The organism is Mesorhizobium sp. KR1-2, assembly GCF_040045035.1.
In the GTDB taxonomy this organism is placed as follows: Bacteria; Pseudomonadota; Alphaproteobacteria; order Rhizobiales; family Rhizobiaceae; genus Pseudaminobacter.
The window spans coordinates 229,970-275,956 of record NZ_JBDZDS010000007.1 but is presented as its reverse complement, the minus strand read 5'-3'; the positions used below and the strand labels follow the sequence as shown (position 1 = coordinate 275,956).

Annotated in this window: 38 protein-coding genes and 4 pseudogenes (1 of these 42 running past the window's edge); 17 read left to right on the top strand and 25 right to left on the bottom strand. The window is 62.2% G+C overall.

The features are described from left to right. Window positions 1-136, top strand: a pseudogene (locus ABLE85_RS16195) (amicyanin); the annotation flags it as partial. 35 nt (window positions 137-171) lie between these two features. Here ABLE85_RS16195 and ABLE85_RS16190 read toward each other — a convergent pair. Continuing rightward, window positions 172-1,545, bottom strand: coding sequence for a cation-efflux pump (locus ABLE85_RS16190; protein ID WP_348793727.1), 1,374 nt, complete (start codon window positions 1,543-1,545; stop codon window positions 172-174). A gap of 376 nt (window positions 1,546-1,921) precedes the next feature. Here ABLE85_RS16190 and ABLE85_RS16185 point away from each other — a divergent pair. Continuing rightward, window positions 1,922-2,059 (top strand): annotated as a pseudogene (locus ABLE85_RS16185) (integrase); the annotation flags it as partial. Window positions 2,060-2,070: 11 nt separating this feature from the next. Here the strand turns inward: ABLE85_RS16185 and ABLE85_RS16180 are convergent. From ABLE85_RS16180 to ABLE85_RS16160, 5 genes are all read right to left on the bottom strand, one after another. After that, window positions 2,071-2,583 carry an arsenate reductase (azurin) small subunit gene (locus ABLE85_RS16180; protein WP_348793726.1) on the bottom strand — a complete coding sequence of 171 codons (513 nt, stop codon included), beginning with the start codon at window positions 2,581-2,583 and terminating at the stop codon, window positions 2,071-2,073. A gap of 682 nt (window positions 2,584-3,265) precedes the next feature. Next, complete coding sequence (locus tag ABLE85_RS16175) at window positions 3,266-3,532, bottom strand: hypothetical protein (protein WP_348793725.1); 267 nt, start codon at window positions 3,530-3,532, stop codon at window positions 3,266-3,268. 166 nt (window positions 3,533-3,698) lie between these two features. Further along, window positions 3,699-3,971 carry a hypothetical protein gene (locus tag ABLE85_RS16170; protein ID WP_348793724.1) on the bottom strand — a complete coding sequence of 91 codons (273 nt, stop codon included), beginning with the start codon at window positions 3,969-3,971 and terminating at the stop codon, window positions 3,699-3,701. Between the two features lie 582 nt (window positions 3,972-4,553). Then, the gene (locus ABLE85_RS16165; RefSeq protein ID WP_348793723.1) at window positions 4,554-4,823 is read right to left on the bottom strand and encodes a hypothetical protein; all 270 of its coding nucleotides are present in this window, start codon (window positions 4,821-4,823) and stop codon (window positions 4,554-4,556) included. A gap of 101 nt (window positions 4,824-4,924) precedes the next feature. Further along, window positions 4,925-5,506: a L,D-transpeptidase gene (locus tag ABLE85_RS16160; protein ID WP_348793722.1), complete on the bottom strand. Its 582-nt coding sequence runs from the start codon at window positions 5,504-5,506 to the stop codon at window positions 4,925-4,927. Between the two features lie 274 nt (window positions 5,507-5,780). On the opposite strand from ABLE85_RS16160, the gene ABLE85_RS16155 reads away from it, so the two are divergent. Continuing rightward, on the top strand, window positions 5,781-6,176 hold the full coding sequence (locus ABLE85_RS16155; RefSeq protein WP_348793721.1) for a PRC-barrel domain-containing protein: 396 nt from the start codon (window positions 5,781-5,783) through the stop codon (window positions 6,174-6,176). A 294-nt stretch (window positions 6,177-6,470) separates the two neighbouring features. Here ABLE85_RS16155 and ABLE85_RS16150 read toward each other — a convergent pair whose 3' ends face one another. Genes ABLE85_RS16150 through ABLE85_RS16140 form a run of 3 tightly spaced genes read right to left on the bottom strand, consistent with a single transcriptional unit; the run spans window position 6,471 to window position 10,082 of the window. Next, window positions 6,471-7,631 (bottom strand): M20 aminoacylase family protein, encoded by a 1,161-nt coding sequence (locus ABLE85_RS16150; protein ID WP_348793720.1) that lies wholly within the window; start codon window positions 7,629-7,631, stop codon window positions 6,471-6,473. Between the two features lies 1 nt (window position 7,632). After that, window positions 7,633-8,874 (bottom strand): Zn-dependent hydrolase, encoded by a 1,242-nt coding sequence (locus ABLE85_RS16145; RefSeq protein WP_348793719.1) that lies wholly within the window; start codon window positions 8,872-8,874, stop codon window positions 7,633-7,635. Further along, window positions 8,871-10,082, bottom strand: coding sequence for a diaminopropionate ammonia-lyase (locus ABLE85_RS16140; protein ID WP_348793718.1), 1,212 nt, complete (start codon window positions 10,080-10,082; stop codon window positions 8,871-8,873). Before ABLE85_RS16140 ends, ABLE85_RS16145 begins: the two co-directional genes overlap by 4 nt. 101 nt (window positions 10,083-10,183) lie before the next feature. Between ABLE85_RS16140 and ABLE85_RS16135 the strand changes: the two genes are divergently transcribed. Together ABLE85_RS16135 and ABLE85_RS16130 are read left to right on the top strand one after the other, a co-directional pair. Beyond that, window positions 10,184-10,666, top strand: coding sequence for an Lrp/AsnC family transcriptional regulator (locus ABLE85_RS16135; protein ID WP_348793747.1), 483 nt, complete (start codon window positions 10,184-10,186; stop codon window positions 10,664-10,666). Window positions 10,667-11,023: 357 nt separating this feature from the next. After that, entirely contained in the window at window positions 11,024-12,580 is a 1,557-nt protein-coding gene (locus ABLE85_RS16130) for an HWE histidine kinase domain-containing protein (protein ID WP_348793717.1), read from the top strand. 197 nt (window positions 12,581-12,777) lie between these two features. On the opposite strand, the gene ABLE85_RS16125 is transcribed toward ABLE85_RS16130, so the two are convergent. The 4 genes from ABLE85_RS16125 to ABLE85_RS16110 all read right to left on the bottom strand — a co-directional run bounded on the left by ABLE85_RS16125 (window position 12,778) and on the right by ABLE85_RS16110 (window position 16,670). Beyond that, window positions 12,778-13,377 carry a TetR/AcrR family transcriptional regulator gene (locus ABLE85_RS16125; RefSeq protein WP_348793716.1) on the bottom strand — a complete coding sequence of 200 codons (600 nt, stop codon included), beginning with the start codon at window positions 13,375-13,377 and terminating at the stop codon, window positions 12,778-12,780. Continuing rightward, window positions 13,374-13,910 (bottom strand): dihydrofolate reductase family protein, encoded by a 537-nt coding sequence (locus ABLE85_RS16120; protein WP_348793715.1) that lies wholly within the window; start codon window positions 13,908-13,910, stop codon window positions 13,374-13,376. Before ABLE85_RS16120 ends, ABLE85_RS16125 begins: the two co-directional genes overlap by 4 nt. A 533-nt stretch (window positions 13,911-14,443) precedes the next feature. Beyond that, window positions 14,444-15,481, bottom strand: a complete 1,038-nt coding sequence (locus ABLE85_RS16115) for an IS110 family transposase (RefSeq protein ID WP_348793714.1) — start codon at window positions 15,479-15,481, stop codon at window positions 14,444-14,446. Window positions 15,482-15,782: 301 nt separating this feature from the next. Beyond that, a complete protein-coding gene (locus ABLE85_RS16110) occupies window positions 15,783-16,670 on the bottom strand; it encodes a LysR substrate-binding domain-containing protein (protein ID WP_348793713.1) in 888 nt (295 codons plus the stop codon). Window positions 16,671-16,768: 98 nt separating this feature from the next. Here ABLE85_RS16110 and ABLE85_RS16105 point away from each other — a divergent pair, with 98 nt between their 5' ends. The 4 genes from ABLE85_RS16105 to ABLE85_RS16090 are packed head-to-tail and all read left to right on the top strand — an operon-like array spanning window position 16,769 to window position 22,264. Beyond that, the gene (locus ABLE85_RS16105) at window positions 16,769-17,740 is read left to right on the top strand and encodes an extracellular solute-binding protein (RefSeq protein ID WP_348793712.1); all 972 of its coding nucleotides are present in this window, start codon (window positions 16,769-16,771) and stop codon (window positions 17,738-17,740) included. Beyond that, window positions 17,740-18,849: an ABC transporter ATP-binding protein gene (locus ABLE85_RS16100; RefSeq protein ID WP_348793711.1), complete on the top strand. Its 1,110-nt coding sequence runs from the start codon at window positions 17,740-17,742 to the stop codon at window positions 18,847-18,849. Before ABLE85_RS16105 ends, ABLE85_RS16100 begins: the two co-directional genes overlap by 1 nt. Beyond that, window positions 18,846-20,969: an iron ABC transporter permease gene (locus tag ABLE85_RS16095; protein ID WP_348793710.1), complete on the top strand. Its 2,124-nt coding sequence runs from the start codon at window positions 18,846-18,848 to the stop codon at window positions 20,967-20,969. Before ABLE85_RS16100 ends, ABLE85_RS16095 begins: the two co-directional genes overlap by 4 nt. Before the next feature lie 8 nt (window positions 20,970-20,977). Then, a complete protein-coding gene (locus ABLE85_RS16090) occupies window positions 20,978-22,264 on the top strand; it encodes an aminotransferase class III-fold pyridoxal phosphate-dependent enzyme (protein WP_348793709.1) in 1,287 nt (428 codons plus the stop codon). Window positions 22,265-22,369: 105 nt separating this feature from the next. Here the strand turns inward: ABLE85_RS16090 and ABLE85_RS16085 are convergent, their stop codons facing one another. Together ABLE85_RS16085 and ABLE85_RS16080 are read right to left on the bottom strand one after the other, a co-directional pair. Continuing rightward, a complete protein-coding gene (locus tag ABLE85_RS16085) occupies window positions 22,370-24,340 on the bottom strand; it encodes a CHASE2 domain-containing protein (protein WP_348793708.1) in 1,971 nt (656 codons plus the stop codon). After that, window positions 24,340-28,017 (bottom strand): FecR domain-containing protein, encoded by a 3,678-nt coding sequence (locus ABLE85_RS16080; protein WP_348793707.1) that lies wholly within the window; start codon window positions 28,015-28,017, stop codon window positions 24,340-24,342. The genes ABLE85_RS16085 and ABLE85_RS16080 overlap by 1 nt, the downstream gene beginning before the upstream one ends. Before the next feature lie 145 nt (window positions 28,018-28,162). Here ABLE85_RS16080 and ABLE85_RS16075 point away from each other — a divergent pair, with 145 nt between their 5' ends. Continuing rightward, window positions 28,163-28,714 (top strand): Pycsar system effector family protein, encoded by a 552-nt coding sequence (locus ABLE85_RS16075; protein ID WP_348793706.1) that lies wholly within the window; start codon window positions 28,163-28,165, stop codon window positions 28,712-28,714. A 400-nt stretch (window positions 28,715-29,114) separates the two neighbouring features. Here ABLE85_RS16075 and ABLE85_RS16070 read toward each other — a convergent pair whose 3' ends face one another. From ABLE85_RS16070 to ABLE85_RS16060, 3 genes are read right to left on the bottom strand one after another with little or no spacing between them, the layout of a single operon-like run. Continuing rightward, a complete protein-coding gene (locus ABLE85_RS16070) occupies window positions 29,115-29,858 on the bottom strand; it encodes a metallophosphoesterase (protein ID WP_348793705.1) in 744 nt (247 codons plus the stop codon). Then, complete coding sequence (locus ABLE85_RS16065) at window positions 29,855-30,688, bottom strand: hypothetical protein (protein WP_348793704.1); 834 nt, start codon at window positions 30,686-30,688, stop codon at window positions 29,855-29,857. The genes ABLE85_RS16070 and ABLE85_RS16065 overlap by 4 nt, the downstream gene beginning before the upstream one ends. Further along, window positions 30,685-32,226: an AAA family ATPase gene (locus ABLE85_RS16060; protein WP_348793703.1), complete on the bottom strand. Its 1,542-nt coding sequence runs from the start codon at window positions 32,224-32,226 to the stop codon at window positions 30,685-30,687. The genes ABLE85_RS16065 and ABLE85_RS16060 overlap by 4 nt, the downstream gene beginning before the upstream one ends. A gap of 655 nt (window positions 32,227-32,881) precedes the next feature. Here ABLE85_RS16060 and ABLE85_RS16055 point away from each other — a divergent pair. Further along, complete coding sequence (locus ABLE85_RS16055; protein WP_348793702.1) at window positions 32,882-33,145, top strand: helix-turn-helix transcriptional regulator; 264 nt, start codon at window positions 32,882-32,884, stop codon at window positions 33,143-33,145. A 558-nt stretch (window positions 33,146-33,703) separates the two neighbouring features. Next, a pseudogene (locus ABLE85_RS16050) lies at window positions 33,704-34,404 on the top strand (transposase); the annotation flags it as partial. Here ABLE85_RS16050 and ABLE85_RS16045 read toward each other — a convergent pair. From ABLE85_RS16045 to ABLE85_RS16020, 6 genes and pseudogenes are all read right to left on the bottom strand, one after another. Further along, a pseudogene (locus ABLE85_RS16045) lies at window positions 34,401-34,938 on the bottom strand (transposase); the annotation flags it as partial. The pseudogenes ABLE85_RS16050 and ABLE85_RS16045 sit on opposite strands and share 4 nt — an antisense overlap. A 59-nt stretch (window positions 34,939-34,997) precedes the next feature. Then, window positions 34,998-36,248 carry an ABC transporter ATP-binding protein gene (locus tag ABLE85_RS16040; RefSeq protein ID WP_348793701.1) on the bottom strand — a complete coding sequence of 417 codons (1,251 nt, stop codon included), beginning with the start codon at window positions 36,246-36,248 and terminating at the stop codon, window positions 34,998-35,000. Next, on the bottom strand, window positions 36,241-37,383 hold the full coding sequence (locus ABLE85_RS16035; RefSeq protein WP_348793700.1) for an extracellular solute-binding protein: 1,143 nt from the start codon (window positions 37,381-37,383) through the stop codon (window positions 36,241-36,243). Before ABLE85_RS16035 ends, ABLE85_RS16040 begins: the two co-directional genes overlap by 8 nt. After that, entirely contained in the window at window positions 37,383-38,225 is an 843-nt protein-coding gene (locus ABLE85_RS16030) for an ABC transporter permease (RefSeq protein WP_348793699.1), read from the bottom strand. Before ABLE85_RS16030 ends, ABLE85_RS16035 begins: the two co-directional genes overlap by 1 nt. Further along, the gene (locus tag ABLE85_RS16025; protein ID WP_348793698.1) at window positions 38,222-39,100 is read right to left on the bottom strand and encodes an ABC transporter permease; all 879 of its coding nucleotides are present in this window, start codon (window positions 39,098-39,100) and stop codon (window positions 38,222-38,224) included. The genes ABLE85_RS16030 and ABLE85_RS16025 overlap by 4 nt, the downstream gene beginning before the upstream one ends. A gap of 120 nt (window positions 39,101-39,220) precedes the next feature. Next, complete coding sequence (locus tag ABLE85_RS16020) at window positions 39,221-40,180, bottom strand: LysR family transcriptional regulator (protein WP_348793697.1); 960 nt, start codon at window positions 40,178-40,180, stop codon at window positions 39,221-39,223. Between the two features lie 119 nt (window positions 40,181-40,299). On the opposite strand from ABLE85_RS16020, the gene ABLE85_RS16015 reads away from it, so the two are divergent. From ABLE85_RS16015 to ABLE85_RS15995, 5 genes are read left to right on the top strand one after another with little or no spacing between them, the layout of a single operon-like run. Next, window positions 40,300-41,940, top strand: coding sequence for a N,N-dimethylformamidase beta subunit family domain-containing protein (locus tag ABLE85_RS16015; RefSeq protein WP_348793696.1), 1,641 nt, complete (start codon window positions 40,300-40,302; stop codon window positions 41,938-41,940). Then, window positions 41,937-43,307 carry an aspartate aminotransferase family protein gene (locus ABLE85_RS16010; protein ID WP_348793695.1) on the top strand — a complete coding sequence of 457 codons (1,371 nt, stop codon included), beginning with the start codon at window positions 41,937-41,939 and terminating at the stop codon, window positions 43,305-43,307. Before ABLE85_RS16015 ends, ABLE85_RS16010 begins: the two co-directional genes overlap by 4 nt. Window positions 43,308-43,315: 8 nt before the next feature. Continuing rightward, complete coding sequence (locus tag ABLE85_RS16005) at window positions 43,316-44,266, top strand: 3-keto-5-aminohexanoate cleavage protein (RefSeq protein WP_348793694.1); 951 nt, start codon at window positions 43,316-43,318, stop codon at window positions 44,264-44,266. A gap of 40 nt (window positions 44,267-44,306) precedes the next feature. After that, on the top strand, window positions 44,307-44,810 hold the full coding sequence (locus tag ABLE85_RS16000) for a GNAT family N-acetyltransferase (RefSeq protein ID WP_348793693.1): 504 nt from the start codon (window positions 44,307-44,309) through the stop codon (window positions 44,808-44,810). A gap of 12 nt (window positions 44,811-44,822) precedes the next feature. Further along, window positions 44,823-45,848 carry a histone deacetylase family protein gene (locus ABLE85_RS15995; protein WP_348793692.1) on the top strand — a complete coding sequence of 342 codons (1,026 nt, stop codon included), beginning with the start codon at window positions 44,823-44,825 and terminating at the stop codon, window positions 45,846-45,848. A 21-nt stretch (window positions 45,849-45,869) separates the two neighbouring features. Here the strand turns inward: ABLE85_RS15995 and ABLE85_RS15990 are convergent, their stop codons facing one another. Then, window positions 45,870-45,987, bottom strand: partial view of an ABC transporter ATP-binding protein gene (locus ABLE85_RS15990; protein WP_348793691.1) — the end only. Its footprint extends 623 nt past the window's final position; the window shows 118 of its 741 coding nt (coding positions 624-741); the start codon falls outside the window, past its right edge; its stop codon occupies window positions 45,870-45,872.

Here is a 45,987-nt window from a genome sequence, read left to right as displayed (position 1 = left end):
GGTGACGGGAGGTTGGGAGGTGATGATCCCGCCGAATAGGTCGGCAAGCATAGTGCTGGAGAAGGCGGGAGTGGTTGATTACTACTGCCGCTTTCACCCCAACATGAAGGGCCGCATCACCGCGGCCGTGCGGTAGGCCGCAACAGGAGTTAGGGTTTCCAGCCCTCGAGGTTAGCCTTCCCGCGCTGGTTCAGCATGGCCAATCGCCCGGGCAACGTTGAGGTGTAAAGAGCGGACGCTTCGCTCCAATTGATCGACAGCAGCGTGTGCCTCCGTCACCGACATGTTCGGCGGCAGACGGCAATGAAAATTCACGATCAAGCCGATGCTGGTGTTGCGGATACGGATGTTATGAACATCGGTGACAACGCCAAGCTGTTCGGCTGATTTGCTCAAGGAGTCCACGATCTGGCGATAGTCCTCGCTTGATGCTTCGCCGCCATCCAGCCATTCCGCCGCCATGGGCTCGATGTGGGTGTCAATTTCCGTGTCGGCCCCAAGTTCGTTCCGGATGCCAGTCTCCAGATCGCTTGCCACTGCATGCGCCTGATCGACGCTGAGGTCGGCGTCGACTTCGATATCAAGGCTGATCGATAGCCGCCCATCGACCCGCTGGACCGTCAACCTGTGAATGGCCGCGGCCCGGTTGGCCGCGATGACCCGCACTTGGGTTTCGATGCTCTCGTCGTCACCGGCCCGTGCCTTCATCTCGACGGTCACCTCGGCATGAGGCAGTTGCGCACGCACTGCACGGACAACCTGCGACTTCACCTCTGCGACGTGATCGAGAGGCAGCGCCCGGCTTACGGCGACCAAGAGGTCGACGAAGGGAGTCGCTCCGGCCATACGTACCCGCGTCCGCTCCACGGCCAGGATGTTCGGCACGGTGATGACCGCAGCGGCGACGGCCGCACTCGCGCCCTCCGGTGCGGCATCGGTGAGGGCTGCAAAGGACTGATGGCCGAGCTTGACCGCTGCCACGACAATGAACCCAGCCACGACCAGGGCGGCCACGGCATCTGCAGACCAGTAGCCGAGCGTCACGAACACCATGCCTATCAGCACTATCCCGGAGGCCAACATATCCGAGAGAAAATGCAAGGCATCGGCTTCGAGCGCCGGACTGCCGGTCGCTTTGGCGACCCTGCGCAAAGCCCTTACCCGCCAGAAGTCAACGACCATGGAAACGACTAGGACGGCGATTGCAATCGGCGCGGCCTCGATTTGATGCGCCTCCCCGGACAGGCGCTTGAGGGCTTCATAGGCAATCCAACCAGCGGCCCCGAGAAGGAGCACAACCTCAAACAAGGCGGCGATGCTCTCCATTTTGCCGTAGCCATAGTGGTGCGCGTCGTCGGCTGCTTTGCCGCTAATGCGAACGGCCCACCAGGTGACCAGCGTGGCCACGAAATCGGACGAGGAATGCACGCCTTCCGAGATGAGGCCGATACTGCCGGTCATAAAGCCAATCGCGAACTTGCCGATGGCGAGCGCCGCGCTCGACGCCATTGAGATCAGCGCAACGCGCTCTTTGTCTTTCTGCATTTCTTGGCTCCGGGAGAGCATTGGCGCGTGGCCAATCGCCAGAGGTTGATCGACCTCGGTCTTGCAGAGTCAGCCAAAAACTGTCCGAACGCGCCACGCGACATCCGCGAGTATGTTGACGCGCTCCCGCTTGCGGGCGGTTGCTACTCCCCGATACCGCTCCCCCATAGCAATCAATGGAAAAATAGTCAAACATATCAATGACTTGGTATTGATAATCATTTGCAACTGTCCGTCCGCACAACAATAATCATGACCTTGCAGCCCAACCGCCCCAACGGACGCCGTGCTTCATTCTCGGCAAGCCTTACGCCACGGGATACGACCCAATAAGGGATTCAGAGGACCACGTGATCGGCATCTACTGTGTGGGCTATCGATGATCTACAAGGCGACAGGAAATCTCCGCGCCATCCAGATCCTGCTTGGCCACTCCAAGATAGAGAACACCGTTCGGTACCTTGGCGTCGATGTCGAGGACGCACTGCTCTTGGCAGAGCGAACCGAAATCTGACATTGAAGCGGTCACCCGACGCACCACGGACGACCGCTTCGGCCTGTTGGAAAGGTTGCTCTCCGGTCTGTCCCGGGGTGGGAAGCTGATAGGCCGCTTGTGGTGGTGGGTTGGCCCCAGATCTGAAGTCCTCCCGCCTCGCAGTCGAACCGCGAGTAGTGGCCGGGGCAGTTCAGCGTGCGGTCGTCGGCACGGTAAGCAAGGGGAAAGCCCCGATGCGGACAGACCGTGGTGAAGCCGACGATGTCGCCGTCCGGGCCTGCCCCGCCTTCGACCTGGTGGGCGAGCTTGAGCAGCACTCCGGGCGCGTTCTTGTCGGGATAGGCGACTTCGAGCGGCTCATTGACTTTGAGGTCCGCGACATTGGCGAGGCGGTTCGATGGATACTCCACCCTGGCCATCTGTGCTTGAGCCTTCGCCTCTCGCGGGAAGCTGGCGGCGGCTGCCGCTCCGGCGGCCGCGAGTGCGCTTCCCTGCAAGAAGCGGCGACGGCCTAAATCGACCATTCTTTTGCAGCGTTCCATGCGTTCCTCCCGTGAGGCGCTAGGCACTTCGCTGACAAGCGCCAGCCCGCGAAACAGCGGCAACCGTCAGACAAGCAACCGCGTTCGGAAGGCCGAACAGTGATGCGGTGTGTCATGGGTCCAAGAGTTCACCTAAAATGTGTGCTCTCATGCGGAACCAGGGTCCAGCGGAACGCTGATTTGGTGGGACCTACCTTCGGCGGGGGGTCGCCTTGTCCACGGGGGTATTGCTTGGGCAGGGCTTTCCGTTACTTCGAGGACGGGGAGGATAAGCATGTGGATCGCACAGATCGCAGCCGCGGAGATCGACGAGGGTTGATGATAGCTTCCGATTTGGGGTCAGGCCCGCAAGGACGCCGACAGCCAAAAGCCCCCCTCATACCTTTCCGCGCTCATCAGCGCAGGGGTGGCTCGCGCTCTCCATCCGATTGGCCAACCATCGCGCGCCTTCTATAGCCATTAAACCAAAGGGACCAGCTCTCTCGAGCGGTCCCTTGGCAATCTCGACACTCTCTTCGGCTACGCCTTATCCACCATCCCGGTTGGACTGTTTTCACAGCGGAAGGAGCCTTTCAGTCAATCTGGCATCCTTGGCTATTTGATAGGCGATAGGGAGCTAAAGAGCAATGCGAGTTCGCTTGGCCAGGGGCCCCATCGACAACGGTCTCGGCTGGAAGGCTGCCTATATAGCACGATCGCAATATTCAGCCCGTCGATTGCAGTCCGCCTCCTCGAATAGAGCAGCCTCGCTGTCCACCATCGTGTGGATCAACCTTGTTGCAAAGGCAGGATCGCTATTAAGCGCGGCCCTTATTTGCTCAAGCCAAGTGCGCGCCGCCAGCTCCTCAATCTCTGTTCCATCTATGGCATCCTGTGCCTCATAAATAAGATCCAAGATCTGAAGGCGAATTTCCTGCAATTTATTTGCCTTCTTATAAAATTTATTCACACCGTTAATCCTTACAATATATTTTTTATGAAAATAACACATCTAAAAGGGTTGATGAAGCACCTAAAATTGTCAAGCTATTTTGAAGGTCATTTTTTTACAAGGCGCAGCGAGACGACGATTGCATGCACCGGCAGTTTCGGCAGCTCTGTTGTTGAGATGCGACTTAACTGCCGCTAGACATGCATTGCCTCACCTTATCGACAACCGATTGCAATGAGGGCCCTTCCAAGGTCTCCTCCACCAACAGGCAGGCAGCCAGATATTTGATGGCATTTTGATTGTGTAAAACGATCTTGCGTGCGCTCCCATACGCGGTCTCAAGACGCCCGTGGACCCTATCTGCGACTTTCGGATTCAGCGCGATCAGTGAGAACGGATCGTCGACGTTTCGAAATATAAGTGGCTGATCGCTGCCAAAGCCGAGTGTCATCTCCATGTTGAAAGCCAACCTGGTGGCGGTCGCAAGATCGCTACGTTCGCTCCCTCCCGCCCCCCCTGACGCACTACCCTGCCTCGTGAGTTGCCAGACGAACCTGCAACTCAGTCGACCTGGCAGGCCCGCGGTCTGCCAGGGCACCCTCGATGTCGGCATAGGTAATGCTGCGCCCTTCACGCCGTGCCTTCTGGCGCACCTCTCGAACCAAGAACTCTACTTCAGCGCCGCTCATGCCCGTCGCTTTGAGCGCGAGGCCGCGAAGCACTCGGGGCATGCCCAACGGGGAAAGCTTAGCGCCTCCCCCGCCAGTAGAATTTGCTGTAGCTAAGTTGCACGTTCAGCTTTCGTTAGCTTGGCACCCGAAAGCGGTTGCAACCTGGCTAACGGTGGCTTCCGAGATTCCGGCATCACGCAATGAACGACCAGAATGGGGCGCAAAGCCGACATGCACGGCACTGCACGAAAGCCACTTTTTACACCTGCCAAATGCAAGACTGGTTTTCCGGGAGACTTCCGGCTTCGAATCCGTTCCTCGAATCCTGGACATACGTTCGGATCGCGCACTTCGATCTAGCGTTTCGGTCACGACGTGCTCCTTGCCAGACCGTAGAGGATCCAGTTACTGCGCCGCAATAGCGCGACTACCACCCGCAACAATCCGGGATGGCCCTTGATCTGACGTGCCCGACTTTCCAGGATCGGTTCGACCCGCCGCGCCACGAGTTTTGCCGCCAGGAAAAGGCATACGATGATAACGGTTTGAAAGAGGAGCCACGGCGTGGCGGCGTAATCGAACTTTGGCCTGATCCAGGCCAGCGCTTCATCGAAGGCGGTGCGAAAATCTATGCCCACTCAAGCGATATGGCGCAGGCTGCGCGCATGGCAAGCTAGGTGCGCCATCTTGGCCGTCGATCCTGAACACCGGATGCGTCCAACCAAGCCATCGAAGACACCTAGCGGACAACTACCGGCGTCCCAACTTTCACACGGTTGTAAAGGTCCTCTACGTGCGCGTTCAGCATGCGGATGCAGCCATTGGATACGGCACGGCCGATCGTCCATGGCGCGTTGGTGCCATGAATCCGATAGAGAGTGTCACGCCCTCCCTGATAGAGGTAGAGCGCACGAGCGCCCAGCGGATTGTGAGGGCCACCCTCCAGGCCTTTGGCATATTTTCCATATTCGCGCCGATTGCGCCGGATCATGTCCTTGGTCGGTTTCCAATGCGGCCATTCTTCCTTGCGACCGACAACGGCGCGGCCAGACCAAGCCAATCCTGCCTTGCTCACGCCAACGCCGTAACGGCGGGCTACGCCCGGCTGCTCGACCAAGTAGAGAAACCTCTTATGCGGGTCGACCACCACCATGCCGGGCGGATAGTCGCGGGAGAATGCGACCGACTGTGGCGCGTATTTTGGATTGAGAACAAAGTGCCTCTTATGCCTAGCCGCTGAAGCTCGATGCCCCGCAACACCAATTTGGGGCATTAGAAACGAAGCGACCAGCCCGAGCACGAACGATCGGCGACTGAACATGAACCGCCCTCCTCGCGCGAAATGCGCCTGAATGGCGATATCTACCCCAACAGTCTAGGTCAGGCTTGTGTCGCGTCCAAGGGGTTGAAGTGATAGCTTCGTGCTCGAAAGCCGCCCTCCTCCGCGGCAAAGGGTAAGCAACAACCGGGGAACTCGGCCGGTGATGGCGCATTTAGATCCGTCAGGATTAGTCGGCTGTCGGAACATAATGGCAATGCCTGAGTTGTGAGTGCCTGAATACCGTCAATGAACTTGGTCAACGAGGACAAAGCTCATGCGTAGGACACTCATCGCGATCGCCGCTGCCGCTACCGCTCTGGGCGTAGCACACGCGCAAACCGCTGTGGGGACTGGTTCCCACGTGTTCGTCACAGCTCAGCCAACGGACGTACTCAGCTACAATCTCATTGGGGTGAAGATCACCAACGGCGAAAACAAAGACATCGGTGAAATCAAGGACTTGGTTCTCTCCAAGGATACGCTTGCCGGCTATATTGTGTCGGTCGGCGGATTTCTTGGCATGGGTGAGCACTATGTTGTCGTCAGCCCCAGTGCCTTGAAAATTTTCTACTTGGAAAACGACAAGAAATGGACGGCGACGATGAATGCCACCAAGGAAGAACTCAAGTCAGCACCGGAATTCAAGTATGAAGGTCGCTGGAAGCGCTAACTGGCCGGGTGATCCAATGCGTGGCTCTCAGATGTGAGCGCGCCAATTTGGGGTAGATGGCACATCATGAGGGCCCGTCGTCTCAGCGACGGCGGGTTCTTTTCGCCTATCAGTGGCAGCCTCAGCCATGACGCCTTATGATCTGAACGTCTGTTTGTAAGCCTTGTCACTCAAAAGCGGACCAGCCGTTAACGACCCCAATGCGCAATCAGACAGATGACCGCTTTTTCGCTTTCTGATCTAAAAGCGGACCGTCCGAAAGCCACCCTTTGCGGGCGTACGGAGGGCGGAGCGTCACCGCGCGCTCAGCCGCCTGCGGGTGATGCCGACATGGAAGCGCACGCCGTGAACAAGCCCGTCGTCATTGAAATCATAGTTGGGATTGTGCAGGGGCGCAGAGTCCAGGCCATTGCCGAGGAACACGAAACAGCCGGGGACATGCGCAAGAAAACGGGCAAAGTCCTCTGAACCGGTCATCGGCTCGGCAGCTACCGCAATGTTCTCAGGGTGGAGAGTCTGGGCTGCAGCGGCGAAGGCCTCGTCGACGAGCGTGGCGTCGTTGACCAGCGCTACGAATTCCCGGGTGTAGGTGACCTCGGCCGCAACGTTATGAGCCGTTGCCGTCCCTTCTGCGATGATGCGCATCTGCCTTTCGATTGCCGCGCTGACCTCCGGACGGAAGCTGCGGGCATCGCCAAGAATGCGGGCCAATCCTGGAAGCGCGTTGCGCGTACCGTCGGTGATCAGTTCCGTGACCGAGACGACGCCGATGTCTGCGGGGCTGAGCCGCCGCGACACGATGGTCTGGAGGTTCGTCACCAGCGCGCAAGCCGCGACCAGCACCTCGTTGGCAGCGTGCGGGCGTGCGGCATGGCCGCCGACGCCCTTCAGGACGATCTCGAAATTGTCCTCTGCCGACATGATCGGGCCGGGACGGGTCTCGAAATGGCCGACTGGCAGGCCGGGCATGTTGTGGATGCCGTAGATTTCATCGAAGGGAAATCGCTGCATCAGGCCATCGTCGAGCATGGCCAGCGCCCCTTTGCCCCATTCCTCGGCAGGCTGGAAGATGAACCGGACCGTGCCGTCAAAGCCGCCCTCTTCGGCGAGCATCTTTGCCGCGCCAAGCAGCATCGCGGTGTGGCCGTCATGACCGCACGCATGCATGACGCCCACATTCCCCGATCGGTAGGTCCGCTCGCCCTGTTCGGTGATCCTCAGCGCATCCATGTCGGCCCGAAGAGCGATGGCGCGGTTGCCGCTGCCGCGCCTCAATGTGCCGACGACACCCGTCCCGCCGACCCCCTCGACGACTTCGTCGAGGCCGAACTCCCGCAGCTTCTGCGCCACGAACGCCGACGTCCTCTCTTCCTCGAAGCCGAATTCGGGATGGGCGTGCAGGTCGCGCCGCCAGGCGGTCATTTCCCCAACAAGTGCATCCTTGTCGACGATCATGTCAGCTATCCTTCGTCGCAAGCTGGCGGACGACGTCGAGGAGGATATTGGCTCCCGCGACGAGGTCTTCATCAGCCGTGTATTCCTTGGGGGCATGGCTGATGCCGCCGACGCTCGGAACGAAGATCATGGCGGCCGGTGCAATCCGGGCGAGCATTTGCGCGTCGTGGCCGGCTCCCGATGTCATTCGCTTGCACACCAGACCGCGATCCCGCGCCGCCTTCTCCACCAGTTCCACGATCCGATGATCGAACGTCACCGGCGCGAAGCGGGCCAGCCGCTCGACCGACACGTCGACCTGCTCCTCAGCGCCAATCTTTTCGAGAAACGCGGTGAGCGCTGCTTCCTCCTCCTTGAGGCGGTCATCGTCCGGGTCGCGCAGATCGACCGTGAAAGTGGCGCGCGAGGGGATGACATTGATCGCATTCGGCTCGAAGCCGATGCAGCCAACCGTGGCGACCGTCGGCGTGTTCGAAACCTTCGCGCGTTCGCGCAGGAAGGCAATGACCCGGGCAGCGGCGTAGCCTGCATCCCGGCGCATCGAAATCGGCGTGGTCCCCGCATGGTTGGCGTCGCCCTCGATTGTCACCTTCTGCCAGGAGATACCCTGCAGATTCTGCACGGCACCTACAGGAATGCCTTCGCGCTCGAGAACCGGACCCTGCTCGATATGCAGTTCGAGGTAGGCATGTGGCCTCATGAAGCCTGGCTCATGCGGGCCTGCATAACCGATACGCCGCAGTTCGTCCCCTAGAACCGTGCCATCCGTGCCGACGATCGCAAGGGCCGCGTCAACGTCGAGACCGCCGGCGTAAACCAGTGACCCCAGCATGTCGGGCGCGTAGCGGACGCCCTCCTCATTGGTGAAGGCGGCAACAACCATGGGGCGCGAGGGGGCAAAGCCGTCGCCCTTCAGGGTTTCGATCACCTCGAGGCCCGAGAGCACGCCGTAACACCCATCGTAGATGCCGGCGTTGATGACGGTATCGATGTGGGAGCCGAGCATCAGCGGTTGCGTGTCGCCCGCACCCTCCGGCTTCCAGATGCCAAAGACATTGCCGATGCGATCCACAGCAACCTCCAGTCCCGCATCCTCGAGCCAGGAAACGAACTGGTCGCGGCCGAGCTTCTCGGCATCGGAGGCAGCAAGGCGCACCAGCCGACCCTCTGCATCACGCCCGATTGCGCCCAGCATGCCGATGCGTCCGAGGAGGCGCGCTGCATCTATCGACGGGTTGCTCACGCTTCGGCTCCTGCCTCATTCTCCGCCGCCACCGCGGCGGAAGAGAGCCCGACGATCTGCTGGTATTTGCCCGGATCGGTTGCCCCTTCCGTGTTGACCACGAAGATGCGCGCTTTTGCGTCAATGCGCAGAGCCGTCTTGATTGCGGGATCGGCGACGGCCTTCATCAGCCCGGCCAGCCCGACGCCGCCGCTTTCCCCGGCGACGATGGCCGGATCACTGGCGAGTGGATGGGCGAGTTGCTTCATGATCGCGATCGCATCCTCTTCATCGACGGTCATGAAGGCGTCGGCGACGCGGGAGAGAACACGCCAGGCAACGAGCGATGGCTCGTAGCATTCGAGCATCGCCATCACGGTCGGCTCGCCATGCGCAATCGTCACCCGATGCCCCGCGCGCGCCGATTCAACGATGCAGCCCGCACGGGCGGGATCGACGACCGTAAACAGCGGACGTCTGTCGCCCAGCTCCATGGCCAGATAGCCCGCCACGGCGGCGGCGATGCCGCCAACGCCAGACTGGATGAACACATGCGTCGGCGGCTCCGGCATTTTCCGCAAGGCTTCACGCACGAGCGCCGTGTAGCCCTGCATCACGAGCCCGGGAATGCGCTCGTAGCCCGGCCAGGAGGTGTCCGAGACAATGGTCCAGCCGTTGTAGTCGGCTGTCCGAGCAGCCTCCCGAACCGAATCGTCATAGGTGCCGTCGACACGGATCATATCCGCGCCGAAACGGGCAATGGCTGCGACGCGCTCGTCGCTCACGCCGGAATGGACGAAGATTGCGGCCCGCGCGCCGACAAGCTGCGCACCCTGCGCAACCGACCGGCCGTGATTGCCGTCAGTGGCGCAGGCCATCGTCATGGTGCGTGCGACGGCGAGGACCTCCGGCGAATGCAGGTCGGCAATATCGACCGGGCGGCCGAGTTCTTTTTCGGCCTGCTCAAGGACAAGCCGGATCACCGCGTAGGCTCCGCCGAGCGCCTTGAAGCTTCCCAGGCCAAGGCGTTGGCCCTCGTCCTTGACGTGGATAGCGGCGACCCCGATCTCTGCCGCCAATCCGGGCAACGCCAGGAGAGGTGTTGGCGCATGTTTGTCCCGGAACGAGAGGTGGCGCTCGACCTCCTCGGCCGCGGTGACACCGAGCGTTTCGGCGTCTCTTGGATGGAGTGGCATGCGGTAATCGGGAGTGGTGTTCAGCAGAAACATGGTCGCCTCGTTTGCTTCCGCCGAAAAATATTGCAGGCGTGCCGAAATTTGCGCTGATAATTGACGGCCTATTTGCAAGTTTGTTTCACTGGAGGTCTTGCTTGAGAAAACCCGCTCAGCCGCAATTGGATGCCTTCGACCGCAAGATTCTCGCCATTCTCCAGAAGGACAACACCACGCCGCAACGGACCATCGGTGAGGCTGTCAACCTGTCGGCACCTGCCGTGCAGCGGCGGATCAAGCGGATGACGGAAGACGGGGTGATCCAGGCGAACGTGGCTGTCGTCGATCCGGTGGCCGTCGGTCAGGCCATAACCATCTTTGTCGAGGTGGAGGTCATCAGCGAAACGGCCGACCAGATCGAAATGGCCAAAAGGGAGTTCGCGGCCGCCGCGGAAATCCAGCAATGCTACTACGTGACTGGAGAGGCAGACTTCATTCTCGTCATCGTCGTCCCGGCAATGGCCGACTACGAGGCTCTGACGCGGCGGCTGTTCTTTGGCAACAACAACGTCAAACGCTTCCGGACCTTCGTTGCGATGGATCGGGTCAAGGTGGGGCTAAGTGTTCAGGTCGACTCCTGACTAGCCCATTTGAACGCTAATGTCGCGCAGCAGGCAGAGCGACGTCCAATTTCGACCCTCTGTGGACGAACACGATACCGCGCTCATAGGAGCGAGCTAACGAAAAATGTGAGGACAGGCAGACGCACTGATTCCCTCCGGCGTCTCTGAAGATCGGAAAAAGCTGACCAGTTTACCTGCAGCGCTTCCGCGATGGCGGGACTCCGAAACTTCCGCCGCTCACCCTGCCACTCGGGTTCGGCACGAGGGGCTGCCTTAGACGGGAGTGCAATCTCGCTTGTCGGTGAGGAGCATTGGTGGTTACCCTACGTTTGGCCCAACAATGCCTGTGATGCACTGCCGCCGGGATGGTGGATCATGCTCAGCACCGGTGAAGTTGACGTATTCACCTCGAACCGAGCCTGGCTTCTTTACCTGCTGTTCGGGGCTGCTTATTCGGCACTCTTCGCCCTTGGCGTTTACACGGGGAGCAACAGCGTGTTGGCGCTGGCTTGGCCAGCCAACGCATTCATGTTCGGCATGATGGTGCGCTTTCCTCTATTGGCACGCCCTCTTGGCTGGATTGCTTGTCTTGTCGGGTTCGCGATCACCGTCACAATATTCGATTTCGGGTTGGTCGAAGGCGCAAGACTGGCCGCATATAATTTCGGCATCGCCGCCATCGGCTATATCCTGCTTTCAAGTTTCAGTCGGATTGACCAGCGCCTGGAGCGCCCGATCTCGGTCTTCTACCTTCTCGCCGCCGTGGTCCCCGCATCCCTTTACGCCGGGATCGCGGGCTCGGTCCTCATCGGGTCCTTGTTCAGCACCCAGGAAACAGTAAACGCCTTTCGCTACTGGTTTTCGGTCGAGCTTTTTAATCAGCTTGCCTTTTTGCCGATGATCCTGGCTCTCCCCGAAGAGCGTCAGTGGGCGCGGCAGTTCCCGCTCACCCTTTACGATCAAGCACCGATCATCGTGCTGGTTCTTTCGGCCGCCGTGGGAATATTGTTCGGCGGGATAGCTGCTATCGCGTTCCCGGTTCCGGCCCTCCTTTTGTGCGCGATGTCCTATCGTGTTTTCCTGACAGCCTTGCTGACGTTCGCATACTGCGCTTGGACGATCATTGCCACGGCGTCTGGCTATGTCGACTTGTCGAATGCCAACCAGTCGCTGGTGCTGTCGATCACGTTGGGGCGCGCACTGATCACTGTGGGCCCGCTCGTCATCGCCACGAACACCGCAACAAAAAACGAGGTCCTTGACCAACTCAAATATCTCGCTGCCGAGCGCGAGATCGTGTCCAATGAACTTGAACATCGGATCAAGAACCTGTTTGCGCTTGTCAACGGACTGATTAGCCTATGCGTTCGGGAAGAACCTGACATGAAACCGCTGGCTGACAAGCTGAGAAATCGGCTCGTCGCGCTGCATCGTGCACATGGCCTCATTCGGACTGGAAATGCGCCCTCGGTTGCAACCGGCGATCGAGCCTCGCTGCAGGGGCTGATCGAGGTTCTGCTTAGCCCCTATAAGGGCAGCGCGGGCAGACGATTCGCCATTGATGGCGACGATGTGCTTGTCGACCCTGGAATTGTCACACCCTTGGCTCTTGTGTTCCACGAGTTGGCAACAAACTCGGCCAAATACGGTGCTTTGGGCGATCCGAAGGGTGCTTTGGAAGTCCACATCAGCCGCAACATTGACGAGTTGCACATCAAGTGGACGGAGAGAGCCTCGGGGCTGACTGGCCGCGCTGACGCCGCCATTGGCGGCTTTGGCACCAAGCTGCTAGACCTCACGATCAAGTTGCAATTACGAGGAAGCTATACTCGCACTTGGACAATGGACCGTTTGGACATTGAGATCATTCTGCCCTGGCAAACTGTTCCATCGCATTCTACGCGAGCCGGTGACCTCGCCCAAAGGAGCTAACCGAGTGCATCCCGTTGGCGTCGGCAAGAAGCAAACTGTTGGCGCGGCAGCAGACCCGTTGCAGATATCGAGATTTGAAGTGAATAGGTCTGCTCTGGGGCCGGAAGTGGAACGTCGGCTTTCAGGTTGAAAGCACGATAAGCTGCCATTCGGTTACCGACCTCAGTACGGTCATTGCTGTCTGGTATTGAGCGTCCTCATAAGCCGTCACACACACACAACTGGTCAAGACGGTCCAGCAGTTCAGAAACCGCCCGTTCGTAGTTTCCATAATCCGGATCGATGCCTGCCTGCAGCGCCCCGCCGCTCGTCCCGTCCATCGCCACGGCAAGCGCCGCGCCGTGCGTATAGTCCACCAAAATATGGACCCATAGCAGAGCCTGCGAAGGCGAAAGGCCGAGGTCGCCCAAGAGGTTCGCGAGGGTGTCCGTGATCCGTCTTGCGTGTTGAGGGAATACGGCTGGCCGGTTGAAAATGGCAAGGGTCAAACCCGGATGGCGCACCACCTTCGACCGATATGCCCGCAACAGGCCCTCTATCCGAGATCGGACGGCGCCTCCCGAGGGTGGAGCAACATCGGCATAGACGGTGTCCGCCAGGGCTCGGATCAATCCATCCCGATCCTGGAAGTGGTGATAGATCGTCATCGGATTGACGCCCGCACGCAGGGCGACCGCGCGCATGGTGAGACTTTCAAACCCCTCACTGTCCAGCAGAGCCAGTGCCTCCGAAAGGATCTTTGCCGGCGAGACGCTTTCGCTATCGGCGCGCGGCCTGCCTCGGCTTCGCTTGGTCATTGCGCAATGGTGTAGGTCGATTGGACCAGCCCGGATGGAAACGGGCGGGTGCTCACATGACCGAGACGAATGTCGCGCGTGAGCGGGCCGAACAAGGGACGGCCGCTGCCGAGCAGTATGGGAACGCGCGTGACCACCATGTCGCTGATCAATCCCTCCTGAAGGAAGGATTGGATGACACGTCCCCCATCAACATAGACACGACGGCACCCTTCCGCTTCGAGCATCGCCATGGCTTGCTGTGGCGACTTTTCCGCGAAGCGGACCTTACCAGTAAGATCAGCGGGAACCGACTGGTTCGCCAGGGTGGCTGAAAGGACGAGCACCGGGCGACTATAGAACCACGGTTGCATGTCGCGCACCGCTTCGAAGGTGCCTCGGCCCATTATTATGGCGTCGATGTCCTTTATGAAATCATTGTAGCCGTGGTCCTCGCCTGAAGCGTCATGCTCCAGCAACCATTCGATGTCGCCGTCATCGCGAGCGATGAACCCGTCCAGGCTGGTTGCAATAAAAATATGGCCGGTAATCATCTCGCGTCTCCTAAAATATACGGCGTATAATTATTCATTTGTGCGAACTGTCAATACCCAGTGATGAGTGGGATTCTTGAGAGTTGCAGATCAGCACCCACCGCCAATCGTCGTAAGATGTGAGCCGGTCGACGCGAACGCCAGCATTCGCGAGCTGCAGTCCGATAGCTTCGGTTCCGTATTCCACCAAGCCGAGCCACATGGCACTCGGACAATTTGGGCCGAAAGCTGCCAGTCCTCTGTGGATGGCTCCCGCATTGCAAGAGGTAATTCGGCGTTTTGGCGCATTGGTCGGAGTCAGTCTTCTTTCCGGCCTGTTGATGCAGCCATTCGAGACTGCTGGCCCTGATGGGGGCGGCGAACAAGGTCCCAATCTGCTTGTCAGGCTATGATGCCTCGGACCGGCGGTGGGTTGTCCCTGTTTCCGGCCTGACCGGTCTCGCCATCACGTCGCGTCGCTCTCACAACCTCATGGAGCCGATTGATCGGCTCGATCTGTTTTCTGCGGTCGAGGTCTCGGCTTCTTCCTAACCTTACCCCGCTAGCGTCGGGATACGGCGGGATTGATAAGTCTCCCCGCGAGCCATGATCGCCCAGACGACACGGGCCATCTTGTTCGCCATGGCCACACTGGCCACGCGCACGGGTTTCCTGTCGAGCAACGCGACAAGCCGAGGGTCCGCGGTCTCCGGTTTGGCTCGCGCCCGGCGGATCAACGATGTCGCCCCGACCACCAGGAGCTTTCGCAGATACCGGTCGCCCATCTTGGTGATGCGGCCAAGCCGGTCCTTGCCTCCGCTTGAGTTTTGTGACGGTGTCAGCCCGAGCCAGGCGGCAAACTCTCGCCCCGAGCGGAACTGTCCCGGATCGGCAACGGATGCGGCCAATGCCGTGGCGCCTACCGGGCCGATGCCGGGGATCGTCGACAAGCGTCGTGCGACGTCATCGGCTCGTTGCAGCGCGCTGATCGAACGGTCGATCGCTTGGAGCCTGGCATGCGTGTCGAGCACCTGCCCGCACAGGAGATCGAGAATCTGTATCGCCATCGCCGGGACGTCAGGCGTCGCTTCCTGCGCGGCAATCCGGCGTGCCAGGCCAAGCGCCCGCTCCAAACCTTCCGGAATGTCGATACCGAACTCGGCCAACAGGCCACGGATCATGTTCACGAGCTGCGTGCGCTGCTTGACCAGAAGATTGCGCGTGCGGTGAAGCGACAGGGCCGCCTGCTGCTCGGTCGACTTCATGGCCACGAAGCGCATGGTCGGGCGCGTCACCGCTTCGCAGATCGCTTCCGCGTCCACCGCATCGTTCTTGCCGCGCTTCACATAGGGTTTCACGTAGGCTGGCGGCATCATTCGAACTTCGTGCCCAAGCTTGGTCAGTTCGCGCGCCCAATGATGGGACGTTCCGCAGGCTTCCATGCCGATCAGGCAGGACGGCAACGCGGTGAAGAAAGGCAGCACTTGCGATCGGCGTAGGGCCTTGCGCACGACAACGCTACCGGACACGTCGACGGCATGAACCTGAAAAATGCGCTTGGCCAGATCAAGGCCCACGGTGGTAACATTCATGGCGGATGGCTCCTTTGCTCGGGTTGCCTGACAGCATACCCACTGTGGCACTCAGATGCCGGGAGCGGGAGCCATCCACCTCATCTGCTATCGGGCCGGAATTACCAACAAGCGGCGATTCCGCTTTTACTGGTTTGCCTCCTGAAAAGTGATCCTTCTTGGAGTATGGCTCATGGGCCGAAGAAGGACATTGAAATGGCAGCTATGATCCTGGCTGAAGCTGCAGAGAGAAGCTTCTAAGCCCCGCCTGCCGCCGGCGGTGGTGAACGGTGCCCGTCGTTTCGACTTTCCGCTATGCTTATCAACCTGGCACAGGCCGTGCCTCCTCGAACACATCGAGGGCCATTGCAGCAAAGGCGGCCACAGCACCCAAGCCGCGGGCTTCCCGGCGTGCGACCAGATATTCGCCTGCCTTAATCCCGATATCGGATATGGGGACCGCACGCAGCCGCGGATCGCGCCCCAATTCCTGGTCGAGCACGATACCGATGCCGATCCCTGCCGCGACGGCCTCCTTCACGGCCTCCCGGCTGCCGAGAACCAGATGCGGTGGGATTTCAATGGATTGGCTCGCCAGGGCCGTCTCGAACAGTTGACGTGTCATCGAGCCGGCCTCGCGTGTCACCAGGCGCTGACCAAGAAGCTCGTGAGCCTTGATGTGACTGCGGTCCCACCAGGGGTGGCCCTCGTGCACAAGGATTTGTACCTGCTGGCAGACCAGTAGATCGCAGGCGAAATCCGGGTGCGGCGTGGGCATCGTCACGATGGCGACGTCGACCCGATTCTGCGCGACGAGATCCAGCAGGCTGCTGGAGTTTTCCAACCGCACGTCGAGCCGAACACCTGGATGTGCGGCGGCAAACCGTTCCAGGATGGGCATCGCCACATAGGGCGCACATAGGCCGATTGCCAGGTGCCCGACGGCCAGGCTGCGCCCGCCATCCACCCGTGCCCCGATGTCGTCGAGCATGAGAATCACCTGCCTGACCCTTGGCAGCAGGTCCAGGGCATCGGGTGTCAGTTCCACCCCTCCGGCCATGCGAATGAAGAGCCTGGTCCCGACTGCATCCTCCAGCGATTTCACATGCTGGGTGATGGCCGGCTGGCTCACTCCCAGCGCCTGGGCGGCGGCAGAAAAGGTGCGATGACTGGCGACAGCATGGAAGGCGCGGAGCTGGGCGAGGTTCATGACGGTTTTCGGCTGCGAAATAAGTTCACGTTCATACGGGTGTCACACAATTTAGCGAAACTTATAGCATAGAAGTTCTCGCAGGCTCGGAGTTTTTCATGTCTACCCGTTCAATTTCCAACATCGCCCGGATCGCCGTTCTGGCTGCCACGGCAGTCACATTGGCAAGCGGCACGTCACTCGCGGCGGAGGTCGTTATCTACAACGCCTCCGACAGCGTAAACAGCGCGCTGGTTAGCGCCTTCAAGGAAAAGCACCCGGACATCGAAGTGAAGTTCGTGTCGGGTTCCACCGGCCCCATCGCCGAGCGCGCCATTGCCGAGAAGGCCAAGCCGCAGGCAGACGTGATCTATCTCGTCAACAACTTCGCGCTCGAACAGCTCAAGCAGGCTGGTGTGTTTGAGCCCTATGAGCCGAAGGACTCCAAGATCGCCCCCGAATTCCGCGATCCCGATGGTTTCTACAACAAGTATTTCGCCACCACTATGTGCATGGTCGTCAACAAGGAGCGGCTGGAGCAGAAGGGCCTGCCGATGCCCACGACGTGGGAAGACCTGATCAAGCCGGTGTACAATAAAGAGATCGCCCTGCCGTCGCCGCTCAAGTCCGGAACGGGCGGGGCGATCCTGTCGACCTTCGTCGATGCGTTCGGCTGGCCGTTCGTCGAGAACCTCAACGAGAATGTCTATCAGTATTCGGATGGCGGCTCGGGCGGTGCGGCCATGGCGGGCGCAGGCGAAGTCTCGATCGGCCTGACCTTCGACACGACCTGCTTCGAGACCAAGTCCTCCGGCAAGCCCGTTGAGATCGTCTACGGCCGCATCACGCCGAACGTGACGGAAGGCGGCGGCCTGGTCGCGGGCGGCCCCAACCCGACCGAGGCCAAGATTTTCCTCGACTTCATGGCCAGCGATGACGCGGCCGCGGTTCTGGGCAAGGTGGTTGGCGCTACCGCCGCCCCCGGCTACGGCCTGGTCGACCTCAAGGAGATCACTCTCTGGCAGATGCGCCGCCCGGTCGACATGTCGGCCTTCAAGCGCGAGTTCGCCACCCGCATCCTGAAGCAGTGATGGCGGACGCGGCCCTTCGCCTTGCACCGTCGCAGCCGGCTCCTATCGAGAGCCGGCCGCATCTGGCGGCTCGCAACGTCGTCAAGGCCTATGGCAAGGGCCGTGCGGTTGACGACGTGACTCTTGAGCTCGCCAAGGGCGAGTTCGTGACCCTTCTCGGCGATTCCGGTTGTGGCAAGACAACGCTGCTTAGGATTATCGCCGGCTTCGCCCAGCCGGAAGGCGGGCGCGTAACGAGGGGGGAGCAGGATGTCACCGACATGCCGCCCGCTCGCCGCCGCATGGGCTTCGTGTTCCAGTCCTATGCACTGTTCCCGACGAAAACGGTCGCCGACAACATCGGATTCGCGCTCGCAATAGGCTCGCGGGACAGGAAGGAGCGCGAGCGGCGCGTGGCCGAGCTTGCGCAACTCGCCGAAATTGACGGGTTACTCGACCGATATCCACATGAACTCTCGGGCGGCCAGCAACAGCGCGTGGCGCTGGCGCGCGCATTGGCTTGCGACCCGGAAGTGCTCCTGCTCGATGAGCCGATGTCGGCACTGGATGCGCGCATCCGCGTAAAGCTTCGCAACGAGCTGCGCGCGATCGTCGACAGGCTCGGCATCACCACGCTCTACGTGACGCACGACCAGGAGGAAGCCCTGGCGATGTCGGACCGGGTGGCAGTAATGCGCAACGGGCGCATCGAACAGATCGGAACCCCGGCGGAAATCTACCACTGCCCGCAATCCAGGTTTGTGGCCCAGTTCATCGGGAGCTCCAATCTCGTCGAAGGGCGCGTGGTTGCAGGCGGGCTGGATTCGTCCGGCGATTTCTGGCCGCTGGTCCTGGGGCCTCACTTGGCGCCAGGTGAGAGCATCACCGTGCTCTACCGGCCCGAGCACATCGGGGTCGTGCAGGGTGGCGGCGGCGTTCCCGGCCGCATCGAGACGACTACTTTCCTCGGTCCTGTCGTTCGCCTCAGCGTGAAGCTTGCGTCCGGGCGCATCGTGATCGTGGATCGACCCTCGCATGAGGCCAGCCATCTCTGGGCGCGGGGCATGATGGTTTCGCTCAAGCCCGACGGGCAGCGCGCGATGATCATCGCAGGCGAGAACCGGCCATGATGCGGTTGATGCGCCAGTTGCCGCGCGCGGCCGTTACCGGGATCGTGGCGTTTCTCCTGGCGGTCTTCATCGCCGTTCCGATCGGCATGGTCCTCCTGGAAAGCTGCGTCATCTCCGGGCCGATGCCGCCGGCTCACCTGAAGACGGTGACGATGGAAGCAATTGCCGAGTTGTCTTCGAGCGAGAGGGACGGCACGGTTCAACGATGGGTCGATACTGCGACCGAGGCTGAACGCGTCGAGGCGACGGCCGCCGCGTTCAATCTCGCCGGGGTCCCGATCGAATGGGATCGCAGCGCCGCCTATTCAGAGCAGGCTAAGGCGATGGAGGCCGCTGTAGCGGGCCTTCCGGCTGAGGCGCGGGCAACCATCGAAGACAATTACGCGATCGCCCACGTGATGCTTCACAAGCGTACCGCGCTGGCGTTCAAGGTCAAGGATCAGCTTGGCCAGCAGGCCTTCGATACCTTGCGCAACGGCACAGACGACCGTTGGGGCCTCGACCATTATCTCAAGCCGTTCCAGGATTCGTACCTGCGGAGCGCAGCCATCAACAGCCTTACGCTCGCCGGTTTTTCGGTCGCTTTTACGGTGGCGCTGGCCTTCGCGCTCGCCTACGGCATCAACTGCGGCGGCGTGCCGTGGCCGTCCGCAATGCGGGTGGCTTTCCTGATGCCGCTGGTCGCACCGCCGGTGCTGATCGCCACGGCGACCGTCATGCTCTTCGGCCGGCGCGGGCTGGTGACGCACACTTTCCTCGACCAGGGGCTCGGGCTGATCGACGCTGACGAGACCAACCTCTATGGCTTCTTCGGCGTCGTTCTCGCGCAGGTGCTGTCCTTCGTCCCCGCCACGCTGATCATTTTCGACAATGTCATGCGCAGGCAGGATGGCCGGATCGACGAAGCCGCCGCCGGCCTCGGTGCCGACCATTTCACGACCTTTCGCCATGTCACGCTGCCGATGGCGCTGCCGGCCTTCAAGCGCGCCGTCGTGCTCGTCTTCATCATGAGCCTGACGGATTTCGGCAATCCGATGATCCTCGGCCGCGATACGCCGGTACTCGCCGGCGTTGTTTACGACGAGATCACCGCCTACCGGAACACGCCGCTCGCGGCCGCCTTGTGCGTCTGGCTCATCATTCCCTCTTTCCTGCTCTATCTAGGGCTTGAAACGTTTGGCCGCCGCAAGGGCTATTCCAGCACCAGCGCCAGCAGCCGCTCGGAACTTTCCATGCCGCGGTCCTGGCGCATCACGCTGACGTCGATCGCCGGGACGGTAGTTGCCCTGATATTGGCGATCTACGGCATCATGGGACTTGGAGCGGTAACCCGCGTGTGGGGCGTCGACTGGAGCCTGACGCTCGGCTACTTCTCGGCCAGCGGCGTGGATGTCGGGCTTGCCGGCACCGGCTATGGCAGTTCGGAACGTGGCCTGGACGTCGTCTGGGACAGCCTTCGCCTCGCGGCGATCGCCGGGCCGCTTGGCGGGCTGTTCGCCATCGTGATCGCCTATGTCGTGGAGCGCCTGCGGCCGCCGGGCGCCAATCTCATCGTCTTTCTGGCGCTGGTGCCCGCGATCCTGCCCGGCATCATCTTCGGCATCGGCTACATCGTCGCCTTCAACCTTCCATTTGGCATCGACAGCCTGTCGCTTACCGGCACGTCGGCCATTCTCGTGCTCAACATCCTGTTCGCGAATGTGTTCGTCGGCGTGCTCGCCGCACGGGCGGCTCTGCAGCGCATGGACAGGTCCGTCGACGAAGCGGCCGAAAGCCTGGGCGCAGGCCTGGTGTCGCGCTTTGTCCGGGTCACGCTGCCGATGCTGCTTCCGGCTCTCCTGCTCGGCATGCTCTACGTCTTCATCGATGCGCTGACGACCTTGTCTTCGGTGATCTTCCTAGTCTCGGGCAATCACAAGCTGGCGTCGGTCGCGATCTTCAACCACGCCAACTCGGGCGAATATGGCTACGCCGCCGCCAAGAGCCTCGTGCTGCTGGCTTTCGCGATCGCGGCCATGGGCCTCGCCTGGCTGATCGAGAAACGCAAAAGCCTCGTCAGCCGTCGCCTTTCCCTGCGGCGCTGGTCGCCGCTTCCTCGCTTCTCCACGAACAATCGCTGAGCAAGACAATGCCAAACAACCTCGTCGACCGCGATGCCGCAGCTTTCTTTCATCAGGAAGGGTCGAGCCCATGCATCTCCGCGCTGCGTGCGGCGGAAGGCATGTGGCTCGAGGACGTCGATGGACGGCGCTTCATCGACCTGCACGGCAACACCGTCCACCACATAGGCCACCGGCACCCCGAGGTGGTGGCGGCCCTGAAACGGCAACTGGAAACGCTGCCTTTCTCGCCGCGGCGCTTCACCAACGAGCCTGCCGTCGCGCTTGCCGAAAAGCTGCTCGCGCGCTGGCCGGGGGCGCCGGCCAGGGTGCTTTTCGCCACCGGGGGATCCGACGCGATCGAGATTGCCCTGAAGCTTGCGCGTGTGGCCACCGGACGCCATGAAACGATCTCGCTGGAAGGCTGCTATCACGGCCACGGGTTTGGCGCGTTCGGTCTTTCGGAGGCCCGGCCCGACGCTCGCCTGGGGCCGCTGCTGCCGGGCCGCTGGCACGCGACGCCATATTGGGCGCCGGAACGTGGACCGGAGCGCATGCTCGAGGACATGCGCCATGCATTCGCGCAATCGGACGGAGGCATCACTGCGGTTATCGCCGAGCCGATCCGCTCGAACTGCCATGTGCCGCCCGCGGGATTATGGCAGGAAGTGCGCCGCCTGTGCGACGAACATGGAGCGCTGCTGATCTTCGACGAGATTCCGTCGGGCCTCGGCAAGACAGGGCGGTTCTTCGCCTTCGAGCATGTCGGCGTGGTGCCCGATGCCGTGGTCATGGGCAAGAGCCTGGGGGGCGGCATCCTGCCGATCGCGGCCGTCATCGCTGATGCGCGCCTCAATGTGGCGCCCGAACTCGACCTTGGCCACTACACCCATGAGAAAAATTCGCTCACCGCACTGGCGGCCTTGACCACCATCGAAATCATCGAGCGCGATGGGCTTGTGGAGCGCGCCGCCGAGCTTGAGACGCGGATCATCGCGCGTATCGCCGAGCTCGCCCGGCAAACGCCGACGATAATCGGCGTGCGGGGGCGTGGCCTGCTGCTTGCAGTCGAGTTCGATCCGGCCGCGTGCGGCATGACGGCTGGGCCGGAGTTCACGGCTCGCCTCGTCAGCGCCTGCATGGCCGGGGGCCTGTCGACAACCGCCAAGGGGCCAGCCAGCATGGGCTTTTCCCTTCCGATGACGGTCACCGATACCGAGCTCGACCTTGTTTTTGAGAAGCTCGAACGCGCCGCAGGTGTGGTTCAGTCCACATCCGCAGCCCCCGCTTCGGAATCATCCATCGGCTTAGCGTGAAAGCTCTGTTGAGTGGGCCTGCCCGCAGCTCGTTTCCCGACCGCGCTTACACTCAAAGGATGCCACTCCTGCCGCCGCTCCCTTACCCTGAATGACAACAGGACGTTAGAGGTCCGCGCCCGCGTGAGCCACCACACGCTGGTAGAAGGCAGCAAGGCTCGGGACCAGCTCTACAAGCTTGGTGATCGCTTCACTCGGGCACGGGTCGCCAGCGTCGCGTGCGGCAAGCACGCTCGTATGCAGCGTCAGATGGTCGGCCTTTGCGTCCGGCACGACGGTGAACACCGACGTCGCCACCGTCTTACCCTTGACCGTCAATCGGTCGAGCTCAAAGACGGGGAAGTGTGGTGCCACCAGCTTTGCCGTCGCCTCGCCGATCACCAGCGGCACGCCGACCTCCTTCGAGGCGCTTTCCAAGCGCGACGCCAGATTGACGGAATCGCCGAGTGCCGAATAGTCGAAACGTTGCGTTGAGCCCATGTTGCCGACGACGCAGTCGCCGGTGTTGATGCCGATGCCGATGCCGAGCCTCAGTGGCAGTATTCCGGCCTGTTTGCCTTCCTCGACGAATTCGGCGTTCAGCCTGTCTAGTGCGGTAAGCATGTCGAGCCCAGCGCGCACGGCGTGAACAGCGTGGTCGGGATCATCGAGCGGCGCGTTCCAGAACGCCATGATGCAGTCGCCGATATATTTGTCGATGGTGCCGCCGTTCGCCAGCACGATGTCGGAAAGGGGCGTCAGTAACCGATTGATGAGGACCGTCAGCTCTTGCGGGTTATCCTTCATCCCCTCGGCAATGGTGGTGAAGCCACGTATGTCGCAAAACAGAATGGTGAGCGTCCGTACCTCCCCACCCAGCCTTAACAAAGAGGGATCACTCGCCAACCGCTGCACCAGTGCCGGGGAGAGATATTGCGAGAAGGCGCGCGTGATGCCGCGCCGCTGCCGCCGCTCCGACGCGAAATCCAGTGCGCCCTGCGAACCGGTGACGAGCAGGAACGCCAGCGACGGCGCGAATGGCGGCACGAAGACGCGACCATAACGGAGGGTTACAAAACTGCCTGCCGCGATCGCCGCCAGTGCCAGGACCCCGCCGGCCACGGTGCGCCAGCCGGTGCGGCGGCGCACGGCAATCCCGGCCAAACCTGCACCCACGGCGATCGAGAGCAGCGCCACGGCAAGCGAAGCTCGCTCGATGTAAAGCCCGGCGGCCAGATTGTCGAAGACAGCCGCCTGAATCTCGACGCCCGCAACCAGCCGGCCGGTGCGGATGGTGAAGGGCGTGGCGTGCACATCTGCGCCGCCTTCAGCGATTGTCGGCGCGTTCTGGAGACTGAGGCCCACCATCACCACCCGATCGCGGAAGAAGTCCGGGGGTAGAAACGCTTCCGGGTCCAGCGCCTGATAGTAGGAGACCGTCTGATAAGTGCGCGAGGGTCCGAAACTCTGTAAAAGGGCATCGTCCGGCACATCCGCCGGTCGCCCGGCAGCACGCAACAGTTGGGCGGCAAAGCCATCTTCATAGCCAGGTAGCCGGCGAAGAATTCCATCGCCGTCGAAGACAATCGAAGCGATACCGGTTTTGGCGCCGGCGTCAGTGAAGAATGCCAGAGGCTCAACCCGGATATGCTGCAACGCCTGCGGCGTGTCGATGAGGGTCTCGTCACCGGCCAAGATCACATCGGGGCCGAGACTGCGCATCAATGCCTCGTCCGCTTCGGGGGTGGCGGCAGGCTCGGCGAAGATGATGTCGAGCGCAATCGCTTTGGCCCCCGCCTTGCGCAACGCCTCAATGAGCTGCGCATGGAAGCTTCGCGGCCACGGCCATTGCCGGCCGATCTCGGCCATCGATGGCTCATCGATCGCCACCACCACGGGCCCGTCGGCCGGGCGCTGTGGAACGCTCACAGTGGAGAAATAGTCGAAGGCCCGGGCCTCAAGCAACTTCCACGGCGTCAGCAACGACAGGACGGCAACGAAAAGACCTGAGATCAGCACGACGGTTAGCACGCTGTTTCGTCGCTTGGCTGCGGCGGAAACGCCGAAGCCTCTCCACCACGGCCCGATCTGAAACATCAGAAGCGAACCTTGAGCGAGCCGACGAAGCTGCGGCCCCAGCCAGGCGTATAGGAACCGACCTCGAACTGCTCATTGAATAGATTGTAGGCTGCCAGTTGAAGCTCGAAGCGCTTGTCGAGCGGTTCCCAGGTGGCAAAGGCATCCGCCGTCCAGTAGGGCGATAGCCGCGTGCCGGTGACATCGCCGGCACGCGTTCCGACATAGGTGCCGGCCAGCGTCATCTTGAAGTTCGCCGGGTTGACCCAGGTCACGCCGATGCGCGCCGCGGTTTCCGGCACATAGGGCAAGGGCTCGCCATAATAGGCGCTGCTCCCGTCCTCGTTCTTAGAATCCGCATAGGCGAAGGTGGCGAATGCACCGAACCCGCCGCCGATCCAGTAGTTTGCGGTTGCTGCAAACCGGTTGATGCGGCCCTCTGTGAGGTCGATAGTGTCGATGCCGCCGGGGATTGGAATGGCCAGGCTGTGCAGGGACTGGTGTTGGTAGTCGAGACTGGTGAACAAGCGCTCGCTCCACTCCGCATCCCACCGGGCGGCGAATGTGTCGGTATAGCCGCCGAGCGCCAGCGGAATCTGGTTTGACTGAATGCCGACCACGCCGACAGGCGCGAGCGTGGCGGCATCCACCGCCGACGTTTCCTGGATGTAGGCGACACGCAGCCAGTGCCCCTCGGCGGGCGCCCAAGCGCCGCCGATGCGTGGCGCAAGGCGTCCCCGTGAGAATGACGTGCCGCTGGAATCGCCCTGCAGAATTGTTCCGAACAGACCCGCCTCGGCCTTCAGCGCTGGCGTTATGTCGTAGATGGCGTCGATGTAAGCCTTGCCGACATTCATGTTGAGCTCCGCCCGCGCGTCGGAGATGTCCGGCGGAAGCGGCGGCGAAATATAGTTCATGATCGAGTATTCGGACTGAGTCTGGTCAACGACACCGCCTTCCACGCCATAGCGCCAGGTGACATCGTCGGTGCCATAAATGTGGTTAACCGCGCCGATATAGGATTGCTGTTTCGTCGAGGCTTCGATGCTGCGCAGGCCCACCAGCGGACCACCGATCGTGCTGATGACAACAATTCCGTCTTCGTTGCTCTTGCCGGTATACCCGGAAGCAAAGACGGCGGCATTGATGACATTTCGATAGCCGAGAGTGTGGCTCCAACCGAAACCGAAATTCCCAACCTCGTTCTCGACCGTCCTGTCGTAGAGAACTCCGAACGGCGGCACGTTGAGAAGCGCGTTGTGGAAGTCAGGCTTTTCCTTTGCGACGTTGGCATAGGCAACGACGCGATCATTCGGCGTCGGCCGCGCGGTAATATAGCCCGTTCCGCTGAATTCCTGATCTTTCAGATCGAACTGGACATTGCCGTTGGAGTTGTCTTCCCTGAACTGGTCAGAGCGGGCTGCACTAAACCTACCGTAGATGCTCCACGGAACCGGGGTTGCGGTGTAGCCCTGCACTTCCGCTTCCGTTGTCCAGCCACTGTGCCTGCCGGTGCTGATGAACCCGCCGCCGAGCGCACCCTCGATGAATGGACGGCGCACCAGATTGGCGCTGCGCGAGCGCCCGGAAATCATCGCTGGATTGAGCATCAACCCCTGGAAGAAGGTCGAGAAGGCGGAATCGTCGATGCTCGGCTCGGGCGTCGTGCTGCCGAAGTCGAGCTGGTTGACGAAGGGGTTGGGCGCGCCGGAGACCGTCTGGTCGATATAGCCGGCGGCCGAGAACGGGTCGAACACCGCCTCGCCATAATAACGGCCGCGAGCATCCATGCCCTGCAGCCGATAGGCGTCGTTGAGGGTCGAGCCCTCGTCGTGATTGGCGCTCAGCGCCGCGAAGTCGCCGCCCCGCGCGCGCGTTCGCTTGAGCATTTCCTGCGCACTGCGGATCGCGGTGTCGGAATCATAGCCGTCGATGGCCACGGCAGTCCTGAAGGAGGCGGACACCGGGTCGTTGGCATCCATCCTTTCGGCATTGTCCAGCGCCTGGCGGCCCGGCTCCAGATCGCCGCTTTCGTAATGCGCGGCGCTGAGCAGCAACAAGCCTTGAGAGTCGGCGGGGCTGGCGGTCGTGCCGGCCAGAAGATCCTCGCGCGCCTTTTCCAGTTCACCGGTCTGCATGTGGTAGCGGCCGCGCGCTAGAAGCGCGATGTCGAAGGTCGGATCGACCTCAAACGCCGTGTCGATCTCTTTGCGCGCTTCCGCGATGCGGTCTTGGTCGAGATAGAGATAGGCCAGGTTGATGTGCGAAACCGGGTCCTGCGGATCGAGCTCGATGGCGCGCTTCAGAGCGGCTTCCGCCTCGCGCGAGGCGCCACGAGCGTTCTGCACCAATCCGAGCGCATTCCAGATCGTTGTGCTCCCGGGCGCAAGCTCGGAGGCGCGCGTCAGGTCAGCATAGGCACCCTCCACGTCGCCCTTGATGCCGGCGCGATAGTTTGCGCGCGCTTCAAGCGCCATCGGATCATCGGGGTCGAGCGTAAGCGCCCGCTCCACGCCCTCCTCCACCTTCCGCCGATCGTCCAGCAGCATGGCGAACTGAGCCCGCGCCGCCGGAAGCGTCGGATTGTCTGGATAGCGCCGTTCGGCCTTTTCGAGAACTGCAATGGCCGACTTGATGTCGACTAGGAAACCCATAGTCAGCGCTTCCGCGATGGCTGCATAGGGGCCGTCGCTGATCTGGGGCGGCTCTTCCGTTCGCGCTGGATCGGCGAGCGCACGCGCGTAGTATCCGCCATACACAGCCATGGCGCGGCGGCGCCTGTCGAGCGCAGGAGCCGACCGCTTGAACAGCCTGGCCGCTTCTTCATAGCGTTTCTCGGCGCCAGCAATCAGCGCTTCGATCAGGGCGAGACGTGCGGCCTGGGCGGGCGAGAGTCGGAAGCCGCGTGCCTGCCGCACGGCCTCCTGCGCGGCATGCCTGCCGTCATAGGAGAGGTTGACCTCGGCGAGCGTCACCCAATCCTCGGTGGACCGTTCCCCAGGTGCCTTGGCATTGATCTGGCTGCGCGCCTTGCGCATGTCGGGGCTCGACAGCGGCGAGGCCGGCAGCGTGTTGAACGAGCCGCGCAGCGACAAGAAGAACTGCATCTGCTCGCGGTCGGACGGATTGACGATGATGACCTTTGTCGGCGCCGAGCCGATATTGGCGACCGCCGCCTCGCCCTGGACCGCCGTGACGGTGCCGAACTCGTTGGCAAGCTCGACCTTGCCTTCGAGAACGATCAGAGAAGTGCGGCCGTTGCCATCGACAGTGAGCGTCCAGTCGGTGCCGCGAATTGCGGCGGCGGCGGCCGGTGTATCGACAGTCAGCCCCGTTCCGCCACGCTCGGCGCGCGCCCAGATGGTTCCGCCTTCCAGCGCAAACTCGGCATCCTGACCCGCTGTGGCATTCTTCACCAGTAGCGTCGTATTACGGCCAAGGCGCATCTGTGTGCGGTCGGCAAACAGGACGGCAAGATTGCCGTTGGCGTTGGTGCGCAAATAGTCGCCTGCCACCACATCCTGATGCAGGTCGACGTAACGCCAGTCGGACACCTCCACGAAGCGGACTTCTTCGCCGACTTTGTGCGCAATGACGGAACCCGCTGCCGGCCGGGCGCGCGCGATCGGATCGGCGGCAGCAATCTGCCCGCCAAGCGCCGCTGACATCATCAGCGAGACCGTGAAATAGCCGCGCACAGAAGTGATGGTAATTTCCCCTCGATTTTTGAGAGGGCGTTATGTCCGGAACTTTACAAACCTGTCAATATACATGCTGAACGTTATTGTGTAATGTCGCAACACTGCTTGCACTTACAAATACGTTCTGAGATCGCGAGGATATATGGACGACATTGTAAATTTTGATACTGCTGTAGTAGGCAGCAACGCGAATGAATTGACTCACGGAAACGACTATTTTGATCACTTGAAGAAGATAAACGACGTTTTCTACGATCAAATAAAGATCGCAGATCAAAAGGCGGCTTACATATTTACATTCATGATCGCATTTATCATAACTTCAACAGAAGGGCGCGCCGCCTTTCAATGGCAGCGTTATATTGATGCCGATTTTCCAATTGCGATCTTTTCCGCCTGCATGGCGTTGGCGGCCATCTTCTCGCTGATCGCCGCCATCATCGTCGTTCTGCCTCGCCGCGTCGGCCGCTCGACGTCGCTATTCTGGGGCGGCTGGGATGCGAACCGTACCGCGCTGCTGGCTGCCAGCGAGCGAAACGACATGGAGTTCCTGTTCAACGAATACCTCGGCAACGTCGACAACCTGTCGCTAATTGCCAAAGCCAAGTATCGCTTCGTGAGCCTCGCGTTTCGTGGGTTGATCGCGATGGTGCTGGCCTATGCGCTGCTTCTGACAGCCTCCGGTCGGACCTGATCCGTCCGACCAACTTCTGAAGCATGCAGAGCGAATCTGCCGTCTACCACATTTCCGTCTGTCCTGTCGCAGCGGCTGTAAGTATTGCTGGAACTGGGGCAAGCGCGATCCGGTATGTTCCTCGGTAGTCGAAATCACCCGACCATGGGATCCGGCACTTCTGAACCTGCCTGGCGGATCCGCGGCACTACCGATCAGCCCCCGTTTACGCCGGAGTCGCGGCCTCGGCCCGAAAATGGCGCCCCCCGACCTCCAGCTTCGCGCCGGCAATGTCCGCTTCCAGGCGAAGGCAAAGCTGATCGTTACGTCCGACATGGGGCGCAAAGCTGCCGTTTACACCGCAGCCCAACATGGGCCGCCGGGGCAGCTCCTTCTGTCTATCAATCCTCGACCTGGACGATCAGCTTTCTGTCAAACGCCCTGTTCTCGTCGCCGTATCCTCTCGGGTTGGCGACGATGGGGTGTTGTGAACGACATAATCGCAGCTGTCATGCACGTGGCCGTGCACCCAGAGCGCCGGCGTTCCCGTTTTTAGGATGCTGGATAGGTCCGAGGCAAAGGCGGCATTCGTCAGGTCGCCTTTGAATAGTCCCGGAAGCGACCGGGGATGCGGCAGATGGTGGGTGACCACGACAGTGGGTGAAGGACTCGAGCTCAGTTCCGCATCCAGGAATGCCCTCGATTCCTGGTGAATCCTGTAGGCATGGAGCGGCAGGAACCGCTTCCATGGATTCCTCTGCCATGAGATCTGCCGGTAGTCGTTCATCCGCCGGCGGGCATGATCCATGGCGGCTTCCGGAGCGCCCTGTATCCGGAAGTCGGTCCAGAGGGTGGCGCCAAGGAATCGCACGCCGTTGATGATGACGGCCTCATTCTCGAGGAAGTGTACGCCCGGTGCTGCCTGCGCTGCGGCACGGCCGGCCGCGATGCCCTCTTGGATGGATCCCTTGTAGAACTCGTGATTGCCGGCGACGTAGATGCAGGGCATCGCCGGGGCGATGTGCCGGGTAAGCCAGCGAATGCCGTTGTCGATGCCACGGCAGAGGTCCCCGGAGATGACGCAGACATCCGCCTGCGGCGGCTCGAGCGGCTCCGTCAGGTCGGCGTGTTCGAGGTGGAGGTCGGAAAGGATCCAGATTCTCATTTGCGGATCAATTTCCTGGTTTCGGCCAGCACCGTCTCCAACTCGGTTCCTTCCAAGGTGCCGTGATGCAGCAGCTGGAGGTAGAGATAATCGATGGCGGCAACCTGTTTTCTGACCATCTTCAGGGCCGCTTCGTAGGCAGCCTCCAAACGCCGGTTCACGTCCTCCGCGAGTTCCGGATCGATGGCGAGGTGAAGTGGCCAATCCGTGCAGCACCGATAGAGCAGCGGTCGCCTCTGCCCGAACCCCATTGCCGTTTCCATCTTGTAGGCGAGCTTCGTCGCGAGTTCATGGTCGCTGCCCCGCGTCTCGCCATCGCCGTTCGCGCCGACCGTCTCGGTGATCACCTCCTCTCCGGCGCGACCCGCCAGCATGACGGCAAGGTGGGCCGTGAGCAGGTTCTCGGTCTGCTCATGGAATTCGTCCGTCCGGGACGCGACGTATCCGCCATGCGGGGCGTCGATGGTGATCTCGGTGATGGTTCCGAGCTCAAGGTGGAGGCGGATCACCGCGTGGCTGGCCTCATGGACGGCAATCCGGTGAATGAGGTGGCTGGTGCGCTTCGGCCGGTGATCCCGGTCAGCAGAAGCGGGCGTGCCGCCTTCACCAGGATCGGTGTCGGCCGATGCCGCAGAGGGGAGCGAAGCGAGCTTGCTGTAGAGATAGCCGTACAGGGCTTGTCGAGCCGGACAGGATGGCGCGTGTGATGAGTAAGTGGTCATGAGGCTGTCTTTTTCGAATTGGCGGGTTGAAGGTGATTTGATCCGGCGGCGTGCCGGGAAGGATTCGCGGGCTCGGCTTGCAGCTCGTTGCGTGCGACTGGCGATCATTGCAGCGACCGCTCCCGCTCCCGGACCGCGACCAGTTGCTCGAGCATGCGCTCCAGCCGCCGGATGGAACCGCCGCGCCAGGCAGCGGCGATCGCGGCGAGCTCGAATCCTTCAAGAGGGGTCGCCCAGCGCGGATCATGCCCGAGTTCCGCGTAGAGCCGCGCCATGATCCGGAGGGCGAGCATCGGCAGATGTTCCGGGCCGGGTTCGGGAAAACGCAGGAGCCGGCAGCGGTCCCGCAGCACCGCTGGGATCGGCTCGATCGCGTTGGCCGTCATCAGCCAGGTCAGGTGAGACAGGTCGCAGCTTGCCTGGACATAGGGATCATGCCACCGGCTCGACGTCTCCTGCTCGAACAGGCCGACCAGCACGTCATGCACATTGCCGTTGTGCCTGCTCGTCCCGACCTTCTCGATCTCGTCGAGGATGATGACGGGCCCAGCACATTCATGCCGGCGCACGATCAGGATGGGCAGGCTCGGCTCCCCGGATGACCATCGCCGCGGGGTACCGCCCAAAGCGCCGTCGCTCATGCCCCCGCAGGGGATGAGCTCGTGGGGCGCGCCGAGTTCTTCGGCGAGCCGCCTGGCGAAGCGCGACTTCCCGCAGCCGGGCGAGCCCAGGAGGATGGTTGGCCGCATGCGCACGTGCCGCCGGCCCATGAGTCCTTTCAGGACCTGGTCGATGACCGCGATGGCATAGGGGAACTCCGCAACCAGGTTGGCCCGGACAGCGGCGAGGTCAGGCGTGGCTGGCACCGGCAGCGGGCGCCCGGTGATCTTCTGGAATTCCTGGGAAACGTCCTTGCCCTGGGAGACCGCGGGATTGCCCACCTCCCGCAGCACGATGACGTGGCCGTCGCGCTGCCGGTCGCCGGACGCCGGCTGCACCGCCGTCTCGAGCCCAGGAGAATTTTCCGACGGAGCCGCTTTCGCCTCTGTCCCGGCCGGCCTCTGCCGCTGCATGGCGGTCTTGAACCGATCTGCATAGCTGCGGAGTTCGAGTCCGACCCCCAGCCCCTTGGCCGGGCTGCCAAACACCCCCGCTCTGCGCCAGGCGGCGAGATCGCGTGAGAATGCGGCCCAGCCGAGCGCGCACCACAGCATCCTCAAATTGTCGGAGCTTTGCAGATCCCGCAGGGCCAGCAGCGCCATCTCGCCCGCGATGCCTGCTGCCGCATCCGGATCGCCGAAACCCGCCCGATACAGCAAGCAGCGGAGACGCGCGGCGTCGAGGGGAACGCCGACCGCGTCCCCGAGGCCGTCCATTGCCGCCTCCAAGACCAGCAGGCTGTCCCGGCTTTGCTCGACAGCCACTTCCTCAAGACAGGCGACGACCGATGCCAGATCCGGACGCTGTCGCCGCCGCAGCCTTCGCGCCAGCCGATCGCCGTATTCGCGCAAGTCCTGGGTGAGATCATTGCGGAAGAACGGCATTCCCGGCAGCAGCTCTTCCTCCGTCGGCAGCCGCAATCCTGCCGCGACCGCTTTCTCCCGCCGCTTGAACAGGCGGTAATCGCGCGAGGTCTCGTCCGTCATGAGAAACTCACGCGTGATCGTCAGGATGTTCGGCTGGGCGGCCCAACTGGTACCATCGCGACAGCGTGCGGGCCCAAGTTCGATCCTGAGACATGAGCCAGATCGCGGAAGTCCCGATCTCCCTGTTTTGCCCGGGGAGAGTCGGATGTCCGGTCGACAGTCCTGCGAGGCATGGCGTCGGCCTCAGCGCAAGTGCCCACCGATCAAGGATCGGCGCCTCGCCGTTCACCAGCATCTCCGGAGATACGCCGTGACGTACTCGCTCGAAGTCTACAACAAGGGCGGAGAGACGCTGCAGCTGAAAGTCGAATGCCGGATCTCGTTCGCCGTCGCGCCGTCCGAAAAATATCATTGATATGCCTCCATCGAAGTTGCCATGGGTTCAGTCATTCTAGAACCGGGAGCGCGGGGCCCAGGGGATCGCCTCAGCTCGGCGCTCGAAGAGCACATCCTGTTTTTGCTTGCGCAGTTTGGATGTCGCCACGGCATCGCCTTCCCCTTTTTACCCGGCCAGGCCTGCCGCGAATCCTTGATTCGGCCAGATCCGGTGCAATGCTTACGGCGTCTTCGATATGGCGTCCAGACGCCTATTTTGGCCTCCGGAGGCCAGCATGGGGTCTAGCGCTCCGAAGTATGGGCCATTAGAAACAGGTGCATGGATGTCCCCTACGACCTACTGCGCGCTGCGCGAGTCCTTCTCGACATCGAGGCACGCGACCTCGCCAAGATGGCAGGAGTGAGCAAGCGCTCGCTTGTCCGGATCGAGGCTCGCGAAACAGTGAAACTGGAAACCATGCTGCGCGTCCAGCGGGCGTTGGAGCAGGCGGGGATTGAGTTTCTTCCAGAGACCGGGGAACAAGGCCCCGGCATTAGGATCCAGAAAGGGAAGATCGGAAAACCGAGACCTCAGGACGAGTGATCGCTCGCCGCCAGCGCGGTTCGTCGTTCACGATGTTCGTCTGCAACACCGCCGACCACAGGCGCCGGCCAAGATTGAACCGTTAATCTTCGCAGCCATGTCCCCCAACAGAAGGGGCTCTTTGCCCTCATGTTGAAGACGCTGAAACCGCCGTTCGATCCCCTCAAACTCTTCCGTCACAATGATCGTATGTCTCCTGGCTGAACGGGAATATCTCTGAAGGATGATCGATCAGCCGCGAAGAGCGTGTCACGGCTAGTCGCATAGGTTAGCATCGCACATCGTGGCTGTGCCCGAGATACACATCGCGCAGCGGCCAAAGAGCCGAGAAGTCAGCCCGAGTCTCCGCCCTTCTGTCGATTTAGATCCTTACTCTGATCTCATGTCGGTATCGGCGGTTGCGTGCCCCCGCAACCAGACCAAACGCCCCGGCCAAAAGCCGGGGCGTTCGCGTTTGCGCACTGACCTGCTGACCTGCCACTGAGCTTTCATCCTGACGTTGCCCCTTTGACTTGATCCGGATTGAAGTTCGTTCGGGCCCAAAGAAAGGACCAGAACATGAAACGCAGCCGCTTCTCGGATGAGCAGATCATCGGGATTTTGAAGGAGCACGAGGCCGGGGTCTCGGTCGCGGATTTGTGCCGCAAGCATGGCGTGAGCGATGCCTCGATCTACAAATGGAAGGCCAGATTCGGTGGCATGGACGTGTCCGAGGCGAAGCGTCTGAAGCGCCTGGCGGATGAGAACACACGCCTGAAGCGGCTTCTGGCCGATGCCATGCTCGACACTGCGGCCCTGAAAGATCTGTTGGGAAAGAAGTGGTGACGCCCGCAGCCAGGCGGAACGCTGTCGCGCATCTGAAGGCTGCCTTCGGGATGAGCGAACGGCGGGCGTGTAAAGCCATCGGCTGTTGCCGCATGACGGTGCGCTACGAGACCACGCGGCCCGATGATCGCGCGCTTCGGGAGCGGATGCGGGAGATCGCGGGCGAGCGCCGGCGCTTCGGCTATCGACGTCTGCACGTCCTGCGCAAGCGCGAGGGCCATGTTGTGAACCACAAGAAGCTGTTCCGGCTTTACCGCGAAGAGAAGCTGGCGGTGCGTCGTCGTGGCGGGCGCAAGCGGGCGATCGGGACCAGGGCCCCCATGCTGGTGCCCTTGCAGCCGACCGAACGCTGGTCGCTGGACTTCGTGTCCGATCAGCTCACCGACGGCCGGCGCTTCCGCATCCTGGCCGTGGTCGACGACTGCACGCGCGAGAGCCCTTCCTCGCGATAGAGACGGTAGATGCGGTTGACCCCGGACGGCTCTCCCTCCCGCCGCAGCAGAATGAACAGCCGTCGATAGCCGAAACGCCGTCGCTCATTGGCTAGGTCGCGCAGCTTTGCTCGCAGCGTCACCTCCGGCGGTCGGCACGACCGATAGCGGATCATCTTGCGGTCGGCGGATGTGATCTGGCAGGCCCGCCGTTCCGAAAGACCCATGACGGCCTTCAGATGCGCGACCGCGTCACGCTTGGCGGCTGGCCCTGCCATTTTTTGCGAGAAGCGTGCGAAGTGCGGCTGCGTCCAGCATCTGTTCGGCGAGCGGTTTCTTCAGTTTGGCATTCTCTTCCTCGAGCGCCTTCAGTCGCTTCGCCTCAGAGACTTCCATGCCGCCATATTTGGCTTTCCAGTTGTAAAAAGTCGCCTCTGAAATTCCGTGCTTGCGGCACAGGTCCGCCGCCTTCGCACCGGCCTCCTGCTCCTTCAGAACCGCAATTATCTGCTCTTCCGTAAATCTTTGCTTCTTCATTCGTCCGTCCCATATGGGCCGGACCCTAATCCATTCTGGAGGAAATTCTCAGTGGCAGGTCATGGTGGTTCGGTGGTCGATGTCGTTTCTGGCGCAGATATATTCGAAGGCATGAGCCCGGAAGAGTTCGCCGTTGGCGATTGCTTCCAGGCGATGCGCAGCCCCTCTTCGTCCAGCAGGATACAGTCGGCGGGGTCGAAGCAGAGACGGATTGCCTCACCTTCGCGCGCCAGCTTGCCAATTATCTGAGTGTTGGCACGAACTGTCGTTCGCTCTCCAATATCGATTTCGTAGATGGCACTGCCGCCGAGATAGGAGGTCGAGACGACCCGGCCGGCCAATCTATTGGCCCCGGCGGCAGAGGACCCCACCGACAGTTTTTGGGGGCGAACCACGACCGTGACGCGGGAACCGAGTGGGAGAACTTTTGGAGAGACAGCCGTCATGGCCTGTCCGGCGGATAGCGTGATCGTCGTCCCGTGTCCATCAACGGCGGTGACGACACCCGGCAACATGTTCGCCTTGCCGAGGAAATCGGCCACGAAGGCGGTCGCTGGCGTCTCATATACTTCTTCCGGCGTGCCGATCTGCTCCATCGTGCCCGCATTCATGACGACGATCTGGTCGGACATGGAGAGAGCCTCTTCCTGGTCGTGGGTCACGAAGATGGCGGTGATGCCCGTCTCTTTCTGGATCTTCTTGATCTCGACGCGCATCTCCTCGCGCATATTGGCGTCCAGCGCCGAAAGCGGCTCGTCGAGAAGCAGAACCTCCGGCTCGAACACGATGGCGCGCGCCAGCGCGATGCGCTGCTGCTGCCCACCGGACAATTGGGACGGCAGCTTCTTCTCGCTGCCCGGAAGCCGCACCATTTCCAGCGCTTTGCCGACCCTGCGCGCGATCTCAGCTTTGGGCACGTTTCGATACTTCAACCCGAAGGCGACATTGTCGAAAACGCTCTTGTGCGGGAACAGCGCATAGCTCTGGAAGACCAGCCCGATGTTGCGCTTGTAGATCGGCACGTCGTCGACCCGCCGTCCGCCGATCGAAATCTGGCCGGCAGAAATATCGACCAACCCCGCAATCGAGCGCAGGATCGTGGTCTTGCCGCAGCCGGAGGGGCCGAGCAGAGTGACAAAACTACCCTTGCGGATGGTAAGCGAGAAATCGCGCACCGCGACGAACTTGCCATAGGCGATGTCGATATTGCGGAATTCGACCGCCGGCTGCCCACCGTCACGAGCGGCTCCGGCCGGCAGTACCCCGGCCGAATCTGGCCGGGGTGTCTGGGTTTCGAGGCTGTCATGCACCTTTCGAAATCCTGTCCCACTGCTTGTTCCAGGCGTCTTCGTTGTTCGCCCAGTAAACCGGATCGGCGAAGGTCAGCGCCTTCATCGAGCCGGTCGGGTCGAAGGCCGGAAGCTTCTCGATCTTTTCGGTGAGCTTGACCTTGGTCGGGTCGAGCGACGGCGGATAGTTCTGGCCCTCGGCGACGGCGATAGAGGTGGCGGGATCGAGCATGAAGTTGATCAGCTCCTCGCATTCGGCCATCGGCGAGCCCTTCAGGACCAGCATGTCCTCCATCCAGGCATAGGAGCCGGCGGGGTCGAGATAGCCGATCGGGTGACCCTGCTGCTGCAAAGCGGCGACGCGGCCGGACCAGGCGTCCGTCACCACGATCTCGCCCTTGGAAAGAAGGTCCATCAGCTCAGAGCCGGAACTCCAGAACTTCTTGGCGAGGTCCCGGTTCTCGCGCACCTTCGCCCAGACGGCATCCATGTCCTGGATGTTGTTCGGGTCCTGGCCGGTCTGGAGGGCGGCATACCAGACGCGCGTGGTCATGTCGGCGTAGCCGCCCACCTTGCCTGCGTACTTCTTGTCGAACAGCAGGCCGACGCCCTTTTCCTTTGCCTCTTCCGGCGAGATCACGGTGGTGTTGTAGGCGATGCCGGTGGTGCCGTAGTCGTAAGGCACGGCTGAAAGCTTGGGGGTGATCTTGCGGTAGGGCTCGATCATCGGCACCAGCACATTCGCCATATTGGGAATGTTGGCCTCGTTGATCTCCGCGTTGAAGCCGGCATTCACATATTTGATGTAGTAGTTCACGCCCGAGGAGTGGATGACCTGGAAGTCTCCCGGCTTCGAGGTCTTGATCTTGGTGATGACCTCGTCCTCGTCGCCGAAGGTGCCCTGCACGACCTTGATGCCGGTCTTCTGCGTGTAGGGCTGGAAGGCGTATTTATCGATCGCCTCCTGCACCACGCCGCCCCAGCCGTCGAAGCGCACTTCCGTGGCGGCCGCGAGCGCGCGGCCGATCCAGGGCGTGGAAAGCCCTGCCGAGGCGGCAGCCGCCGCCGTCAGGGTCAGGAAGGAGCGGCGGCTGATGTCGCCGTTCCCATATCGCTCGTTCAGTCGTTCAAGTCTCTTCGTGGTTGATATTTTCATTATGCATTCCCCTTTGCGTCGACACGTTTTCTCAACCGGGTGAGGCCTTGCAGGATGAGCCCGCCGACCAGCGGTATGCCGACGGTCACGAGGATCATGACCGTGCCGAGGGCATTGATCTCCGGGCTTATCGAAATCTTGAGCATCGAAAGGATCTGGGTCGGCATCGTCTCGACGCCGGCCGGCCGCCAGAACAGGCTGGCAGAGGTGTTGTCGAAGGAAATGGTGAAGGCCAGCAACGCGCTGGCGACGACCGCCGGGATGAGCAGCGGCAGCGTGATCTCGCGGAACGACGAGATGCGCGACGCCCCCAGCGACAACGCCGCCTCCTCATAGGTGCGTCGGATGCCGACCATCCGCGCCTGGGTGATCAGCACCACATAGGGCAGCGCCAGCAGGATATGGCCGAGCAACAGCAGTCCCATGCTGCGCGGCTGGTCGACCGCCTTGATTAGGACCAGCAGCCCGACGCCCAGGATCGTCTCAGGCACCAGCGCCGGCAGGATCACCAGCGTGCCGAAAGTGGCCTTGCCGGGAAACTCGAAGCGAACCAGCGCAAAGGCCGTGATGATGCCCAAAAGCGTCGTGACCGCCGCCGTGACCAGCGCGATCCACATCGAGGTTCTGAACGCGGTGAGCACCTGCTCGTTGGACAAAAGCTTGGCGTACCATTGCAGGCTGAAGCCGGTGAGCGGGAAGCCGCCGAACATCGAGGCGTTGAAGGACAGCACGACGGTTGCGATGATCGGCGCGAACATGAAGATGTAGACGCAAAGCGTGATGAAACCGGTCAGTCGCCAGGCCCATCGCCCTTCCTTGTCCTGATGTTGCCCCGCGCTCATCCTCCGAGCCCCTTCACGATCTGGGACATGCCCATGTAGCGGGTATAGGCGGCGGCAAAGCAGCCGAGCACGACGAACAGCACGATGGAGAGCGTGGCGCCCATCGGCCAGTTCAACTGCCCCATGATGGTGTCATAGATCAGGTTGCCGAACAGCGCATCGCGGCCCGAGCCGAGCAATTGCGGCGTCACATAGCTGCCGGCTGCGAGCACGAAGCAGAGCAGCAGGCCCGCCCCAAGGCCGGGCAATGACAGCGGCAAAGTGACCTCACGGAACGCCTGCGCGCTGGTGCAGCCCATGGACCGGGCGGCGGAGATCAGCGTGCGGTCGATGCTTTCAAGGCTCACATAGACGTTGAGGATCATGTAGGGCAGCAGGAAATGTAAGAGCCCCATGATCACCGCGCCCTCGGTGTAGAGCATCTGCATCGGCTGGTTGATCAGGCCGAGCTTGAGCAGCGTGACGTTGATGAGCCCTTGCTCGCCGAGGATGTGAATCCACGAGAATGTGCGGATGGTGAAGCTGATCCAGAACGGCACGATGAGCAGTAGAAGCAGCAGCCATTTGTGCCGGAAGGTCGTCGCCCAGATGAAATAGGCCGGGAAGTAGCCGAGCACTCCGCAGATGATCGCGGTCATGGCGCCGACGCGCACGGTCTTCAAAAGGAAGCCGTGATAGTAGCTGTCGGTCAGGAATTCCGTCCAGTTGGCAAGCGTCAGCGCGCTTGTCTCTACGCCTGCAGTAACGAAGGTGAAGAAGGTGTAGACCGCCATCACGGCGATCGGCAGCAGCAGGAACAGAAGCAGCAGCAGCAACACTGGAGCGACCAGCATCCACGCCAGCCGCGGGTCGTACAGCTTCCACCCTTTGGTCATGTCGACCCTGTTCATACCGCGCTGTCTTTGCAGCGCTTGCTTGTTCCCTGAGCTAAGAGTGGGCGATTAGCGGTCCGATGTCCACTGCCTGGAATGCAGAATTTCTTTCCTCACTTCGCATCAACCGCCGTAGATGCGTTCCTCCAGCGGCGTCTCCGCTATCAGAGCCTGCAGGCCTGACAGGAGCGCCCTTTCGGCGCGGTTCATTGCCCGCTCGGGATTTACCAGGAGAAAGATGTCGATTGCCGGCGGCGTGTCGTAAGGCGGCAGCCGCCACAAGAGGCCGTCGACCACGTCGCGGCGGGCGACATGAAGCGGGAGAGGGCCGATGCCGAGCCCGGCGACGATCATCCGCCGCACCTCCTCCAGGCTCGACGACACGCCGATCACATTGGCGTCGAGCTTGGCCTCGCTGCGCAGCAGCGCCACCGGCCGGAGGGCATCCGAAATATGATCCGTGTGGAACGAGACGGATGTCTCCCCCTCCAGATCAGCCAGCGTCAGGCCCTCGCGGCCGTAGAGGCGGTGATCCGGGCCGCAGAAAAAGCCGAAGAACTCGCGATAGACCATGGTGTAGTCGAGCGACGGATCTCGCTGGCTGACCAGGCAAATGCCGAAGGAAGCGCGGCGCTCGCGCACCTGCCGGGCCACATCCACGCTGGGCGCGACTGCGATGGACATGCTGGCGCGAGGAGAGCTGCGGTGGAATTCGGCCAACGCGCGATCGAACAGCGGCGAGACCACGTGACTGGCGAGAGCGATCGTTACATGGCCCGTCACCTCGTCGCCTGCACCGCGCATCACCAGCGGCAGCTGCGATATGGTTCCGAAAACCTCGATGCTCTGCTCGTACAGCAACTGGCCGACCTCGGTCAGCTCGAAACGGGTTGCATCGCGCTCCACCAGCCGTTGGCCGATGCGCTCCTCCAGCCGCCTCAGCGCGTTGCTGACGCTTGGTTGCTTGAGGTTCAGCCGCTCGGCGGCGCGCGTGATGCTTTTCACCTCCGCAATCACCACGAAGGTGCGCAGGAGGTTCCAGTCGAGGTCCCAGACCAGCCTGTCAGGTCGCGGCGAAACCATTCCAGAAATCTATCCTTGCCATTCGCATTATCTATTTGCGCAATGACCTCGCCAAGGCAATCATGATCTTCGGAAAAACGGCGCATCCTGGTGATCGCCGCCTGACGGATGCCCTGCCGATGACTGCCAGTGACTTTCCCGATTTCGGCCTGACGCCGGAGCAGCGCCGCGAGGCGGTGCTGGGGCACTATTACGAATATCCCGGCATGGACGGCGCACGCGGCGAGATCTGGTGCTACACCGACGCCTATTCCTACGCGCCGGGCGCGATCGCGCGGCTGCATGTCAGCTCCACCGCGCCGAGCTATCGGCTGGAGGTGATCCGGGACGGCGCCACCGAAACGCCGGTTCTGACGCGCGAGAACCTCCCCGCCGGCTGGCAGGACACGCCGGACCAGTGTTCGGTGGTCGGCTGCGGCTGGGAAGCCTCCTTCGAGTTTCGCGTGGAGGAAAACTGGCCGTCGGGTGCCTATCGCATCATTCTGACGGCGGAGGGGCGCGACGGCAAGCCGATCCACTGCCACCACCTTTTCATCCTGCGCCCGATGCTCGGCCGCAAGCCCGGCCGTGTGCTGCAGGTGGCCGCCACCGGCACCTGGACTGCCTACAACACCTGGGGCGGCTCAAACCACTATCAGGGCATTACCGGCCCCGGCCGCAACCAGTATGCAACGACGGTAAGCATCGAGCGGCCCTTCTGCCGTGGCTTCGTGATGCTGCCGAACGATGCGCCGCGCGTGCCGCTGGAGATCTACACGCCGCCCGCCGCCGTTCCGCGCTATCCGCACATGGAATGGGCTTTCGCCAACGGCTATTCGAAGAAATACGCCTCGTCCGGCTGGGCGAGCTATGACAGGCATTTCTTCCGCTGGGCCGAGCGCGCCGGCTATGCGGTCGATCTCGCCAGCCAGCACGAACTGCATTTCGCGCCCGAAATCCTCGACGGCTATGACTGCGTCGTCTTCGTCGGTCACGACGAATACTGGACCTGGGAAATGCGCGACGCGGTCGACGCCTATGTCGAGCGCGGTGGCCATGCGGCGCGCTTTGCCGGCAATTTCATGTGGCAGACGCGGCTGGAGGACAACGGCAAGCGCCAGACCTGTTACAAATACCGCGCCCGCGCCGAAGACCCGGTCTATCGCTCGGCCGACCCTAGCCGCACGTCCGGCAGCTGGGAGGCGGCGGAGGTCGGCCGCCCCGCTGCCCAGACTTTCGGGCTCAACGCCCTGCGCGGCCTTTACGTCGGCTGGGGCGGCTGCGCGCCACGCGGCGTGCGCGGCTTTCCGGTCTATAGGCCCGAGCACTGGGCCTTTGCCGGCACCGGCATCTATTATGGCGACCTGTTGGGCGCGGAGGGCCACGCCTTCGGCTACGAGGTTGACGGGCTGGACTATGTGATCCGCGGCGGCCTGCCCGAGCCGGCGGAGAACTCCGGCGCGCCGGAGGGGCTGGAGATCCTGGCGCTCGGCATGTCTTCGCTGAAGGAGGAAAGCGCCGACATTCCCGCCGATGACCAGTTCCTCTCCGACGAGGACGCGAAATTCGTCGCCGAGATCATCGAGGGCAACGATGGCGATGAAGCCGTGGACCGCATCAAGCGCGGTTGCGGCATGATCGTGAACTTTTCCCGCGGCAAAGGCGAGGTGTTCCACGCCGGAAGCTGCGAATGGGTGGCGGCGCTGAAACGCCGGGACGCGATGGTCGAGCGCGTCACCGCAAATGTGCTCGACAAGTATCTTGGAGGAAACGGGGCATGACTGTTCACTCAGCAACGGCCGAGGCGGGCCGCAAGCCGAACCTCTTTCATTTTACGCGCCTGCCGCGGCCGATGGTGGACCGCGCCGACGGCATCTATCTTTGGGACAAGACCGGCCGCCGCTTTATCGACGGCTCGAGCGGTGCGGTGAACGTCAATGTCGGCCACGGCAACCGCGCCGTCATCGACGCGATGAAGCGCCAGATGGACAAGGTGAGCTTCGCCTACACCATCCATTTCGAAAGCGAGCCGGCAATCGAGCTGGCACGCGAACTGGCCGAGCGACTGCCCAACGGGCTGGAGCGCATCTATTTTGTCTCGGGCGGCTCTGAGGCGGTGGAAGCATGCCTGAAGCTCGCGCGGCAATGGGCGGTGGCCACCGGCCAGCCGAACCGCTGGAAGATCATCGGGCGCATGCCTTCCTATCACGGCATCACCGTCGGCTCGCTCGGCGTGACCGGCGACGACGTGCTGACCAGGACTTTCGAGCAGATGGGCCAGCCCATGCCGCTCATTCCCGCGCCGATGGTGCATCGCGACAACGACAATCTTTCGCTGGAACAGCGCGGCTTGCGCTACGCCGACATGCTGGAGGAAAAAATCCTGGCTGAAGGCCCCGAAAGCGTGCTGGCCTTCGTGATGGAGCCCATCGGCGGCGCAGCCACCGCCGCGCTCGTTCCGCCCGACAGCTATTTTGGCCGCATCCGCGAAATCTGCGACCGCTATGGCATCCTCCTCATCCACGACGAGGTGATGACCGGCATCGGCCGCACCGGCAAATTCCTCGGCGGCGACCACTGGAACTGCAAGCCTGACATCATCTCGCTCTCCAAGGGGCTGTCCTCCGGCTATGCGCCGCTCGGCGCGCTGGCCGCGACGCAGCGCATCGTCGGCCCTGTGCTGGAGGCCGGCGGCTTCCTGCACGGCCACACCTATGGCGGCAACCCGGTGGCCTGCGCGGCGGGCGGCGCGGTACTGGCGGAGGTGGACCGGCTGGGGCTCGTCGGCAATGCGGCCGCGATGGGCGATGTGCTGAAAGGCGAATTGGAAGCTTTGACAAAACGCTTCCCCTTCGTGGCCGACATACGCGGCAGGGGCCTGCTGCTCGGTGGCGAGATTTACGCCGATCCGGTGGCGAAGACACCGCTGTCGGCGGAAAAGAACGCCAATGTCCGGCTGATCGACCTCGCCTTCGAGCGGGGGCTGATCGTCTATTCGCGGCGCGTGCGCGGCGGCCCGTTCAGCGACAATTTCATCGTCGCGCCGCCGCTCATCGTGACGCGCGAGGAGATCGGTGAAATCGTCTCCATCCTCGGCGACACGCTGGAAGCGCTCGCCGCCGAACTCGACCTTCCCGTGAACCGCTGAGGCCAGCCATGACCGCTCCCACGAAATCCTCGCGCCGCAAGGTCATCATCACCTGCGCCGTCACCGGCTCGGTCCACACGCCGACCATGTCGCCCTATCTGCCGATCACGCCCGACCAGATCGCTTCGGAGGCGATCGCGGCAGCGGAGGCCGGCGCATCGATCCTGCACCTGCACGCGCGCGACCCGAAGGACGGGCGGCCGACCGCCGACCCGGACGTGTTCATGCAGTTCCTGCCGCGCATCAAGCAGGCGACGGAGGCGGTGCTGAACATCTCCACCGGCGGCTCCTCGCTGATGACGCTGGAAGACCGGCTCGCCATTTCGCTGCGCGCCGAGCCGGAAATGTGCTCGCTCAACATGGGCTCCATGAACTTCGCGCTCTTCCCTGCCCTCGACAAGCCGACCGAGTGGCAGCACGAATGGGAGCCCAAGCTGCTCGAAGCCACGCGCGGCACCCTTTTCAAGAACACCTTCGCCGACATGGAGTTCATCCTCGACCGGTTGGGCAAGGGCTGCGGCACGCGCTTCGAGTTCGAATGCTATGACGTAGGCCACCTTTATTCGCTGGCGCATTTCCGCGACCGTGGGCTGGTCTCCGGGCACCTGTTCATCCAGTTCGTATTCGGCGTGCTGGGCGGTATCGGGGCCGACCCTGACAACCTTGCCCACATGAAGCGCATTGCCGACAAGCTGTTCGGCGACAGCTATACCTTCTCCGTGCTTGCCGCCGGCCGCCACCAGATGCCGATGATCACCATGGCTGCCGCCATGGGCGGCAATGTGCGCGTCGGGCTGGAAGACAGCCTCTATGACGGGCGCGGCCAGCTTGCCCGCTCCAACGCCGACCAGGTGCGCCGAATCCGCAAGGTGCTGGAGGCGCTGTCGCTGGAAGTCGCCACCCCTGCCGAGGCACGCGACATGCTGGGCCTCAAGGGCGGCGACCGGGTGGCGTTTTGATGGTAGAGCGGATTGCTCGCAATTGATGCCGAGGACGCCGATGAGCCCCCCTCCCCCCAAAATCACCGTCAGGCCGGCCGAGCCCGCCGATGCGGAGACGATGCATGAAGCGATCCTGCAACTGGGGCGTTTCACGGGTCTGGAGGGCAAGATCGCAAGTACGGCCGAGGATTTCCGCCGCTTCGGCTTCGGGCCTCACGCCGCGTTTTCGAGCCTGATTGCGGAAGTCGACGGCGAGTTCGCCGGGGTCTGCCTGTTCTTTCCGATCTTCTCGACCTGGCTCGGGCGACCCGGCGTCTATGTGCAGGACCTCTATGTCGACGAGCGGTTTCGCGGCCGCAAGATCGGCGAGCGCCTGCTGCGCGAGGTGGCAAGCTGGTCGGATCAGCGCGGCGGCGTCTATCTCAGGCTGGCGGTCGACGTCGACAATGTCTCCGCCCAGGGCTTTTACGAAAGGCTCGGCATCGGCTGGCTCGACAGCGACCGGGACCACGGCGCCTATGGCGAGGCCTTTCTTGCGTTGGCGCGCAACGATGCAAATTGAAGGGGAGCTCCAATGAAAGCCTTCTACGCCGACGAGCAGATGCGTCACGATCCCAAGGCTTTTCTCTCCAGCGGGGCGCCAAAACCCAATCCGGAACAGCCGGAACGCGTGGAGCGCCTCCTGGCCGGCGCACGGGCAGCGGGCTGCGAGATCGTGCGGCCGCGCGAGCATGGGCTGGGGCCGATCGCGGCCGTGCATACGCCTGAATATCTGGATTTCCTAAAGCACATCTACGAACGCTGGCAGCGCATTGAAGGTGCGTCGGAGGAAGTTATTCCCAACATTCACCCGATCGCGCGCGGCGGCAGCTATCCGGCCTCCGCCGTCGGACAGGCCGGCTACCACATGGCCGACACTTCTTGCCCTATCTCGGCAGAGACCTGGGAAAGCTCTCTCTGGAGTGCCTGGAGCGCGGTGGAAGCCGCGGAGGCCGTGCTGTCGGGCGAGCCGGCGGCCTATGCGCTCTGCCGCCCGCCCGGCCATCACGCCTTCGCCGATGTCGCTGGCGGCTTTTGCTTCATCAACAATTCGGCGGTCGCCGCGCAGCGCCTGCGCAAAGAGGCCCCGCGGGTAGCGATCCTCGACGTCGACCTGCACCACGGCAACGGCACGCAGGGTATCTTTTACGCGCGGCCCGACGTGCTGACGGTGTCGATCCATGCCGACCCGATCCGCTTCTACCCGTTCTTCTGGGGGCATGCCGACGAGCGCGGTGACGGTCCGGGGTTGGGGTACAATCTCAATCTGCCGCTGCCGCGCAAATCTGCCGACGCGGAATTTTTGGCGGCGCTGGACAAAGGCTTGCAGCGCATCCGCGCCTTCGCGCCCGAGGCGCTGGTGGTGGCGCTGGGCCTCGACGCCTTCGAGGGCGACCCCTTCGGCGGGTTGTCGGTGACGACGCCGGGCTTCGCGCGCATTGCCGAGGCGATAGCAAAACTTCGCCTGCCCACCGTCATCGTGCAGGAAGGCGGCTATCTGTGCGACGCGCTCTCCGACAACCTGACCTCGTTCCTCACCGGTTTCGGCGGCGTGCGCTGAGATTGGGTTGCTGCTGCCCTTTCAAGCCGCGTGGGTGGCGCTGATCTGCATCAGTTCGCGCGAATAGGGTTCCTTAAGCGCACCCCGCTTCAACTGCGCGACGTTGGCGACCTCGACGATGCGGCCCTGCCGCATCACC

Excerpts from the sequence above, each read along its gene's own strand:
- ABLE85_RS16030 (WP_348793699.1), bottom strand. The coding sequence starts at position 38,225 with ATGAGCGCGGGGCAACATCAGGACAAGGAAGGGCGATGGGCCTGGCGA.
- ABLE85_RS16140 (WP_348793718.1), bottom strand. The coding sequence starts at position 10,082 with ATGTTTCTGCTGAACACCACTCCCGATTACCGCATGCCACTCCATCCA.
- ABLE85_RS16150 (WP_348793720.1), bottom strand. The coding sequence starts at position 7,631 with ATGATCGTCGACAAGGATGCACTTGTTGGGGAAATGACCGCCTGGCGG.
- ABLE85_RS16000 (WP_348793693.1), top strand. The coding sequence starts at position 44,307 with ATGAGCCCCCCTCCCCCCAAAATCACCGTCAGGCCGGCCGAGCCCGCC.
- ABLE85_RS16125 (WP_348793716.1), bottom strand. The coding sequence starts at position 13,377 with ATGACCAAGCGAAGCCGAGGCAGGCCGCGCGCCGATAGCGAAAGCGTC.
- ABLE85_RS16065 (WP_348793704.1), bottom strand. The coding sequence starts at position 30,688 with ATGATCGCCAGTCGCACGCAACGAGCTGCAAGCCGAGCCCGCGAATCC.
- ABLE85_RS16035 (WP_348793700.1), bottom strand. The coding sequence starts at position 37,383 with ATGAAAATATCAACCACGAAGAGACTTGAACGACTGAACGAGCGATAT.
- ABLE85_RS16110 (WP_348793713.1), bottom strand. The coding sequence starts at position 16,670 with ATGAACCTCGCCCAGCTCCGCGCCTTCCATGCTGTCGCCAGTCATCGC.
- ABLE85_RS16120 (WP_348793715.1), bottom strand. The coding sequence starts at position 13,910 with ATGATTACCGGCCATATTTTTATTGCAACCAGCCTGGACGGGTTCATC.
- ABLE85_RS16160 (WP_348793722.1), bottom strand. The coding sequence starts at position 5,506 with ATGTTCAGTCGCCGATCGTTCGTGCTCGGGCTGGTCGCTTCGTTTCTA.
- ABLE85_RS16105 (WP_348793712.1), top strand. The coding sequence starts at position 16,769 with ATGTCTACCCGTTCAATTTCCAACATCGCCCGGATCGCCGTTCTGGCT.
- ABLE85_RS16060 (WP_348793703.1), bottom strand. The coding sequence starts at position 32,226 with ATGACGGACGAGACCTCGCGCGATTACCGCCTGTTCAAGCGGCGGGAG.
- ABLE85_RS16180 (WP_348793726.1), bottom strand. The coding sequence starts at position 2,583 with ATGGAACGCTGCAAAAGAATGGTCGATTTAGGCCGTCGCCGCTTCTTG.
- ABLE85_RS16055 (WP_348793702.1), top strand. The coding sequence starts at position 32,882 with ATGGATGTCCCCTACGACCTACTGCGCGCTGCGCGAGTCCTTCTCGAC.
- ABLE85_RS16130 (WP_348793717.1), top strand. The coding sequence starts at position 11,024 with ATGCTCAGCACCGGTGAAGTTGACGTATTCACCTCGAACCGAGCCTGG.
- ABLE85_RS16085 (WP_348793708.1), bottom strand. The coding sequence starts at position 24,340 with ATGTTTCAGATCGGGCCGTGGTGGAGAGGCTTCGGCGTTTCCGCCGCA.
- ABLE85_RS16015 (WP_348793696.1), top strand. The coding sequence starts at position 40,300 with ATGACTGCCAGTGACTTTCCCGATTTCGGCCTGACGCCGGAGCAGCGC.
- ABLE85_RS16170 (WP_348793724.1), bottom strand. The coding sequence starts at position 3,971 with ATGGAGATGACACTCGGCTTTGGCAGCGATCAGCCACTTATATTTCGA.
- ABLE85_RS16095 (WP_348793710.1), top strand. The coding sequence starts at position 18,846 with ATGATGCGGTTGATGCGCCAGTTGCCGCGCGCGGCCGTTACCGGGATC.
- ABLE85_RS16115 (WP_348793714.1), bottom strand. The coding sequence starts at position 15,481 with ATGAATGTTACCACCGTGGGCCTTGATCTGGCCAAGCGCATTTTTCAG.
- ABLE85_RS16100 (WP_348793711.1), top strand. The coding sequence starts at position 17,740 with ATGGCGGACGCGGCCCTTCGCCTTGCACCGTCGCAGCCGGCTCCTATC.
- ABLE85_RS16155 (WP_348793721.1), top strand. The coding sequence starts at position 5,781 with ATGCGTAGGACACTCATCGCGATCGCCGCTGCCGCTACCGCTCTGGGC.
- ABLE85_RS16075 (WP_348793706.1), top strand. The coding sequence starts at position 28,163 with ATGGACGACATTGTAAATTTTGATACTGCTGTAGTAGGCAGCAACGCG.
- ABLE85_RS16190 (WP_348793727.1), bottom strand. The coding sequence starts at position 1,545 with ATGCAGAAAGACAAAGAGCGCGTTGCGCTGATCTCAATGGCGTCGAGC.
- ABLE85_RS16005 (WP_348793694.1), top strand. The coding sequence starts at position 43,316 with ATGACCGCTCCCACGAAATCCTCGCGCCGCAAGGTCATCATCACCTGC.
- ABLE85_RS16020 (WP_348793697.1), bottom strand. The coding sequence starts at position 40,180 with ATGGTTTCGCCGCGACCTGACAGGCTGGTCTGGGACCTCGACTGGAAC.
- ABLE85_RS15995 (WP_348793692.1), top strand. The coding sequence starts at position 44,823 with ATGAAAGCCTTCTACGCCGACGAGCAGATGCGTCACGATCCCAAGGCT.
- ABLE85_RS16070 (WP_348793705.1), bottom strand. The coding sequence starts at position 29,858 with ATGAGAATCTGGATCCTTTCCGACCTCCACCTCGAACACGCCGACCTG.
- ABLE85_RS16010 (WP_348793695.1), top strand. The coding sequence starts at position 41,937 with ATGACTGTTCACTCAGCAACGGCCGAGGCGGGCCGCAAGCCGAACCTC.
- ABLE85_RS16025 (WP_348793698.1), bottom strand. The coding sequence starts at position 39,100 with ATGACCAAAGGGTGGAAGCTGTACGACCCGCGGCTGGCGTGGATGCTG.
- ABLE85_RS16090 (WP_348793709.1), top strand. The coding sequence starts at position 20,978 with ATGCCAAACAACCTCGTCGACCGCGATGCCGCAGCTTTCTTTCATCAG.